This window comes from Flavobacterium sp. (assembly GCF_044377315.1).
GTDB lineage: Bacteria > Bacteroidota > Bacteroidia > Flavobacteriales > Flavobacteriaceae > Flavobacterium.
Map to the genome: position 1 here is coordinate 1 of NZ_JBILJG010000012.1, position 55,889 is coordinate 55,889.

General features: G+C 34.3%; 64 protein-coding genes and 2 pseudogenes (1 of these 66 running past the window's edge). 16 read left to right on the top strand and 50 right to left on the bottom strand.

What is annotated here, in order from left to right; all coding sequences use genetic code 11:
• From ACIQ66_RS05255 to rpsL, 25 genes are all read right to left on the bottom strand, one after another.
• A partial coding sequence (locus tag ACIQ66_RS05255) for a preprotein translocase subunit SecY (RefSeq protein WP_396211756.1) occupies positions 1–723 on the bottom strand: 723 nt, incomplete at its 3' end.
• A 13-nt stretch (positions 724–736) separates the two neighbouring features.
• Positions 737–1,189, bottom strand: a complete 453-nt coding sequence (gene rplO / locus ACIQ66_RS05260) for a 50S ribosomal protein L15 (RefSeq protein WP_396211757.1) — start codon at positions 1,187–1,189, stop codon at positions 737–739.
• 11 nt (positions 1,190–1,200) lie between these two features.
• The gene (gene rpmD, locus ACIQ66_RS05265) at positions 1,201–1,383 is read right to left on the bottom strand and encodes a 50S ribosomal protein L30 (RefSeq protein ID WP_229323194.1); all 183 of its coding nucleotides are present in this window, start codon (positions 1,381–1,383) and stop codon (positions 1,201–1,203) included.
• A 12-nt stretch (positions 1,384–1,395) separates the two neighbouring features.
• A complete protein-coding gene (rpsE, locus tag ACIQ66_RS05270; protein WP_298177567.1) occupies positions 1,396–1,920 on the bottom strand; it encodes a 30S ribosomal protein S5 in 525 nt (174 codons plus the stop codon).
• A 4-nt stretch (positions 1,921–1,924) separates the two neighbouring features.
• Positions 1,925–2,275: a 50S ribosomal protein L18 gene (gene rplR, locus ACIQ66_RS05275; protein WP_396211758.1), complete on the bottom strand. Its 351-nt coding sequence runs from the start codon at positions 2,273–2,275 to the stop codon at positions 1,925–1,927.
• 11 nt (positions 2,276–2,286) lie between these two features.
• Positions 2,287–2,829: a 50S ribosomal protein L6 gene (gene rplF / locus ACIQ66_RS05280; RefSeq protein ID WP_298177569.1), complete on the bottom strand. Its 543-nt coding sequence runs from the start codon at positions 2,827–2,829 to the stop codon at positions 2,287–2,289.
• Positions 2,830–2,847: 18 nt separating this feature from the next.
• Complete coding sequence (gene rpsH, locus ACIQ66_RS05285; protein ID WP_396211759.1) at positions 2,848–3,246, bottom strand: 30S ribosomal protein S8; 399 nt, start codon at positions 3,244–3,246, stop codon at positions 2,848–2,850.
• Positions 3,247–3,324: 78 nt separating this feature from the next.
• On the bottom strand, positions 3,325–3,594 hold the full coding sequence (rpsN, locus tag ACIQ66_RS05290) for a 30S ribosomal protein S14 (RefSeq protein ID WP_298177572.1): 270 nt from the start codon (positions 3,592–3,594) through the stop codon (positions 3,325–3,327).
• A gap of 3 nt (positions 3,595–3,597) precedes the next feature.
• Positions 3,598–4,149, bottom strand: a complete 552-nt coding sequence (gene rplE, locus ACIQ66_RS05295) for a 50S ribosomal protein L5 (protein WP_298177573.1) — start codon at positions 4,147–4,149, stop codon at positions 3,598–3,600.
• Between the two features lie 2 nt (positions 4,150–4,151).
• Complete coding sequence (gene rplX, locus ACIQ66_RS05300; protein ID WP_396211760.1) at positions 4,152–4,466, bottom strand: 50S ribosomal protein L24; 315 nt, start codon at positions 4,464–4,466, stop codon at positions 4,152–4,154.
• An 11-nt stretch (positions 4,467–4,477) separates the two neighbouring features.
• Positions 4,478–4,846 carry a 50S ribosomal protein L14 gene (gene rplN, locus ACIQ66_RS05305; protein WP_007803649.1) on the bottom strand — a complete coding sequence of 123 codons (369 nt, stop codon included), beginning with the start codon at positions 4,844–4,846 and terminating at the stop codon, positions 4,478–4,480.
• A gap of 2 nt (positions 4,847–4,848) precedes the next feature.
• Positions 4,849–5,109, bottom strand: coding sequence for a 30S ribosomal protein S17 (gene rpsQ, locus ACIQ66_RS05310; RefSeq protein WP_298177575.1), 261 nt, complete (start codon positions 5,107–5,109; stop codon positions 4,849–4,851).
• A 17-nt stretch (positions 5,110–5,126) separates the two neighbouring features.
• Positions 5,127–5,318 (bottom strand): 50S ribosomal protein L29, encoded by a 192-nt coding sequence (rpmC, locus tag ACIQ66_RS05315; protein WP_396211761.1) that lies wholly within the window; start codon positions 5,316–5,318, stop codon positions 5,127–5,129.
• Positions 5,319–5,331: 13 nt separating this feature from the next.
• The gene (gene rplP / locus ACIQ66_RS05320; protein WP_077377761.1) at positions 5,332–5,757 is read right to left on the bottom strand and encodes a 50S ribosomal protein L16; all 426 of its coding nucleotides are present in this window, start codon (positions 5,755–5,757) and stop codon (positions 5,332–5,334) included.
• 19 nt (positions 5,758–5,776) lie between these two features.
• Positions 5,777–6,538, bottom strand: a complete 762-nt coding sequence (gene rpsC, locus ACIQ66_RS05325) for a 30S ribosomal protein S3 (protein ID WP_298177582.1) — start codon at positions 6,536–6,538, stop codon at positions 5,777–5,779.
• A gap of 4 nt (positions 6,539–6,542) precedes the next feature.
• The gene (gene rplV / locus ACIQ66_RS05330; RefSeq protein ID WP_396211762.1) at positions 6,543–6,953 is read right to left on the bottom strand and encodes a 50S ribosomal protein L22; all 411 of its coding nucleotides are present in this window, start codon (positions 6,951–6,953) and stop codon (positions 6,543–6,545) included.
• A gap of 6 nt (positions 6,954–6,959) precedes the next feature.
• Complete coding sequence (gene rpsS / locus ACIQ66_RS05335) at positions 6,960–7,238, bottom strand: 30S ribosomal protein S19 (RefSeq protein ID WP_014085019.1); 279 nt, start codon at positions 7,236–7,238, stop codon at positions 6,960–6,962.
• A gap of 7 nt (positions 7,239–7,245) precedes the next feature.
• Positions 7,246–8,070 (bottom strand): 50S ribosomal protein L2, encoded by an 825-nt coding sequence (rplB, locus tag ACIQ66_RS05340; RefSeq protein ID WP_298177587.1) that lies wholly within the window; start codon positions 8,068–8,070, stop codon positions 7,246–7,248.
• Positions 8,071–8,079: 9 nt separating this feature from the next.
• Positions 8,080–8,370, bottom strand: a complete 291-nt coding sequence (rplW, locus tag ACIQ66_RS05345) for a 50S ribosomal protein L23 (RefSeq protein WP_298177589.1) — start codon at positions 8,368–8,370, stop codon at positions 8,080–8,082.
• A 6-nt stretch (positions 8,371–8,376) separates the two neighbouring features.
• Positions 8,377–9,006, bottom strand: coding sequence for a 50S ribosomal protein L4 (gene rplD / locus ACIQ66_RS05350; protein WP_396211763.1), 630 nt, complete (start codon positions 9,004–9,006; stop codon positions 8,377–8,379).
• Complete coding sequence (rplC, locus tag ACIQ66_RS05355) at positions 9,006–9,623, bottom strand: 50S ribosomal protein L3 (RefSeq protein WP_396211764.1); 618 nt, start codon at positions 9,621–9,623, stop codon at positions 9,006–9,008. Before rplC ends, rplD begins: the two co-directional genes overlap by 1 nt.
• Before the next feature lie 98 nt (positions 9,624–9,721).
• Positions 9,722–10,027: a 30S ribosomal protein S10 gene (gene rpsJ / locus ACIQ66_RS05360; protein WP_011963470.1), complete on the bottom strand. Its 306-nt coding sequence runs from the start codon at positions 10,025–10,027 to the stop codon at positions 9,722–9,724.
• 11 nt (positions 10,028–10,038) lie between these two features.
• Entirely contained in the window at positions 10,039–12,195 is a 2,157-nt protein-coding gene (fusA, locus tag ACIQ66_RS05365; RefSeq protein WP_396211765.1) for an elongation factor G, read from the bottom strand.
• 12 nt (positions 12,196–12,207) lie between these two features.
• Positions 12,208–12,684 carry a 30S ribosomal protein S7 gene (gene rpsG / locus ACIQ66_RS05370; protein WP_298177601.1) on the bottom strand — a complete coding sequence of 159 codons (477 nt, stop codon included), beginning with the start codon at positions 12,682–12,684 and terminating at the stop codon, positions 12,208–12,210.
• 24 nt (positions 12,685–12,708) lie between these two features.
• Positions 12,709–13,092: a 30S ribosomal protein S12 gene (gene rpsL / locus ACIQ66_RS05375; RefSeq protein WP_007136570.1), complete on the bottom strand. Its 384-nt coding sequence runs from the start codon at positions 13,090–13,092 to the stop codon at positions 12,709–12,711.
• A gap of 477 nt (positions 13,093–13,569) precedes the next feature.
• Between rpsL and ACIQ66_RS05380 the strand changes: the two genes are divergently transcribed.
• The 7 genes and pseudogenes from ACIQ66_RS05380 (at position 13,570) to rlmB (ending at position 21,636) form a co-directional block, all read left to right on the top strand.
• Positions 13,570–15,228 (top strand): hypothetical protein, encoded by a 1,659-nt coding sequence (locus tag ACIQ66_RS05380; RefSeq protein WP_396211766.1) that lies wholly within the window; start codon positions 13,570–13,572, stop codon positions 15,226–15,228.
• Between the two features lie 97 nt (positions 15,229–15,325).
• Positions 15,326–18,448, top strand: coding sequence for a SusC/RagA family TonB-linked outer membrane protein (locus tag ACIQ66_RS05385; RefSeq protein WP_396211767.1), 3,123 nt, complete (start codon positions 15,326–15,328; stop codon positions 18,446–18,448).
• Between the two features lie 5 nt (positions 18,449–18,453).
• On the top strand, positions 18,454–20,013 hold the full coding sequence (locus tag ACIQ66_RS05390; protein WP_396211768.1) for a RagB/SusD family nutrient uptake outer membrane protein: 1,560 nt from the start codon (positions 18,454–18,456) through the stop codon (positions 20,011–20,013).
• Between the two features lie 71 nt (positions 20,014–20,084).
• Positions 20,085–20,222 (top strand): annotated as a pseudogene (locus ACIQ66_RS05395) (23S rRNA (guanosine(2251)-2'-O)-methyltransferase RlmB); the annotation flags it as partial.
• Between the two features lie 89 nt (positions 20,223–20,311).
• Positions 20,312–20,542 carry a hypothetical protein gene (locus ACIQ66_RS05400; RefSeq protein ID WP_396211769.1) on the top strand — a complete coding sequence of 77 codons (231 nt, stop codon included), beginning with the start codon at positions 20,312–20,314 and terminating at the stop codon, positions 20,540–20,542.
• The gene (locus ACIQ66_RS05405; protein WP_396211770.1) at positions 20,532–20,855 is read left to right on the top strand and encodes a type II toxin-antitoxin system RelE/ParE family toxin; all 324 of its coding nucleotides are present in this window, start codon (positions 20,532–20,534) and stop codon (positions 20,853–20,855) included. The genes ACIQ66_RS05400 and ACIQ66_RS05405 overlap by 11 nt, the downstream gene beginning before the upstream one ends.
• A gap of 46 nt (positions 20,856–20,901) precedes the next feature.
• Complete coding sequence (gene rlmB, locus ACIQ66_RS05410) at positions 20,902–21,636, top strand: 23S rRNA (guanosine(2251)-2'-O)-methyltransferase RlmB (protein ID WP_396211771.1); 735 nt, start codon at positions 20,902–20,904, stop codon at positions 21,634–21,636.
• Between the two features lie 170 nt (positions 21,637–21,806).
• Here rlmB and ACIQ66_RS05415 read toward each other — a convergent pair whose 3' ends face one another.
• From ACIQ66_RS05415 to ACIQ66_RS05510, 20 genes are all read right to left on the bottom strand, one after another.
• Positions 21,807–22,232 (bottom strand): Uma2 family endonuclease, encoded by a 426-nt coding sequence (locus tag ACIQ66_RS05415; RefSeq protein ID WP_396211772.1) that lies wholly within the window; start codon positions 22,230–22,232, stop codon positions 21,807–21,809.
• Positions 22,233–22,264: 32 nt separating this feature from the next.
• Positions 22,265–23,002 carry a rhomboid family intramembrane serine protease gene (locus ACIQ66_RS05420; protein WP_396211773.1) on the bottom strand — a complete coding sequence of 246 codons (738 nt, stop codon included), beginning with the start codon at positions 23,000–23,002 and terminating at the stop codon, positions 22,265–22,267.
• A 363-nt stretch (positions 23,003–23,365) separates the two neighbouring features.
• Positions 23,366–25,411 carry a thiamine pyrophosphate-dependent enzyme gene (locus ACIQ66_RS05425; protein ID WP_396211774.1) on the bottom strand — a complete coding sequence of 682 codons (2,046 nt, stop codon included), beginning with the start codon at positions 25,409–25,411 and terminating at the stop codon, positions 23,366–23,368.
• Between the two features lie 95 nt (positions 25,412–25,506).
• Positions 25,507–26,574 (bottom strand): branched-chain amino acid aminotransferase, encoded by a 1,068-nt coding sequence (locus ACIQ66_RS05430; RefSeq protein ID WP_396211775.1) that lies wholly within the window; start codon positions 26,572–26,574, stop codon positions 25,507–25,509.
• Between the two features lie 4 nt (positions 26,575–26,578).
• Positions 26,579–27,898, bottom strand: a complete 1,320-nt coding sequence (locus ACIQ66_RS05435) for a dihydrolipoamide acetyltransferase family protein (RefSeq protein ID WP_396211776.1) — start codon at positions 27,896–27,898, stop codon at positions 26,579–26,581.
• Between the two features lie 67 nt (positions 27,899–27,965).
• Positions 27,966–28,562 (bottom strand): transferase hexapeptide repeat family protein, encoded by a 597-nt coding sequence (locus ACIQ66_RS05440; protein ID WP_396211777.1) that lies wholly within the window; start codon positions 28,560–28,562, stop codon positions 27,966–27,968.
• A gap of 80 nt (positions 28,563–28,642) precedes the next feature.
• Positions 28,643–29,395 carry an enoyl-CoA hydratase/isomerase family protein gene (locus ACIQ66_RS05445; protein WP_396211778.1) on the bottom strand — a complete coding sequence of 251 codons (753 nt, stop codon included), beginning with the start codon at positions 29,393–29,395 and terminating at the stop codon, positions 28,643–28,645.
• A gap of 160 nt (positions 29,396–29,555) precedes the next feature.
• Positions 29,556–32,051 carry a phenylacetic acid degradation bifunctional protein PaaZ gene (paaZ, locus tag ACIQ66_RS05450; protein ID WP_396211779.1) on the bottom strand — a complete coding sequence of 832 codons (2,496 nt, stop codon included), beginning with the start codon at positions 32,049–32,051 and terminating at the stop codon, positions 29,556–29,558.
• 84 nt (positions 32,052–32,135) lie between these two features.
• Positions 32,136–33,344: a 3-oxoadipyl-CoA thiolase gene (pcaF, locus tag ACIQ66_RS05455; protein WP_396211780.1), complete on the bottom strand. Its 1,209-nt coding sequence runs from the start codon at positions 33,342–33,344 to the stop codon at positions 32,136–32,138.
• A 284-nt stretch (positions 33,345–33,628) separates the two neighbouring features.
• Positions 33,629–34,054, bottom strand: coding sequence for a PaaI family thioesterase (locus ACIQ66_RS05460; RefSeq protein WP_396211781.1), 426 nt, complete (start codon positions 34,052–34,054; stop codon positions 33,629–33,631).
• Between the two features lies 1 nt (position 34,055).
• Positions 34,056–34,433: a four helix bundle protein gene (locus ACIQ66_RS05465; RefSeq protein ID WP_396211782.1), complete on the bottom strand. Its 378-nt coding sequence runs from the start codon at positions 34,431–34,433 to the stop codon at positions 34,056–34,058.
• Between the two features lie 17 nt (positions 34,434–34,450).
• Positions 34,451–35,662, bottom strand: coding sequence for a 3-hydroxyacyl-CoA dehydrogenase NAD-binding domain-containing protein (locus ACIQ66_RS05470; protein ID WP_396211783.1), 1,212 nt, complete (start codon positions 35,660–35,662; stop codon positions 34,451–34,453).
• Between the two features lie 14 nt (positions 35,663–35,676).
• Positions 35,677–36,033, bottom strand: coding sequence for a four helix bundle protein (locus tag ACIQ66_RS05475; protein ID WP_396211784.1), 357 nt, complete (start codon positions 36,031–36,033; stop codon positions 35,677–35,679).
• A gap of 153 nt (positions 36,034–36,186) precedes the next feature.
• Positions 36,187–36,972, bottom strand: coding sequence for an enoyl-CoA hydratase-related protein (locus ACIQ66_RS05480; RefSeq protein WP_396211785.1), 786 nt, complete (start codon positions 36,970–36,972; stop codon positions 36,187–36,189).
• A 96-nt stretch (positions 36,973–37,068) separates the two neighbouring features.
• A complete protein-coding gene (paaD, locus tag ACIQ66_RS05485; protein ID WP_396211786.1) occupies positions 37,069–37,569 on the bottom strand; it encodes a 1,2-phenylacetyl-CoA epoxidase subunit PaaD in 501 nt (166 codons plus the stop codon).
• A gap of 92 nt (positions 37,570–37,661) precedes the next feature.
• Positions 37,662–38,414, bottom strand: a complete 753-nt coding sequence (paaC, locus tag ACIQ66_RS05490; RefSeq protein WP_396211787.1) for a 1,2-phenylacetyl-CoA epoxidase subunit PaaC — start codon at positions 38,412–38,414, stop codon at positions 37,662–37,664.
• Between the two features lie 91 nt (positions 38,415–38,505).
• Positions 38,506–38,787, bottom strand: coding sequence for a 1,2-phenylacetyl-CoA epoxidase subunit PaaB (gene paaB, locus ACIQ66_RS05495; RefSeq protein WP_298177646.1), 282 nt, complete (start codon positions 38,785–38,787; stop codon positions 38,506–38,508).
• A gap of 84 nt (positions 38,788–38,871) precedes the next feature.
• Entirely contained in the window at positions 38,872–39,828 is a 957-nt protein-coding gene (gene paaA, locus ACIQ66_RS05500; RefSeq protein ID WP_396211788.1) for a 1,2-phenylacetyl-CoA epoxidase subunit PaaA, read from the bottom strand.
• 343 nt (positions 39,829–40,171) lie between these two features.
• Positions 40,172–41,245 (bottom strand): 1,2-phenylacetyl-CoA epoxidase subunit PaaE, encoded by a 1,074-nt coding sequence (gene paaE, locus ACIQ66_RS05505; RefSeq protein ID WP_396211789.1) that lies wholly within the window; start codon positions 41,243–41,245, stop codon positions 40,172–40,174.
• Positions 41,246–41,380: 135 nt separating this feature from the next.
• Positions 41,381–41,950: a TetR/AcrR family transcriptional regulator gene (locus ACIQ66_RS05510; RefSeq protein WP_396211790.1), complete on the bottom strand. Its 570-nt coding sequence runs from the start codon at positions 41,948–41,950 to the stop codon at positions 41,381–41,383.
• A gap of 119 nt (positions 41,951–42,069) precedes the next feature.
• On the opposite strand from ACIQ66_RS05510, the gene ACIQ66_RS05515 reads away from it, so the two are divergent.
• On the top strand, positions 42,070–42,378 hold the full coding sequence (locus tag ACIQ66_RS05515) for a rhodanese-like domain-containing protein (protein WP_396211791.1): 309 nt from the start codon (positions 42,070–42,072) through the stop codon (positions 42,376–42,378).
• A gap of 59 nt (positions 42,379–42,437) precedes the next feature.
• Here the strand turns inward: ACIQ66_RS05515 and ACIQ66_RS05520 are convergent.
• The 3 genes and pseudogenes from ACIQ66_RS05520 to ACIQ66_RS05530 all read right to left on the bottom strand — a co-directional run bounded on the left by ACIQ66_RS05520 (position 42,438) and on the right by ACIQ66_RS05530 (position 45,451).
• Positions 42,438–42,926, bottom strand: a pseudogene (locus tag ACIQ66_RS05520) (DUF4230 domain-containing protein).
• Between the two features lie 179 nt (positions 42,927–43,105).
• Entirely contained in the window at positions 43,106–44,053 is a 948-nt protein-coding gene (locus ACIQ66_RS05525) for a GSCFA domain-containing protein (protein WP_396211792.1), read from the bottom strand.
• Between the two features lie 6 nt (positions 44,054–44,059).
• Positions 44,060–45,451: a peptidoglycan DD-metalloendopeptidase family protein gene (locus tag ACIQ66_RS05530; RefSeq protein ID WP_396211793.1), complete on the bottom strand. Its 1,392-nt coding sequence runs from the start codon at positions 45,449–45,451 to the stop codon at positions 44,060–44,062.
• A 103-nt stretch (positions 45,452–45,554) separates the two neighbouring features.
• On the opposite strand from ACIQ66_RS05530, the gene ACIQ66_RS05535 reads away from it, so the two are divergent.
• Complete coding sequence (locus tag ACIQ66_RS05535) at positions 45,555–47,300, top strand: ABC transporter ATP-binding protein (RefSeq protein WP_396211794.1); 1,746 nt, start codon at positions 45,555–45,557, stop codon at positions 47,298–47,300.
• 8 nt (positions 47,301–47,308) lie between these two features.
• A complete protein-coding gene (locus ACIQ66_RS05540; protein WP_396211795.1) occupies positions 47,309–47,686 on the top strand; it encodes a RidA family protein in 378 nt (125 codons plus the stop codon).
• Between the two features lie 60 nt (positions 47,687–47,746).
• On the opposite strand, the gene alaS is transcribed toward ACIQ66_RS05540, so the two are convergent.
• Complete coding sequence (gene alaS / locus ACIQ66_RS05545; protein ID WP_396211796.1) at positions 47,747–50,383, bottom strand: alanine--tRNA ligase; 2,637 nt, start codon at positions 50,381–50,383, stop codon at positions 47,747–47,749.
• Between the two features lie 272 nt (positions 50,384–50,655).
• On the opposite strand from alaS, the gene ACIQ66_RS05550 reads away from it, so the two are divergent.
• From ACIQ66_RS05550 to ACIQ66_RS05570, 5 genes are all read left to right on the top strand, one after another.
• Entirely contained in the window at positions 50,656–51,633 is a 978-nt protein-coding gene (locus ACIQ66_RS05550) for a M23 family metallopeptidase (protein ID WP_396211797.1), read from the top strand.
• A 33-nt stretch (positions 51,634–51,666) separates the two neighbouring features.
• Positions 51,667–51,999: a MerR family transcriptional regulator gene (locus tag ACIQ66_RS05555; RefSeq protein WP_396211798.1), complete on the top strand. Its 333-nt coding sequence runs from the start codon at positions 51,667–51,669 to the stop codon at positions 51,997–51,999.
• Positions 52,000–52,070: 71 nt separating this feature from the next.
• Entirely contained in the window at positions 52,071–52,673 is a 603-nt protein-coding gene (locus ACIQ66_RS05560) for a LemA family protein (RefSeq protein WP_396211799.1), read from the top strand.
• A complete protein-coding gene (locus ACIQ66_RS05565) occupies positions 52,673–53,110 on the top strand; it encodes a TPM domain-containing protein (protein WP_396211800.1) in 438 nt (145 codons plus the stop codon). Before ACIQ66_RS05560 ends, ACIQ66_RS05565 begins: the two co-directional genes overlap by 1 nt.
• Positions 53,111–53,113: 3 nt before the next feature.
• Positions 53,114–53,929 (top strand): TPM domain-containing protein, encoded by an 816-nt coding sequence (locus tag ACIQ66_RS05570; protein WP_396211801.1) that lies wholly within the window; start codon positions 53,114–53,116, stop codon positions 53,927–53,929.
• Between the two features lie 75 nt (positions 53,930–54,004).
• On the opposite strand, the gene der is transcribed toward ACIQ66_RS05570, so the two are convergent.
• Positions 54,005–55,315 (bottom strand): ribosome biogenesis GTPase Der, encoded by a 1,311-nt coding sequence (der, locus tag ACIQ66_RS05575; RefSeq protein WP_396211802.1) that lies wholly within the window; start codon positions 55,313–55,315, stop codon positions 54,005–54,007.
• A 110-nt stretch (positions 55,316–55,425) separates the two neighbouring features.
• Here der and ACIQ66_RS05580 point away from each other — a divergent pair, with 110 nt between their 5' ends.
• On the top strand, positions 55,426–55,889 hold the 5' portion of the coding sequence (locus tag ACIQ66_RS05580) for a hypothetical protein (RefSeq protein WP_396211803.1). The gene runs 31 nt beyond the window's last position; 464 of the gene's 495 nt are visible here — the first part of the coding sequence; the start codon lies at positions 55,426–55,428; its stop codon lies off the right edge, out of view.

The window sequence follows — 55,889 nt, forward strand, 5'->3', positions numbered from 1 at the left end:
GATTGCCATAACTAATAAGACACAAGCAATAATTACTAACAGCCATCCTATTACTTCAAGAACAAGAATCATTGGACCACCATTATTATTAGTAATTGTTGACGTAAATTCTTGAATAAATGCTTGTGGAAGTCTAGCTAAAATTCCAACCATGATTAATAAAGAGATACCATTTCCAATTCCTTTATCAGTAATTTTTTCTCCTAACCACATTGCGAAAATGGTACCTGTTGTAAGGATCAATACTGATGAAAATAAGAATGAGAAAGAATCAAATCCTAATATAAAAGCGTTACTAGGTAAAGTTCTATAAAGATTGTAGATATAACCAGGACCTTGAACTAAAGTAATTCCGATAGTTAACCAACGTGTTATTTGATTAATTTTCTTTCTACCACTTTCTCCATCTTTTTGTAATTTTTGTAAGTAAGGAATAGCAATTCCCATTAATTGAACTACAATAGATGCAGAAATGTAGGGCATAATTCCTAATGCAAAAACAGAAGCTTTTGAGAAAGAACCACCTGTAAACATATCTAGAATTGAACCAATACCATCCTTGGTTTGACCTGCTAAATTTGATAATTGAGTAGCATCAATACCTGGAAGAGTTACGTGAGCACCGAAACGGTAAACAACCAATAATCCAAGGGTCCAAAGAATTCTATTCTTTAACTCTTCTATCTTCCAAACATTGGCTAATGATTCAAAAAATTTCTTCATGTTACTTGAAAAATTATAATGTTACAGCTTCTCCTCCAGCAGCTTCTATAGCAGCTTTTGCAGTAGCAGTGAATTTATGAGCAGAAATTTTTAATTTCGCTTTTAATTCTCCTCTTCCTAAAATTTTAACCGTTTCATTTTTAGTTGCTAAACGATTAGAGATATAATCTGTCATATCAACAGTATCTTTAATCATTCCGTTATCAACTAATAATTGTAATGTATCAAGGTTTACACCTTCATATTCCTTACGATTAATGTTTGTAAAACCAAACTTAGGCACACGTCTTTGAAGTGGCATTTGTCCACCTTCAAAACCAATCTTTTTAGAATAACCAGAACGAGATTTTGCTCCTTTGTGACCTCTTGCAGAAGTTCCACCTTTTCCAGAACCTTCACCTCTACCTAGTCTTTTATTTTGATTGTGCGTAGAACCTTCAGCAGGTTGTAAGTTACTTAAATTCATAACTATAATTGTTATTTAACTTCCTCTACGGAAACTAAGTGTTTAACTTTATTTATCATTCCAAGGATAGCAGGATTTGAATCATGCTCTACAACTTGTCCCATTTTACGAAGACCTAAAGCTTCCAAACCTCTTTTTTGAGATAAAGGGCAATTGATTTTGCTTCGTACTTGTTTTACTACTAATTTAGCCATAATTTCCTTGAATTAACCTTTAAAAACTTTTTCTAAAGAAACACCTCTTTGTTTTGCAACTGTGTAAGCACTTCTCATTTGTAACAAAGCATCAAAAGTTGCTTTTACAACATTATGAGGATTTGAAGATCCTTGTGATTTTGATAATACATCGTGAATACCAACTGATTCAAGAACTGAACGAACAGCTCCACCAGCAATAACTCCTGTACCATGAGATGCAGGCATTAAGAATACACGTGCTCCACCAAATTTACCTTTTTGTTCGTGAGGAACAGATTGACCACTTAAAGGAATTCTAACTAGATTTTTCTTTGCATCTTCCACCGCTTTAGCGATTGCTTCAGAAACGTCTTTAGATTTTCCTAGACCGTGTCCAACAACTCCATTTTCATCACCTACCACTACAATTGCAGAAAAACCAAATGCTCTACCACCTTTTGTAACTTTAGTAACACGATTTACACTAACTAGACGATCTTTTAATTCAAGACCACTTGGTTTAACTAACTCTACGTTTTTGTATTTATTAGACATACTATTAGAATTTAAGTCCGGCAGCTCTTGCGCCTTCTGCTAATGATTTAATACGACCGTGGTATAAATATCCACCTCTATCAAAGGTAACATTTTCTATACCGGCTTTCACCGCTTTTTCTGCAACAAGTTTTCCAACTGCAGTTGCAACTTCAACGTTTTTACCTTTACCTACTTCTTTTTCTCTTGAAGATGCAGCTAATAAAGTTACTCCATTCACATCATCAATTAGTTGTGCGTAGATTTCTTTATTACTTCTGAATACAGAAAGTCTTGGTTTAGTAGCAGTACCACTTACAATCTTTCTAATTCTGAATTTAATTCTCTGTCTTCTTTCAGATTTTGTTAATGACATAATCTTATTTTTTAAGCTGATTTACCTGCTTTTCTTCTTAATACTTCACCTACGAATTTAACACCTTTTCCTTTGTAAGGTTCTGGTTTGCGGAAACCTCTGATTTTCGCAGCAACTTGACCAACTAATTGTTTGTCAAAAGATGTTAATTTTACGATTGGGTTCTTTCCTTTTTCTGAAATAGTTTCCACTTTTACTTCTGGAGCAACCTCCAAAACTATATTGTGAGAATATCCTAAAGCTAAATCCAATTTTTGACCTTGGTTTGAAGCTCTATAACCTACTCCAACTAATTCTAATTCTTTAGTAAAACCTTCTGACACACCAATAAACATATTATTGATTAAAGATCTGTACAAACCATGTTTAGCTCTTTGATCTTTGCTATCAGATGATCTTTCAACAAGAACTTGACCATCTTCAACTTTTACAGTTACATCAGAGTAATTCTGTGTAAGTTGACCTAATTTTCCTTTTACTGTAATTACAGCATCACTAACTTCTATAGTTACTCCTGCTGGAATTGCAACTGGATTTTTTCCTATTCTTGACATCTTAACTAGTCTTATTAATTAGTATACGTAACAAATAACTTCACCACCAACATTTAACTGTTTGGCTTGTTTTCCAGTCATCAAACCTTTTGATGTAGAAACAATAGCAATTCCTAATCCATTAAGGATTCTAGGAATGGAAGAAGCACCTGCGTACTTACGTAAACCTGGTTTACTAATTCTTTGGATATCCTTTATTACTGACTCTTTAGTATCTTTATCATACTTCAAAGCAATTTTGATTGAACCCTGAACAGCGTTGTCTTCAAATTTGTAACTCAAGATATAACCTTGATCGAATAAAATTTTGGTGATTTCTTTTTTAAGATTAGAAGCTGGGATTTCAACTACTTTATGATTAGCAGCGACAGCATTTCTGATTCTTGTTAAAAAATCGGCAATTGGATCTGTATACATATGTATCAATTTGCGATTATGGTTTTCGATAAATACTCATTTACCGAACCTTTAATCAATTAAAACTCTAAAATTATTTTACCAGCTAGCTTTTTTAACCCCTGGAATCAATCCATTATTGGCCATTTCACGGAATGTTACACGAGAAATACCGAATTGACGCATATACCCTCTTGGTCTTCCTGTTAGTTTGCAACGATTGTGCATACGAATAGGAGAAGCATTTTTCGGTAATTTTTGCAAACCTACGAAATCTCCAGCCTCTTTCAAAGCTTTTCTTTTCTCAGCATATCTAGCTACCGTTTTTTCTCTCTTAACCTCACGGGCTTTCATTGATTCTTTAGCCATATCTTAATTCTTTTTAAAAGGTAAACCTAATTCAGCTAATAACGATTTTGCTTCCTTGTCTGTTTTAGCAGTAGTAACAAAAGTTATATCCATTCCTGAAATTTTATTTACTTTATCAATATCAATTTCTGGAAAAATAATTTGTTCTAAAACTCCAAGATTGTAGTTTCCTCTTCCGTCGAAACCAGTAGCTTTTATACCACTAAAATCTCTAACACGTGGTAAAGCCGAAGTAATAAGTCTATCTAAAAACTCATACATTCTTTCACCTCTCAAAGTAACTTTTGCACCAATTGGCATTCCTTTTCTCAATTTGAAAGATGCAACATCTTTTTTAGAGATTGTAGAAACTGCTTTTTGACCAGTAATCTTAGTCATTTCTTCAACAGCATAATCAACTAATTTCTTATCTGATACAGCTGCTCCAACACCACGGCTTAAAACGATTTTTTCCAATTTAGGAACTTGCATTACGTTTTTATAACCGAATTCTTCTTTAAGAGCAGAGATTACTCTGTTCTTATATTCTTCTTTAAGTCTAGGTATATAAGCCATCACTATAGTACTTGATTAGATTTTTTTGAAAATCTTACTTTCTTATCTCCTTCTACTTTAATTCCAACTCTAGTAGTTCCTTTTGTTTTAGGATCAATTAGAGAAATATTTGAAATATGTATTGAAGCTTCTTTCTTAACGATTCCACCTTGAGGGCTTTTTGCACTTGGTTTAGTATGTTTTGAAACCATGTTAACACCTTCAACAATCGCTTTGTTCTTTTCACGATCTACTTTTAGAACTTTACCTTCAGAACCTTTATGGTCTCCAGCAATAACTCTTACGATATCTCCTGATTTTATTTTTAACTTTATCATCTTGCAACTAATTAAAGCACTTCTGGTGCTAATGATACAATTTTCATGAATTGTTTTTCACGAAGTTCTCTTGCAACTGGACCAAAAACACGAGTTCCTCTCATTTCACCAGCAGCATTCAACAAAACGCAAGCGTTATCGTCAAATCTGATGTATGAACCATCGGCTCTTCTCACTTCTTTTTTGGTACGTACAACAACTGCAGTTGAAACAGCTCCCTTTTTAACGTTACCGTTAGGAGTTGCATCTTTAATAGACACTACAATTTTATCTCCAACAGAGGCATAACGACGTTTCGTTCCTCCTAAAACACGGATAGTCAAAACTTCTTTTGCTCCTGTGTTATCTGCTACTTTTAATCTTGATTCCTGTTGTACCATAATTACTTAGCTCTTTCAATGATTTCAACTAGTCTCCAACATTTAGATTTAGATAAAGGTCTTGTTTCCATGATCTTTACAGTATCTCCAACGTTACAGTCGTTTGTTTCGTCGTGCGCAACATATTTCTTAGTTTTCAACACGAACTTACCGTATAATGGGTGTTTTACTCTACGTACTTCAGCTACAACAATAGATTTATCCATTTTGTCGCTAGTTACAACACCAATTCTTTCTTTTCTTAAATTTCTTTTTTCTTCCATTTTTCAGCAGAATACAATTATTGTAACTCTCTTTTGCTTAGCTCTGTAGCTAATCTTGCAACTGTCCTCCTAACTCCTCTAATTTGAAGTGGATTGGCAATTGGTGAAATAGCGTGAGCCATTTTTAGGTCGGCATATGTTTTCTTAGTCTGGCTAAGTTTTTCTTGCAACTCCGCTGCAGAAAGATCTTTTATTTCTGATTGTTTCATAATATAATATAGATTATGCTTCGAAATCTCTAGCAATGACGAACTTTGTTTTTACTGGAAGTTTTTGAGCTGCAAGACGTAAAGCCTCTTTTGCAACTGACAATGGAACTCCACCAACTTCAAACATTATTCTTCCTGGTTTAACAACAGCAGCCCAATATTCGACTGCTCCTTTACCTTTACCCATACGTACTTCAAGAGGTTTCTTGGTTATTGGTTTATCTGGGAAAATTTTGATCCATAATTGACCTTCCCTTTTCATGTAACGAGTTGCAGCGATACGTGCAGCTTCGATTTGACGAGAAGTAAGGAACATACCATCTTCATGAACAGATTTAATACCAAACATTCCATTAGAAAGTTCATGCCCTCTTTGAGAGTTTCCTTTCATTTTACCTTTCTGTACCTTACGGTATTTTGTTCTTTTAGGCTGTAACATTTTTCTTTAATTTAAAAATTTACTTTCTTTTACGAGCGTCAGGTTTACCACCTTTGTTAAAAGGCTTTCTATCTCCTCTTGGAGAATCGCCACCTTTACCGCCACCTGTCCCAGATTGTTTTTTATCCATTCCAACAAGCGGAGAAAGATCTCTCTTTCCGTAAACTTCACCTTTCATGATCCATACTTTAATACCCATTCTACCGTAAGTAGTGTGAGCTTCAGCAAGAGCATAATCGATATCAGCTCTGAAAGTTGATAGAGGAATTCTTCCTTCTTTGAAGCCTTCAGAACGTGCCATTTCAGCACCATTCAAACGACCAGAAATTAAAACTTTAATTCCTTCTGCATTCATTCTCATAGATGCAGCGATTGCCATTTTGATTGCTCTTCTGTAAGAGATACGGCTTTCAATTTGACGGCAGATGCTAGTCGCAACTAGATAAGCATCTAACTCAGGTCTTTTGATTTCAAAGATGTTAATTTGAACCTCTTTATCAGTAATTTTCTTAAGTTCTTCTTTTAACTTGTCTACCTCTTGGCCACCTTTTCCGATAATAATACCAGGTCTAGCAGTAGTGATAGTAACGGTTACAAGTTTCAAAGTTCTCTCGATGATTACTTTTGATACACTAGCTTTTGATAAACGAGCATGGATATACTTTCTGATTTTATAATCCTCAGCGATTTTGTCGCCATAATCATTACCACCATACCAGTTAGAGTCCCATCCTCTGATGATACCAAGTCTATTTCCAATTGGATTTGTCTTTTGTCCCATCTTATTATTTGCTTTGTGTGTTATCTAATTGCCCTAATACGATTGTAACGTGATTAGAACGTTTTCTAATTCTGTGTGCTCTTCCTTGTGGGGCTGGACGAAGTCTTTTCAACATCATACCACCATCTACACGGATCTCTTTAATAAATAAAGCTGCTTCTTCCATACTAGCATCTGGGTTTTTTGCTTGCCAGTTGGCAATAACAGATAAAACCAATTTTTCTAGTTTTCTTGAAGCTTCTTTAGAACTAAACCTTAAAATATTAAGTGCTCTTTCAACCTTCTGACCTCTTACCAAGTCCGCTACTAAGCGCATTTTTCTAGGTGAAGTAGGGCAGTTATTCAATTTCGCGAAAGCAATCGACTTATTAGCCTCTTTTCTCGCATCTGCTGTTTCTCTTTTACGAACTCCCATTGCTTCTTATTTTTTACCTTTATTTTTTGCTCCAGCATGACCTCTAAAAGATCTAGTTGGTGAAAACTCTCCTAATTTATGACCTACCATGTTTTCTGTTACGTAAACAGGTACAAACTGACGACCGTTATGAACTGCGATAGTTTGTCCAACAAAATCTGGAGTAATCATTGAAGCTCTAGACCATGTCTTAACAACTCCTTTATTACCTTTCTCAATATTTTCTTGAACTTTTTTATCTAATTTATAGTGTACAAAAGGTCCTTTTTTTAATGAACGTGCCATATCTTACTTATTTCTTTCTACGTTCTATAATATACTTACTACTCGGATTTTTCTTAGAACGGGTTCTGTAACCTTTAGCAGGTATTCCGTTTCTAGAACGTGGATGTCCACCAGAAGAACGACCTTCACCACCACCCATTGGGTGATCGACAGGGTTCATTGCCACAGGTCTAGTTCTTGGTCTTCTACCTAACCATCTAGTTCTACCTGCTTTACCAGATACAATTAATTGATGATCAGAATTAGATACAGCTCCAATTGTTGCAGAACAAGTTAACAAGATTAATCTAGTTTCGCCTGACGGCATTTTAATTGTTGCATATTTACCATCTCTTGCCATTAATTGAGCAAATGTACCAGCAGAACGAGCAATAACGGCTCCTTGACCTGGACGTAACTCAATACAAGAAATTACTGTTCCTAATGGAATTTTACTTAGTGGCAATGAATTACCAATTTCAGGTTGCGCATCTGCACCAGAAACTAATTTCTGACCAACTTGCATACCATTTTGAGCAATTACATATGTTTTTTCACCATCAGCATAAGCTAATAAAGCGATAAAAGCTGTACGATTTGGATCGTATTCAATTGATTTCACAGTAGCTGGAATTCCATCTTTTGCTTTTTTGAAATCAATTACACGATATCTTTGCTTGTGACCACCGCCTGTATAACGCATGGTCATTTTTCCTTGACTATTTCTACCTCCAGAGTTTTTTATCGGCGCTAACAAAGAGCGTTCCGGCTTATCAGTTGTAATAGCGTCAAAACTATTCACAACTCTAAATCGCTGACCCGGGGTAATAGGTTTTAATTTTCTTACTGACATCTTTTTATATTAGATATTGTTGTAAAAATCTATTGTTTCTCCTTCTTGTACTTGTACAATTGCTTTTTTGTAAGCATTTGACTTTCCACTGATTAGACCACTTTTAGTGTATTTTGTTGTTCTATCTGGTCTTACATTCATGGTATTAACACTAAGAATAGTTACTCCGTAAGCAGCTTCAACAGCTTTCTTAATTTGCACTTTATTAGCTTTTTTGTTAACCACAAATCCAAAGCGATTCAAAACTTCACTTTCTTTGGTTACTTTTTCAGTTACTATAGGTTTAATTATGATACTCATATCCTATTATTTGCTTAAATTTTCTTCAATTCCTTCTAAAGAACCTTCCAATAACACTAAATTATTAGCGTTTAAAATAGCGTAAGTACTTAATTCTAAATTAGTTACTACACTAGATGCCTTTAAATTGCGTGAGGACAAATATACATTTTTATTTGAATCACCCAACACGAATAAAGATTTTTTATTTTCCAACCCTAAAGCTTTTAAAACTGAGATGAAATTTTTAGTGTTTGGCGTTTCAAAATTGAAATCTTCAACTACTATTAAATTTGAATCTTTTGCTTTTAAAGATAGCGCTGATCTTCTTGCTAAACGTTTTAAGTTTTTATTCAATTTGAATGAATAACTTCTTGGTCTAGGTCCAAAAACAGTACCTCCCCCTTTGAATAATGGGTTTTTAGCACTACCCGCACGAGCAGTTCCAGTTCCTTTTTGCTTTTTAATCTTACGAGTACTTCCAGCAACTTCAGCTCTTTCTTTAGCTTTGTGAGTACCTTGTCTTTGATTTGCTAAATATTGTTTAACATCAAGATATACTGCGTGATTATTTGGCTCTATACCGAATACTGAATCAGAAAGTTGAACTTTTCTTCCAGTATCTTTTCCGTTTTTATCTAAAACTTTTACTTCCATTACTTCTGAATGATTACATAAGAGTTGTTACACCCAGGAATACATCCTTTAATAACAAGTAAGTTCTTTTCAGAAACTACTTTTAAAACTCTAAGATTTTGTACTTTTACATTATCTCCTCCCATTCTTCCAGCCATACGCATTCCTTTGAATACTCTAGATGGATAAGAAGAAGCTCCAACAGATCCTGGCGCTCTTAAACGGTTATGTTGTCCATGTGTAGCTTGTCCAACACCACCAAAACCGTGACGTTTTACAACACCTTGAAAACCTTTACCTTTAGATACACCTTGTACATCTACAAATTCTCCTTCTTCAAAAATAGAAACATTGATAACATCTCCTAATTTTTGTTCCGTTTCAAAACCTTGAAATTCAACGACTTTTTTCTTAGCAACAGTTCCAGCTTTTTTAAAGTGACCTACAGCCGCTTTAGTGGAGTGTTTCTCGTTTTTGTCATCGAAACCAAGTTGCAACGCTTCATACCCGTCGACCTCATTGGTTCTGACTTGGGTAACAACGCATGGTCCAGCTTCAATAACGGTACAAGGAATGTTCTTCCCATTTTCGTCAAAGATACTAGTCATGCCAATTTTTCTTCCGATTAACCCAGACATAAATATTAATTATTAATTATTAAAAAATAGTGATTAGAAATTAGTAAACAGTGATTAGCCGAAACCAATCACTATTTATAGATTCCAATTACTGAAAATTATACTTTGATTTCAACTTCAACACCACTTGGTAACTCTAATTTCATTAGAGCATCAATGGTTTTAGAAGAAGATGAGTAAATGTCAATTAATCTTTTGTATGACATTACTTCGAATTGTTCTCTCGCTTTTTTGTTAACGTGAGGAGAACGTAGCACAGTAAAAAGTTTTTTATGAGTTGGCAACGGAATTGGACCTGTTACTACTGCACCTGTGCTTTTTACAGTTTTTACAATCTTTTCTGCTGATTTATCAACCAACATGTGATCATAAGATTTTAATTTTATTCTGATTTTTTGACTCATTTTCTTAAAAATTAAGCGTTACCTTTTGCTTTTTTGATTACCTCTTCAGAGATATTAGAAGGAGTTTCTGCATAGTGAGAAAATTCCATAGTTGAAGTTGCTCTACCAGAAGACAATGTTCTCAATGTTGTAACATATCCAAACATTTCTGACAAAGGCACATCAGCCTTAATGGTTTTTGCTCCAGCTCTATCACCCATGTCATTAACTTGACCTCTACGACGGTTAATATCACCAACGATATCCCCCATGTTTTCTTCAGGTGTAATAACTTCCATTTTCATTATAGGCTCTAAAACGATTGCACCAGCAGCTTTTGCTACTTCTTTATACCCCATTCTTGCAGCAAGTTCAAAAGAAAGTGCATCAGAATCCACAGGGTGAAAAGATCCATCTGTTAAAGTTACTTTCAAACTATCAACTTGGTAACCTGCTAAAGGTCCTGTTTTCATAGCTTCACGGAAACCTTTTTCTACAGAAGGGATATACTCTTTAGGCACGTTACCACCTTTTACAGCATTAACAAATTGTAACCCAACAGGCACTTTACCGTCAACTTCATCAGCTGGCCCTAGTGTAAATACGATATCACCGAATTTACCACGACCTCCAGATTGTTTTTTGTATGTTTCTCTGTGTGTTGCAGTTCTTGTGAAAGCTTCTTTGTATTCAACTTGAGGCTCACCTTGGTTTACTTCAACTTTGAATTCACGCTTCATTCTATCAACAAGAATATCTAAGTGTAACTCACCCATTCCTGAAATAATAGTTTGACCTGAAGCTTCATCAGTTCTAACTGTAAATGTTGGATCTTCTTCAGCTAATTTAGCTAAAGCCATACCCATTTTATCAACGTCAGCTTTAGTTTTAGGCTCAATTGCGATACCAATTACTGGCGCTGGGAATTTCATAGATTCAAGGATAATTGGGTGTTTTTCATCACACAATGTATCTCCTGTTTTAATATCTTTAAAACCAACTGCTGCTCCAATATCTCCAGCTTCGATATATTCGATTGGATTTTGTTTGTTAGCGTGCATTTGGTAGATACGAGAAATTCTTTCTTTACTTCCAGAACGAGTATTTAACACATAAGAACCTGCATCTAAACGACCTGAATAAGCACGGAAGAAAGCTAAACGACCTACGAATGGATCAGTAGCAATTTTAAATGCTAAAGCAGCGAATGGCTCTTTAACATCTGGCTTACGTAATATTTTAGTTTGATCTTCTTCTAAAAGTTCAGCATCATCAGGATGAATACCTTCGATACCATCTTTATCCATTGGAGATGGCAAGTATTTACATACAGCATCTAACATGAATTGAACCCCTTTATTTTTGAAAGAAGAACCAGCAATCATTGGAATAATAGCCATGTCCATAACAGCTGCTCTCAATGCAATATTGATTTCTTCTTCTGTGATTGATGCAGGATCTTCCATATACTTATCTAGTAAGTTCTCGTCATAATCTGCAACAGCTTCAATAAGTATGTCTCTGTATTCTTTAACTTCTTCTAACATATCTGCAGGAATATCAACAACTTCATAAGTTGCACCCATTCCAGCATCATCCCAAACAATAGCTTGATTTTTTACTAAATCAACTACACCTTTGAAATCATTTTCTTCACCGATTGGCAAAGTGATTGCAACTGCGTTTGATTTTAGCATATCTCTTACTTGTTGACAAACCATTAAAAAGTTTGAACCTTGTCTATCCATTTTGTTAACAAAACCGATACGTGGCACACGGTATTGATCAGCAAGTCTCCAGTTAGTTTCTGACTGAGGCTCAACACCATCAACAGCACTAAATAAGAAAACCAAACCATCAAGTACACGTAACGAACGATTTACCTCTACGGTAAAGTCAACGTGTCCTGGAGTATCGATAATATTAAAGTGATAAGGCAACGTTTCAGGCAATAATTTACCTTGATTAGTTGGGAAATTCCATTCACAAGTTGTAGCAGCAGACGTAATTGTAATACCTCTTTCTTGCTCTTGTGCCATCCAGTCCATTGTTGCAGCACCATCGTGTACTTCACCAATTTTGTGTGATTTTCCAGTATAGAATAATATACGCTCAGTTGTTGTTGTTTTACCAGCATCAATGTGAGCAGCAATTCCGATATTTCTTGTATATTTAAGTTCTCTAGCCATTTCTTATCCTAATTAAAATCTAAAATGTGAGAATGCTTTGTTTGCTTCAGCCATTTTGTGAGTATCCATTCTCTTTTTAACAGCAGCACCTTCTTCTTTAGCAGCAGCTAAAATTTCAGAAGCTAGTTTTTGAGCCATAGATTTCTCATTTCTTCTACGAGCATAAAGAAGCATCCACTTCATTGCCATAGAAATTTTTCTGTCTGGTCTGATTTGCATCGGGATTTGGAATGTAGCTCCACCTACTCTACGGCTACGTACTTCTACGTGAGGCATAACGTTAGTTAAAGCATCTTTCCAAACTTCTAAAGATGATTTTTCGTCATTTTGCTTTTTAGCTTCTACGATATCCATTGCATCATAAAATACTTTGAAAGCTGTTGATTTTTTACCATCCCACATCAAGTTGTTCACGAAACGTGTAACTAACTGATCGTTAAATTTAGGATCTGGTAAAAGAGGTCTTTTTTTGGCCTGTCTTTTTCTCATGTCTTTTTCTTAAAAGTTTTTAAATTACTTTTTTGCTTCTTTAGGGCGTTTAGCACCATACTTAGATCTTCTTTGTGTTCTTCCTGCTACACCTGATGTATCAAGCGCACCACGCACAATGTGATATCTAACTCCTGGTAAATCTTTTACCCTTCCGCCTCTCACTAATACTATCGAGTGCTCTTGTAGATTGTGTCCTTCACCTGGGATGTAAGCGTTTACTTCGTTACCATTAGTCAAACGTACACGCGCAACTTTACGCATTGCAGAGTTTGGTTTTTTTGGTGTTGTAGTGTAAACACGAGTACAAACCCCTCTTCTTTGAGGACAAGAATCTAAAGCAACCGATTTACTCTTCTTAGTGATTTGAGTTCTTCCTGTTCTTACTAATTGTTGAATAGTTGGCATAATTAAATACTAAAAATTACTTGTTTATAAAATTCCCGCTTTTTACGGGGTTGCAAATGTAGTAATTATTTTTAATAAAAAAAATGTTAATTGATTAATTTTTTCACGAACTAAATATTTGTTTTTTAACGGAATAAATAATAGCCATTCACAACTTTTTGTTTTAACATTCACTTACTAGACAATGGCTATTTCAATACGATTTATAAACAAATAAAAAAACACAAGAAAAATGTGATTTTTACGTTATTTTTACAACCAATTCAAAACCTAACTAGCCCTGATTACTTCACAAAGTATTTATTTTAGTGGGGTTCAGTGAATGCTTAGCATTTGTAACGGAAATCCTTTTCTTTTTTTCTTTAAAAAAGAAAAGACCTGCCTGCCGGCAGGCAGGTTGCAACGAATAGCAGGAAATACATAACTTAAAAAATCCCGAGCCACTCGCTCCTAACTTTAAAAATAGTGAAACACTTTTTGTATTTATTTTTGTTAATTAACCTAAATTGTTTTGGGCAAAATTTTCATTTAAAAATAGCTAGCGATAACCAAAGCGAGACAAAAATTATCGACTCAATTGGCTACAAAAAGAAACTTAAGGAAGAAAAATTTATCTTAAATGAGCTTGAAAACCTAACAAAAGAATTACAACAAATTGGTTTTATTGAAAATAAAATTAGTAGTCAAAGTAAACTAAATGATTCGATATATGTTGTGAAATACGACTTTGGAAAAAAAGTTGACTTCATACATATATATATAGGTAAAAATAATTCGTTAAGAAAACTCATTTTTGAAAAAGAAAAAGATACCTTACTAATTCCTTTTACTAAAACAGAACTTTTTTTGAAAGAATCAATTTCAAAACTTGAAGAAAAAGGATATTCGCTTGCTAAATTACAGTTGATTAATTTTAGAAAAAGTGGTTCTAGTCTTACTTGTGATTTAGAAATAAAAACAGACCAGATTAGAAAACTTGATGAAATTGTGATTAAAGGATTTGAAAAGTTTCCGATTGGTTTTAAAAAAAATATCGAACGAAACTTTAAAAAGAAAGCTTTCAACCAAGAGAGCGTAAAAAAGATAAATAGCGATTTTGACAAAATTAGATTTGTTAAACAATTGAAGTATCCAGAAATATTGTTTACAATAGACTCAACCAAAGTTTTTGTTTATTTAGATAAAAGCAACCCAAATACTTTTGATGGTTTTATTGGATTTGGCAACAATGAGAAAAATAAAATTAATTTTAACGGTTACCTTGACTTAAATTTGGTGAACTTATTAAAATCAGGTGAAACTTTCATGCTGAATTGGAAAAGTGATGGAAATGACCAAAAGACATTTAATGTTTCACTAGAACTTCCCTATGTTTTTAAAAGTCCATTAGGAATAAAGGGGCAATTAAACATCTTTAAACAAGACAGCACCTTTCAAAACACCAAAACTGCCGTTGACCTTGGTTATTATTTTTCAACTAATTCAAAACTGTTTATAGGCTATCAATCTTCAGATTCAAATGATATTCAGAATTCAAATTCGAGTTTGTTGAATGATTTTAACAATTCATTTTTCACAACTAATTATGATTTCTCAAAAACAACCCCAAGAGATAATTACGACTCGTTTCTATTTCCTGAAAAAACTAAAATTTGGGTAAAAACTGGATATGGAAACAGAGAAACCCTTAACAACTCAGAAAATCAATTTTTTGTGGAGATAAATTTGAAGAACAATTTTTATTTAAACGAACGAAACAGCATTAACATAAAAAGTCAAAATTTCTTTTTGCAAAGTGATAATTATATAATCAACGAACTTTATCGTTTTGGCGGCATAAATTCGATTAGAGGATTTAATGAAAATAGTCTTCAAGGTAGTTTTTTTAGTTCAATTTTAACAGAATACAGGTACACTATTAGCCAAAGTCTTTACACACATTCTGTAATTGATTACGGTTATTACCAAGACAAAACATCAAAAGTTAATGGAAATCTTTACGGATTAGGTTTAGGAATAGGATTATTGACCAAAAACGGATTATTCAATCTGTTGTACGCTAATGGTAGCTCTGAAAGCCAAACCATAAAGCTAACAAATTCAGTAATTCACATAAGTCTAAAAGCGAATTTTTAAAGAAATTGTGTTAAATATTAAATTTAAGTTAACAAAAGTTTGGAATGTTAACGAATAATTAAGACTTTTGAGGCAAACTAATTCAAAATAATAGACTATGAAACTAAAGTTTAATGGATTCTTAGCAATGTTTTTATTGCTAATGTCGCAACTAACGTATGCGCAAGACAAATCGGTTAGCGGAACAGTAACAGACCAGAGTGGTTTGCCGTTGCCAGGAGTTAATGTCCTTGTAAAAGGAACTCAAAACGGTACTCAAACCGATTTTGATGGTAAATTTAAAGTAGCTGATACTCAAGGAAAAACCTTAGTATTCAGTTTTACTGGTATGAAAACAATGGAAGTATCAGCTTCTAATGGCATGAAGGTCAAGATGGCTGATGATTCAGCAATACTTGATGAAGTTGTAGTAGTTGGTTATGGAGTTCAAAAAAGAAACGAAGTGACCAGTTCAATAACAAGAATTAAAGGTGATGACATGAAGGGGTTGGTTACTCCAAGTTTTGAAAGCCAATTAGCAGGTAGAGCTTCTGGAGTTCAAGTAACTTCGCCTACAGGAATTATTGGACAAGCACCAAGAATAAGAATAAGAGGTGTAGGATCTATAACCTCTGGAACTGAACCTTTGTATGTTGTTGATGGTATGCCTATATATTCTGGAGATTCTGGTTCTTATACTTTTGCAAATAGTTTAGGTGACATTAACCCTAATGACATTGAATCTTTTGACATCCTAAAAGATGGAGCTGCAACAGCAATCTATGGTTCAAGAGGTGCTAATGGTGTAGTTTTAATTACAACAAAAAAAGGTAAGAAAGGTGATGCCAAAATTTCATACAGCAGCACAGTAGGTTTTAATAAAGCAATCGAGACATTTGATTTATTGAACACGGAGCAATTCTTAACGATAGCAAATGAAAAAAGAACAAACGCAGGTCAGCCTGCATGGGCGGTTGGAAATCAATACGATACCGACTGGCAAGCTGCAGTTCTTAACAATAGGGCTTTACAATTAGAACATTCGTTATCACTTAGTGGAGCAAATGACAAGACAAATTATTACATGTCTATTGGTTACAACACTCAAGAAGGTGTAGCAAAAAGCAATAGCATGGATCGATACACTTTTAAGACAAATCTAGAACATAAAGTAAATAGCTGGTTCTCTTTAGGAGGTAATGTTGGTTTGACAAAAACTGATTATTCTGGTTTAAACGTGGGAAGAGGTTCAATTTCAGGAAACATTTTTAGCGCTATTAGACAGTTACCTAATACTCCTATCTACGATGCTTCTAACCCAACAGGCTACAATATAAATTTAGCTAATGGAAATGTTGGACAAGGAACTAACTTACAAGGAGTAGGCGCTAACTTATCTAATATTGTTTATGTGCTTGATAAAAATAAATTTGAATCGCAAAACACAAGAATACTATTAAATACCTTTTTGTCTGCAGATTTAGCAAAAGGTTTAAACTACAGACTTCAAGCATCTGTTGATAAACAAGATTTATTAGGCTACTTGTACTGGAATCCAACTCATGGAGATGGAAGAAGGGATAATATTAATGATAGTGGTAGAATTCAAAATGACAATACATCAAATCTTAGATGGAATATTCAAAATATCTTAACTTATAACAAAACGTTATTTGAAAATCACAATTTTGCTACAACATTCGTTGCGGAATATCAAAAAGAAAGAAATCAATTTTATGAAGCGGCCGGAACTGGTTTAGCAAATGAATTTTATGATAATGGTATTGTTACTGGCGCTTATGGGGTACAAACTGTAGCTGGAGGTATAACAGAAGAAGGTTTATCTTCATATTTAGGAAGATTAAGCTATAATTATAAACAAAAGTACTTCTTACAGGGTTCTTTGAGAAGAGATGGATTATCAAAATTTAGTCCCGACACTAGATGGGAATATTTTACTGGATATTCTGCAGGATGGGATGTTGCAAAAGAATCCTTTATGTCTTCATTGTCTGATAAAATTTCAAGTTTTAAATTAAGAGCTTCTTATTCTGAAGTAGGAAACACAGGAGTTCCAGGTTCTTATCCTTATCGTGGACTAACTTCTGCCTCTCAATATGGAGCTGCAAATGGTATAGGATATACACAATTTGGTAATGATCAGTTAAGATGGGAAACAAGTAGAAAAACTGATTTTGGTATAGATTTTTCTATCTTAAGAAATAGAATAAAATTTACTTTTGATTATTTTAAAAATGATCAAGACGGACTTGTATTGAGAGTTCCAGTTGGAGCATCACTTGGTCTTCCTGGAATAGCTGGAGGTACAACAATAAAAAATGTTGGAGCGATAGAAAACAAAGGTCAAGAATTTGGAATTGATGCAAGTATTATTGATACAGAAGATTTCAAATGGTCGGTAAATGCAAATTTAACGCTACAAAAAAGTTTAGTTACATCATTACCATCTAATAACGCTGATATATTACCAAGTCCATCAACAACTGATATAAATGTTAATCCAAACATTATTATACGACATAATGAATCTCCTAATTCTTTATATGGTTTTGAATATTGGGGTGTTAACAGTGCAAATGGAAATCCAGTATACGTAAAAGCAGACGGTTCTTTAGTACAAGGTAATATTGCCACCCAAACTTACGTAACATTTGACCCAAATAATCCAACAAATGTTTCTACAGCTTCAAACTTGACTGCGGCTGATAGAAAAGTGCTTGGTAATACTTTACCAACTTATTTCGGAGGATTTAGTTCAAATCTATCTTACAAAAATTTTGACTTTGGTTTTTTAGTTAGATTTAGTGGTGGTAATAAAATATTCAATGCTACAAGAAGAGAAATGTTAAATCAAGATTTAAATAACAATAGTACAGAAATAATTGGAAGATGGCAAAGTCCATCAGAACCAGGTGATGGTGTTACACCAAGACTATGGGCTGGAAGAGGAAATTTTATCAACCAAACAAGCGCTACCTCTAGATTTGTTGAAAATGGCGATTTTATTAGTTTAGACAATGTTTCTTTCGGCTATAGTTGCCCAAAAAGTTTGACAGAAAGAATTAAAGTAGATAGAATTCGTTTCTATGTTCAATTACAAAACATGTTCATTATTACTGACTACAAAGGTTTAAATCCAGAAATGGAAACATTTGGTGTTGATTTAAATGGTTCTCCTAGAGCAAAATCAATGTCGGTAGGTATTAACGTAAACTTATAATAATTATGAAAAAGTATATAAAATTAGCTTCAGTTGCTATATTTTCATTACTGGTTTCTTCATGTTCAGAAGAAAAAGTATTGAATCTTTCACCAATAAATAACATTTCTAATGAAGATGCATATTCTTCTCCATCTTTAATTGCTCTATCTGTAAATGGAATGTATAATGCCGCTCAACTTGGCCAGTTTAACACAACATCTTCAAATGGTGGTAGAGGTTATGTATGGGGAGCAGCATTTGTTCAGCAAGGAGACAACAGAGGTGAAGATGTAGTAAATCTTCAAGCTTTTTACCAAATAACATATCAGTCAACTTATGACCCTAACTCAGCCAATAATGTTTATTACTGGATTGATGGTTATAAACTAATTAACAGATGTAATCTAGTTATAGAGGGTGTTTCAAAAGCTGTTGCCAATAATATTATTTCCTCAGCTGTAGGAAATGATTATATTGGACAAGCAAAATTCTTAAGGGCTATTACACATTTTGAATTACTTGCCTATTTTGCTCAACCTTATAATTTTACTGCTACTGCTTCTCATCCTGGTATCGTATATAGAGAAGTTGGCATAGATACTCAAGGAGAAATTGATTCTGAAATCCTTAAGGGAAGAAACACTGTTGCAGATTGCTATTCAAAAGTAATCGCTGATTTAAACGATGCTGAAAATTTAATTACGCAAACAGCTGATAAAAGTTTGGCTACAAAAAATGCTGCTATTGCATTTAAAACTAGAGTTTATTTACACCAAAGAAAATGGGATGATGTAATTACAGAGGGTGCTAAAACTTTAGCTGTAAATTTATTAACAGCAACTCCAAATGGTCCTTTTGTAACTAGTGCTAATCTAACTAATTCTGAGTCTGTTTTTTCAATAAGACATGCCCCTGGAACAGGTCAAAACCCGGGTGTAAATGCTGCACTTGCTTCACAATACAAAACGAGAAGATTAGTTTGTATTAGCCCAATCATATGGAACGACCCAAGTTGGTTAGCAGATGATAAAAGAAGAGAAGAAGGTGTTATGGTTGAAACTGTATCAGGTGTCAAATACACAAACAAATACAAAGATGGTGGAACCTATACAGATGCTGCACCAGTTATACGCTATGCTGAAGTTGTATTGAATATGGCAGAAGCACAAGCAAGAAAATCTTCTCCAGATTTAACAGCAGCAATTTCATTATTAAATAGTGTAAGAAACAGATCGTTAGCATCTCCATCAACACAAGCATACACTGCTGCAACATTAGTGACTCAAGCAGATGTTGTTAATGCAATTCTTAAAGAAAGAAGAATTGAGTTTTTAATGGAAGGTAGAAGATGGTCAGACATTCATCGTTTACTGTATGATGACATTGCAGCCACTAATGGAATTCCTGCAAAAGTAGGAAATGGTACAAATACAGCTGCGCTTTATAGTACAACGACTCCATATTCAGGTCCTTATGGAGAGGCTGCTATTCCTAAAACAAACTTTAGAATTTTATGGCCAATTCCACTTCAGGAAATAAATACAAATCCAACATTAGCCAGTCAACAAAATCCAGGTTGGTAATTTAAAAACTAGTTTAAATATCAAAACCATCTCGCTCAAAACGAGATGGTTTTATTTTATATCTTTGCGCCATGGAAAAAGAAAATCAAATAGTTGTTATTATAGCGATTATTGAAGCAATTCAGTCAGGTGCAACTGTGGATAAAGTATATATTCAAAAAGAAGCTTCAGGCGAATTGATGAAAGATTTGATGAAAGTCATGAAGCGAATATATTAAAAGTTACTATTATAAAAACTAGTTGATTAATTTGAATAAATTAAAATATTATATACTTTTGGAATATTAATAAATTAAATATGGAAACATTACTTTTAAATAGCAATTCAAAGAAAGATATTAATCTATTACTTGATATTGCAAATAAATTAGGGATTGACCTAAAAATAGTACCTAAAGAAGAAGAAAAAATAATAACGAAAGAAAAATTATTTTATAAAAAAATTGAAAATGCTATCAAAGAATCAAAGGAAATTGCATCTGGAAAAAAGATAGGAAAAAAATTAAGTGATACATTAAATGAAATTTGAATTTGTTGAAACATCAATATTTGAAAAAGAACTAAAACGACTTTCAAAGAAACATAAATCAATCAAAGAAGACATTCGCAATTTAATGAATACTATTGAGGAAAATCCAGATATCGGTGTAGATTTAGGAAATGGCTTCAAGAAAATAAGAATGAGTATCACATCCAAAGGTAAAGGAAAAAGTGGAGGAGCAAGAGTTGTTACTCAAAATATTATTATTAACAAGGAAGAACATAAAATAATCATGGTCATTCTCTGGGATAAGAGTGAAGTAGAAAACGTTGACATCAAAATATTAAAAGATTTAATCTAGTAAACCACCAGCCTAAAACTGGTGGTTTTTTTTATATCTTTGCGCCATGGAAAAAGAAAATCAAATATTTGGTATTAGAGCGATTATTGAAGCAATTCAGTCAGGTGCAACTGTGGATAAAGTATATATTCAAAAAGAAGCTTCGGGCGAATTGATGAAAGATTTGATGAAAGTCATGAAACGAAATGACATCAACTTTTCCTATGTTCCTGTAGAAAAACTAAATCGCCTTACTCCTAATAACCACCAAGGTGCAGTGGCAACCGTATCTCCTATTGGTTTCTTCGACTTAGAAACTTTAATTGATGATACACTAACGGCTAATAAAGTTCCTTTATTCTTAATCTTAGATCAAATTTCAGATGCAAGAAACTTTGGAGCCATTATCAGAACGGCTGAATGCACAGGTGTAAATGGAATTATTGTCCAAAAGTCGGGCTCTGCTCCTGTTAATGGTGATACCGTTAAGACTTCTGCAGGTGCGGTTTTCAATGTGCCTATTTGCAAAGTTGAGCATATTAAAGATGCCATTTACTTATTGCAAGCAAGCGGAATCAAAACTGTTGCCGCAACCGAAAAAACAGACCATACCATTTATGATGTTGCTTTAAATTCGCCTGTTGCCATCATTATGGGAAGCGAAGACAGAGGCGTTAACCCATCAGTGCTAAAAATAGTCGATGAGAAAGCCAAACTTCCTATGTTTGGAACAATCGGTTCGTTAAATGTTTCTGTGGCTTGTGGAGCGTTTTTATATGAAGCAGTAAGACAAAGAAGTTAAACTTTAAAAATAGATTTAACAGAAAATTTTAAATTAGGAAACGTAGGACTTTCTAATTTACTATTCTCAACAAGTGGCTTCAAACCAATAAACTTGTCGTCTTTTAAAACATAAATCAAAATTGTTTTTTCAGATTGGTTGACAATCCAATATTCTTTAACACCGCTTTCTTAGTACAAATCAAATTTGATAGTCATTTCACGATTAGAATTTCCCGGTGAAAGAATTTCTATAATCAAGTCTGGCGTACCTATGCAACCTTTTTCGTCTATTTTTTCAACATCACAAATCACACACAAATCAGGTTGAACAACTGATAAAATCTTTTTATCAATTGTACTTTGTTTAAAATTGATTAATCTTACATCAAAAGGGGCAACATACATTTGACAAGTTGTTTTCCTAAAAACTTTGCTTAACTGATATGTTAATTCGCCAGAAATACGCTGATGAGAGGAACTTGGAGCAGGACTCATTTTAAAAACTTTACCTTTAATAAGCTCTACTCTGTCTTTAAAATTCCATAGCAAATAATCAGCATAAGTATAACTTGCCTTTAAATCGAGTTGCTTGATATTTGAGATAATAGTGCTCATTGAAAAAATAATTAAACAAAAATACAAATATATCAATTTGATTTTTTAAAATTATAAGTAATATTTTCATTAGTAGTAAAATAATCCTCAATTTCCTCTTCAATTGGTTTATTTACAAAATTTCCGTTTTCGTCAAATCGCTCCAAAAACTTATCGCCTTCTGGGTTATAATCTGGTTTTTCCCATTCATATTGCGTGGCTTTTTTATAGTCGGGAGTTTTGAAACGTACAGCAAAAACAAATCCTGTGAGGAGTCCAGCCAAATGACCTTCCCAAGAAATTGAGTTTTCTATATCTGGAAAAATGTACCAAAACATACCACCGTAAACCGAAATAATCGTTAGCGACAAAGCCACCAATCGGTAATATTGACTCATCAAACCTTTAAAGAAAATAAAGCTAAAAATCACATAAATCAATCCGCTTGCACCAATGTGATACGATTCACGGCCAATCAACCAAGTGATAATTCCCGAAAGTAGCACTCCGTAAAACAGCACTTTCAACGAAACTTCTCTGTAAAAATAGATTAAAGCTGCAGTAAAAATAAATAGCGAAATAGTATTATTCGCCAAATGGTTCAAGTTACCATGCAAAAACGGACTACAAACCACGCCAATCAAACCCGAAAAAGTTCTCGGAAAAATACCCAATTGCGCCAAATGCAAATTAAAAGAATCATCGATATAAAAAACCGACCACATCAGGAAAATCAACAGTGTTGGAACAATCCAAACAGAAGGCGAATATTTAAAATAGTTGTCGTGCATTTCTAAAGCTAGTCAAAAATACAGCCAAAAATAAAAAACTGCTATTTTGTCATAACTAGAAACGAATGGCTTGGGTATTTTAGCAATCCTTATTCCTGCTACTGGAACTCGCTTTATCTCGTTTTGAGAAAACGAGACAAGAGCTCAAACAATTCCAGTATCAGGGTTAGTTAGGTTTTGTATTGAAAAGAGGCAGAATTTCAAAAAAAGCACTCTTGCAACCAACTGCCCTAGCCCTGATTGCAGTGGAAATCCTTTTATTTTTTTCATTAAAAAATAAAAGATTGCAACGGAAAGCAGGAAATAGCTCCTTAAAAAAGTCATCAGTTAGCAGTTACTGAAAACTGAGACTGAGACTGCAAACTAATAATTCAAAAGTTCTTCCATTTTCAAACGCACTTTATCCACATTTGGAATCATGGTAAACTCCAACGTACTATTTAGTGGAATCGCAGGCATATTTTCCGAACCAATTACCATTACTGGCGCATCAAGATATTTAAAACATTTTTCTTGAATTAATCCAGCCAAACTTCTTGCGAAAGAATTGTTTGTTGGTTCTTCGGTTACAACAAGGCATTTTTTGGCTTTTTTAACCGATTTAAAGATAGTTTCTTCATCAAGTGGAAAAAGAGTTCGTAAATCGATAATTTCTACTTGATTTTTCATCGTTGCTGATGCGTTCAAAGCCCAATGAACGCCCATTCCGTAAGTGATAACGGTTATGGTTTCGTCGGTTTCTTGTTCCCAAATTTCTTGAACGATATTGGCTTTTCCGAAAGGCAAAATGTAATCTTCGCTAGGTTCGTTGACTCTGGCGGCATCCGTTCCTTTTACTTTACTCCAATATAAACCTTTATGCTCCAAAATCACAACCGGATTTGGGTCGTAATAAGCAGATTTCAGCAAACCTTTTAAGTCGGCACCATTGCTTGGATACGCGATTTTTATTCCGCGAATATTTGTTAAAACACTTTCTACAGAAGACGAATGATAAGGTCCACCACTTCCGTAAGCACCAATTGGCACACGAAGAATCATGCTCACTGGCCACTTTCCGTTGGATAAATAACACGAGCGACTGACTTCGGTAAACAACTGGTTCAATCCTGGCCAAATGTAATCGGCAAACTGCACCTCAACAATTGGTTTCAAACCAACAGCCGACATTCCAACCGTAGAACCAACGATGAAAGCTTCTTGAATTGGCGTATTGAATACACGTTCGTCACCGAATTTTTGTGCTAAAGTAGCGGCTTCTCTAAAAACTCCACCCAATCTTCCGCCAACGTCTTGTCCATACAGCAAACATTCTTGGTGCTTTCTCATTAATTCTTCAACTGCAAAAAGCGCACAATCAACCATCACAACTTTATCTTCACGCTCTGGATTTCGTTCACCAACTTCCTCCATAATTGGAGTTGGAGCAAAATCGTGTGTAAATAAATCTTCTGGTGTTGGATCTTCAGCTAGTTGTGCTTTATCAAAATCAGCTTGGACTTTGGCAACAGCCGTATTTTCTATAGTTTGAATTTCTTCATTAGTAAATCCAGCTTCCAACAATTGTTTTATCAAAACCGGAAAAGGATCACGCGATTGCGCTTCTTCCAAATCGTCACGATACCATTCCATTCGAACACCAGAAGTATGATGATTCAACAACGGAACTTTAGCATGAACTAAAAACGGACGACGTTCTTCACGAATCGTTTTTACCACTTTTTGTAACGCTAAATAACTTTCAGTAAAATTAGCTCCGTCAATCGAAATCGCTTCAATTCCGTGAAATCCTTTAGCGTATTCAAACGCGTTTTGAGCACGAGTTTCAGCAGCATTTGCCGAAATATCCCAACCGTTATCTTGTACCAAATATAAAATTGGAAGTTGTTTCAACGCTGCCATTTGCAATGCTTCGGCGATTTCTCCTTCGGTTACGGATGCGTCTCCAAGTGAACAAACAACTAATGGTTTCTCTTGATTAGCATCTTGAATTCCTATATTTTCTTTATACCAAAATCCCATAGCTGCACCAGTTGCCGGAATCGCTTGCATTCCTGTTGCTGATGATTGATGTGGAATTTTAGGTTTATCAGCATCTTTCAAACTTGGATGACAATAATAAGTTCGTCCGCCCGAAAATGGATCGTCTTTTTTTGCCATCAACTGCAACATCAAATCATAAGGTTGCATCCCGATTCCTAGCATCATTGCATCATCACGATAATACGGAAACGCATAATCTTGTGGCAACAATTGCATCGCCATCGCAATTTGAATCGCTTCGTGACCTCGGGAAGTTGCGTGCACGTATTTGGAAACTATTTTGAAATTATCTTCATACAAGGTTGCCATAGCTTTGGCAGTTGCCATTGTTGAAAATGCTTTTTCTAGTGTATTTTTATCTAACATTTATTTTAAAATTTAACCACAAAGAAAGCGAGAAGCTCACTATTTATGTAACTTTGTGTTCATTGTGCCTTCTTAGTGTCTTAGTGGTTTAGAATTTATTTCGCTTCTACAATCCAACCAAATTCATCTTTGATATCTTGCACTTTAATAGCATTTAAAGTGTCATTTACCATTACCGAAACTGGGTTCTCTGCTGGAAATTTAATCGATAAATCGTTGTTTCCAATTTCTTCTACCATTGCGATTCCAACTGCTGTTCCTGTTCCGAATGCTTCTTCTAAAGTTCCGTTTTTAGATGCTTCGATGATTTCTGAAATGGTTATTGGTCTTTCTGTTACTTCAAACCCTTTACTTCTTAATAAATCGATAACGCTCATTCTGGTAATTCCAGACAAAATAGAACCGGTTAAACTTGGCGTAATGAATTTTCCATCAATTTTGAAGAAAATATTCATCGTTCCTACTTCTTGAATGTATTCAAAATCTTGAGCATCCAACCACAACACTTGGTCAAAACCTTTAGCTTTTGCATATTCTGTTGGACGAATTGCTGCTGCGTAATTTCCGGCTGCTTTGGCTTCTCCAGTTCCACCATTTACGGCACGAACGTATTTTTTCTCTGCGAATAATTTGATTTTTTTACTAAAAAATGGTCCTGCTGGCGATGCCATTACGATGAATTTGAAACTTGTAGCTGCACGCATTCCGATAAAAGCTTCATCGGCATACATAAACGGACGCAAATACAAAGCACTTCCTGTTGATTGTGGAATCCAATTTTTTTCTAAAGCGGTGAATTGTTTCAAGGCTTCCACAAATAAATCTTCTGGAAAGGAAGGCATTCCCATTCGGTCAGCACTAAAATTCATTCGTTTTGCGTTTTCATCAGGACGAAATAATAATGGTGTTCCATCTTTTCCTAAAGTTGCTTTCATTCCTTCAAAAATAGCTTGTCCATAATGTAAAGCCATTGCTGCAGGATGTGTTGGAATCAAAGCCAATGGTTCAATTCTTGGATTGCTCCATTCTCCATTTTCATAATCACATATAAACATATGATCAGTGAAATTGGTTCCCATCGTGATGTTTTCAAGATTTACTTCTGAAACTCTTGATTGTGAAACTTTAGTTATTTTTATTGCTTGTGTCATTACTGTTTCCATAATGTTATATTGTTGTGTTTGCGTCAAATTGTTCTAAATAATCGCCTACTTTTCGTAAGAATGAACCTCCTAAAAATCCATCAACTACACGATGGTCGAAGGATAAAGAAAGATACATCATACTTCGGATGGCGATTTCGTCACCTTTTTCAGTTGTGATAACTTCGGGCCGTTTTTTTATTATTCCTAATGCTAAAATGGCTACTTCGGGTTGATTGATAATTGGTGTTCCCATCAAACTTCCAAAAGTTCCTACGTTGGAAATAGTGAATGTACTTCCTTGAATTTGTTCGGGTTTTAATTTGTTATTTCGTGAAGCTTCCGCCAAATTATTTACATCTTTTGCTAAAGCGACTAAATCTTTTTCATTGGCATTTTTCACTACTGGAACAATTAAATTCCCTGATGGTAATGCGGTTGCCATTCCGATATTGATGTCGTTGTGAACGATAATATTTTTCTCGTCCACAGAAACATTAATCATTGGAAAATCAGCTACAGCTTTTGCTACAGCTTGAACAAAAACTGGTGTAAACGTTAATTTCTCGTTGTGTTTTTGTTGAAATTTGTCTTTGTTTTCGTTTCTCCAATTCACTAAATTTGTAACATCTACTTCAATATAAGAAGTTACGTGAGGTGAAGTTTGCTTAGAATACACCATGTGATCGGCAATCATCTTGCGCATTCTGTCCATTTCTACAATTCGGTCTTTTCCTTCTACGAAATTGATTTTTGGTTTTGGAAAGGCTGTAGGTTGTGGGTTGTAGGTTGTAGGTTGTGGAATACTTTTTAAAGGATATTTACGGTTCTTCAAATAGTTAAAAACATCGCTTTTTTGTAATCTTCCTTCGGTTCCTGAACCTGGAATAGTTTGTAATTCTTCTATGGAAAGGTTTTCTTTTTGAGCAATTGAAATTATTAATGGGCTTATAAAGGTTGTAGGCTGTAGGTTATAGGTAGTGGGTTGATTTTGGGTTGTGGGTTGTGGGTTGTAGGTTGTAAGTTGTGTGTTAATCTTTGTAGATTTTTCTACTACCTCATTTCCGCTACCTACTACCTCAATCCTACTACCTAATACCTCTTTACCTACCACCTCAATTAGTGCCAAAACAGTTCCAACCTCAACAACGTCATCTTTTTGAAAACGAATTTCAGTAATGACACCCGAAACAGGCGAAGGAACATCACTATCGACTTTATCGGTAGCGACTTCTAAAATAGTTTCTTCGGCTTCTACAAAATCACCCACGTTTTTAACCCAACTGATTATTGTTGCTTCGGAAATACTTTCACCCATTTTGGGCATTTTGAATTCTGTTATCATATTTTAGTCTTCAGTCGCAGTCGCAGTCGCAGTTTCAATAGTATCTGAAAACTGAGACTGAGACTGTCTACTTATTTTTAAATTCTTCTAATGTTTTATAAAACGCTTCTTGTGTTGGTCGATTGGCAGGAATTTCTCGCAATGGTTCAACTGCTTTTAAGGTTTCGTAACATTCTTTTGGCAATTGCTGATACAAAGCGGTTCCTTTAGTTTTCCAATCAATCATTTCATCAGAAACATCTTTTATTATTGTGGATGGATTTCCTACTACCATTTTTCGGTTTGGGATTTGCATTCCGGCTTTGATAAAACTTAATGCACCAATAATACATTCATCGCCAACATTTACGTCATCCATAATTACGGAGTTCATTCCGACAAGGCAATTAGCTCCGATGTTAGCTCCGTGAATAATCGCTCCGTGACCGATGTGTGCTCCGGCTTTCAATACCATTGATTTTCCTGGAAACATATGAATCGTACAATTTTCTTGTACGTTACAACCATCTTCAATAATGATTTCGCCCCAATCGCCACGAATCGCTGCGCCTGGACCAACGTAAACGTTTTTTCCAATAATCACATTACCCGTAACCGATGCTTGCGGATGGATGAAACTACTTTCGTGTATTACTGGGATGAACCCTTTGAATTCGTATACCATTTTTTTTAGGTTGTAGGTTGTAGGTTGTAGGTTGTAGGATAAGGAATAAACCTAATACCCAATACCTAAAACCTACCACCTTATTTAAACTTCTTCAATGTTTCTTTTGTAAAATCAGATAAAACTAATCTTCCGCTTATTGCAGCTCTTTCGGCTAATAAATTATCCCAATCTTCGGTGCCTCGCCAAAATACTTTTTTCATTTCGAGCATGGCTTCCGGATTGTAGGTGCATAAATGTTCGGCGAATTTTTGAACAGCTTCGTCCATTTCTTCTATGTTTTCAAATATTTGAGCGAACAAACCTTTTTCTTTTGCCCAATTGGCTTCATAAAATGTGTTGGCGTCGATTGCAATTTGAGACATTGCTGAAACTCCCATTTTTCTTTCGATAGCTGGTGATACAACGAAAGGTCCGATTCCGACATTTAATTCTGATAATTTAATGGCTGCAAATTTAGTTGCCATACAATAATCGGTTGACGCTGCTATTCCAACTCCACCACCAACGGTTTTTCCTTGAATGCGTCCTATTATGAATTTTGGACATTTTCGCATTGCGTTAATTACGTTGGCAAATCCTGAGAAAAATACTTTTCCGGTTGCTGCATCGTTGATGGAAATTAGTTCTTGAAAACTTGCTCCAGCACAAAAAGTTCGTTCGCCACCACTTTTTAGGATGATTACTTTTACTTCTGAATTATTTCCAACTTCTGTTATTGTGTTGGCTAATTGTGCTAATATATCGCTAGGCAATGAGTTTTGTTCTGGATGAAAAAACTCGATGGTGGCGATGTTGTTTACTATATTTTGTTTTACGTATGCTTCTGTCATAATTATTTTTTTGGACGCGGATGACACAGATTAAACTGATTTACGCTGATTTTCTTTTTTATTCTATATTCCTAGCCCTGATAGTAGCGGCATCCTTTTTCTTTTTTCTTTAAAAAGGAAAAGATATAGCGGATAGCAGGATTAGCTTCTAATCATTATTCTATAAAATATTAAATTGTTCAAAGTGATGGTTCAAATGCTTTCTTTCTAACAGATAAGAGGCGTATTTATTCATTTCTCCGAAGACCATATTCTTTAAAATCGCTTCTGGATTTTCTTTGAAAAATGTTTTATAATTTTCTCTGGCTTCGAAAAATTTGGCTTTGGCAGTTTCAAAATCAGGATGAATTAAATCTTCTAATTCATCTTTTTTCATCGTTGGAAACTTGGTTCCCATTGGAAATTTGTCATAATTATATAACGAATTATGGACTTTATCCAAAATCTTTTCGGGCGTTACGATTTCGAAATCCTGAATTTCTCCTGACATGATTCGGTAGCCTTGTTCCAAATGTTCTAACAAATGCTGTGGCGTTAAAATTCCCCAACTTGGTTTTGAATTTTCGGTAAGTTTATTCAAACATTCGGTTATTTTTTCATCCGTCATTTCAACGAAAACTTCTTGTTTTTTCTGAACCATTGTTAGAATTGTTGCTACTGCTACCAATTCGTTTTCGGTATCAAAAACTTCTACAAACCATTTTACAATTCCGCTTGGATGTTCTGCTGACGCGACATCTCTATCTACTTTTTGCTTGCAGGTTAAACGCACATAAACCGTGTCGTTGTGGTAAATTGGGCGCAAGAAACGGCATTCTTCTAATCCGTAATTGGCTGCTACCGGACCTTTATTTGGGTAAACAAACAATCCTGCCGCGGCGGCCAAAATGAAATAACCGTGAGCCGTTCTTTTCTTAAATATACTTCCGTCAAGCGAAGTAATATCGGTGTGTGCGTAAAAATGATCCCAAGTGATATTGGCAAAATTGATAATGTCGGTATCTGTAACCGTTCTGTTGTGCGTTCGCAATGACATTCCAGGTTGGATGTCTTCCCAATGGTATTGAAATGGATGTTGTGTAATTTCTTTATAAGCCGAATTCGCTTGATAAATTCCGGTGATTTCAGTTAAAGTTGTTGGCGAACCTTGAATGGCACAACGTTGCATATAATGTTTAATTCCTCGAACGCCACCCATTTCTTCGCCGCCACCAGCGCGACCTGGACCACCGTGAACCAACAATGGCAATGGCGAACCGTGACCTGTACTTTGTTTGGCATTTTCACGATTTAGAACCAAAATTCTACCGTGGTGTGAAGCTGCATTTACTACATATTCTTTGGCTATTTCATCAGAATTTGTAACAATTGATGAAACTAACGAACCTTTACCCATTTGAGCTAATTCGATAGCTTCATCCAAATTTTCATATGGCATTATGGTTGAAACTGGTCCAAATGCTTCGGTTTCGTGAACGGCTAAATTGGTAAACGGATTGTCTTCACGAAGTAAAATCGGACTCACGAAAGCACCTTTTTCGTCTGCTCCGATTATGTTGGTTTTTTCTAAATCGCCATAAACTATTTTGGCAGATTTTGATAATTCTTGAACTCTTCCTTTTAGAACATCAACTTGGTCTTTGCTTACCAATGCGCCCATTCGGACTTCTTTCAATCTTGGGTCACCGATTGCAACTTTATCTAAAGAATTTGAAAGAGCAGCTTGAACGTCATCCATTAATTTTTCTGGGACAATCATACGGCGAATTGCTGTACATTTTTGTCCGGCTTTTACGGTAATTTCGCTTCGAGCTTGGTTTATGAATAAATCAAATTCAGGCGTTCCTGGAACTGCGTCTTCTCCTAAAATTGATGCGTTCAAACTATCGGCTTCCATTGTAAACGGAACTGATTCTTGTAGTATTCTTGGATGTGATTTCAGTAATCTTCCTGTGGCTGCCGAACCTGTAAAGGTGATTACGTCTTGGCTTTCTACAGTATCAAAAATGTTTCTAGCTGTTCCTGAAATTAATTGTAATGCGCCTTCAGGTAATATATTAGATGCTATAATTTCACGAACAACTGCTTCTGTTAAATAGGCTGTTACTGGTGCTGGTAAAACTACAGCTGGCATTCCTGCCATCCAATTGCAGGCACATTTTTCTAACATTCCCCAAATTGGGAAGTTAAAAGCGTTGATGTGAATGGCAACTCCTTTTTTTGGAACCAAAATATGATGCGCCATAAATCGACCACCTTTTGACAAATCGATTGGATCGCCTTCTACGTGATACGATTGATTTGGGAATAATTTTCTTAAAGACGCATTAGCATAAAGATTTCCGAAACCACCTTCGATATCAATCCATGAATCGACGCGAGTGGCACCTGTTTTATAACTAATTTCGTAAAATGCTTCTTTGCGTTTGGTTAAATACATCGCCAAACTTTTAAGCATATTACCGCGTTCTTGGAAGGTCATTTTGCGTAATTTTTCACCGCCTTTTGTTCTTCCATAATGTAAAATGGCTGGAATGTCTAATCCTTCAACAGAAGTTTCTGCTATGAATTCTCCGGTTATTGCATCAAAAGATGGTTTTCCTTCTCCTGTAGCAGAAGTCCATTTTCCTTGTACGTAATGTTGTGTTTTGTTCATATTACCAATATGTCGCTCCTACGGAGCTTTTATATTAAAATAAAAATCTTTTTTTTCATTTTTTTCATTGGCTAAAGCCAATGGCTATTGAACTACGCGTTCGATAATTGCTGCGTATCCTTGACCAACACCGATGCACATTGTTATTAATGCATATCTTTTTCCTTTTAGTTGTAATTCTAAAGCTGCTGAATAAGCGATTCTTGCTCCCGTTACTCCTAGTGGATGACCGATTGCAATTGCTCCTCCGTTTGGATTTATTCTTGGATCGTTGTCTTTTAATCCGAGCTCACGAATACACGCTATACTTTGGGCTGCGAAGGCTTCGTTTAGTTCTATAATATCTATTTGATCTAGTGTTAAACCTGCTTTTTCTAATGCTTTTTTGGTGGCTTCTACTGGGCCAATTCCCATTATTCTTGGCTCTACTCCTACTACCGATGAACTTACTATTCGAGCCAATGGTTTTAGGTTGTATTTTTTAACAGCTTCTTCTGATGCAATTATTGTTGCACAAGCTCCGTCATTTAATCCTGAAGCGTTTCCGGCAGTTACGCTTCCGTCTTTTTTGAAAGCTGGTCGTAATTTAGATAAACCTTCCATTGACGTATTTGATTTTATAAATTCGTCTTTTGAAAACTGAATTGCATCGCCTTTTCGTTGTGGGATTTCAACCGTTACAATTTCTTTCGCTAATCTTCCTGAAGCTTGTGCTGCTGTTGCTTTTTGTTGGCTATTTAAAGCAAACGCATCTTGATCTTCACGAGTGATGTAGTATTTTTCTACTAAATTTTCGGCTGTTTCACCCATTGCATCAGTACCGTACATTTCGTGTAGTTTTGGATTTATGAAACGCCATCCGAAGCTGGTGTCATACATTTTAGAATCGGTTCCGTAAGCTGATGATGGTTTGGAAACTACTAATGGTCCGCGTGTCATATTTTCTATTCCGCCTGCTATAAAGATGTGTCCGTCACCTGCTTTTATGGCACGATTGGCATGAATTATTGCTGATAATCCTGAACTGCACAAACGGTTTACGGTTTCGCCTGGAACAGAATATGGTAAACCTGCTAACAATAATGACATTCTAGCCACATTACGATTGTCTTCTCCAGCTTGATTTGCGCAACCTATGATTACATCGTCGTAAGCTTCTTTTGGAATGTTTGGATTATTTTCTACTACGGCTTTAATGACCAATGCTCCTAAATCATCTGGACGAACCGATGCTAGTGTTCCTTGGTAACTTCCGATTGGAGTTCTTACTCCGTCTATGATGTATGCTTCCATTTTAGGTTTTAGGTTGTGGGTTCTAGGTTGTAGGTTGCTCAACTTTGAACTTATATTTGTTTTTTATTTTATTATCTATTCAATACATTTCCTTTTTAGCCCTGATTGGAGAGGAAAGCTCCCGATTTTTTCGGGACTTGGAACGGAAAGCAGGAATTGCCATTATTGAAAATGCCCGAGCCATTCGCTCATAATGATTTATTTGATTGTTGATTAACGATTTTTGATTGCAGAGCTTTATGAAACTTCAAAAATCAAAAATCTATATTCTTCAATCGTTAATCTTATTCTTCCCAATCTTTTTGTGTGCGATAGACAACGCCTTTGAAAAGCGCTACTAATTCATCACCTCGTTTTACTTCTATTATATTGAATCCTAACTTGTTATTTACTTTTTCTATTACTGATTCGGCTATTAAATAATCTCCTTCGTTTACGGCTTCGATGTGATTTATTGAGGTTTCGATGGAAACGGAAAATTTACCGTGTGTGTTGGCTGCGAATCCGAAAGCGGTGTCGGCCAACGAATAGGTGATTCCGCCGTGGGCTTTGAACATACTGTTGAGCATTTCTTTGCGAACCGTCATAGCGACTTTACAACGACCGATTTCGCATTCGAGAATTTCGATGCCTAGCCATTGGCTATAAGCATCTTGACTTAACATTTTATGAGGTATTAGGTGGTTGGGGATAGGTTTTAGGTCTGACATACTAACTATTTATTCGTTTACCGATTATACTTCTTAAACTGCTAATCATTTTTGTGATTTCTGATAGAACTTGTCTATTTAATTCGTTTGTTTCTTCAGAAATATAATTTCTTAGATAGGCCTTTGAACTACATGAAACACATTCGTGAGCACTATGCCAAGCGTTTCCAAGATAATTATAGAACTGTTTATCTGTTCCTCCTGAACCTTCTGCAATATTTAAAGCTATAGAATCACTTGCTCTTTTAAATTGTGAAGTTAATTCATATCTTTCTTCTTTTGGAAAACTTTTTGCTTGAATATTAATCAATTCACCAAATTGCATTGCTTTTTGGTAAACTAACAAATCTTCAAATATAAAATGAAATTTTGATTCCATAATTTATCTTTTTCTACCTATACACCTACTACCTCAAAAAACCTATCACCTTTATTAGCCATTCTTCTTAATATTGGACTACATCTGTATCTGTCTTCGTGGTATTCGTTGTAGAGTTCGTCTAGTTTATCTACGCACCAATTGATTCCTAGTTCGTCTGCCCATGCTAGTAATCCTTTTGGATAATTTACTCCTTTGGTCATAGCGTTGTCAATATCTTTGGCTGATGCTATATTTAAAAATAATGTGTCTGCTGCTTCGTTGATAAGCATTACAATTACTCTTTCGAAAATGGTTTTTGCTAAAACAGAATCTTCTTTTGGAGCAGGTAAATCTTGATTGTAATTGTAAAATCCTCGACCTGATTTTCTTCCTAGAAATCCGGCTTCCAATAGTCGTTTTTGTGTGAATGATGGTTTGAATTTTGGGTCGAAATAGAATGCTGTAAATACGGTTTCTGTTACGATATAATTTACATCATGACCTATCATATCCATTAATTCGAATGGCCCCATTCTGAATCCGCCGATGGTTTTTAAAGCCCAATCGATTGTTGCAAAATCGGCAACACCTTCATCGTAAATTCGTAAACTTTCGCTGTAAAAAGGTCTTGCAACACGGTTTACTATAAATCCTGGTGTGTCTTTTGCAACGGCAACTACTTTTTTCCAATCGGAGATAATTTGTACTGATTTTTGAAGCACTTCTTCGCTGGTTTGAACCGCTGGAATTACCTCAACCAATTGCATTAATGGTGCTGGATTAAAAAAGTGAATTCCAATGACGCGTTCTGGTTTTTGGCAAGAAGCAGCAATGGAAGCTATTGATAAAGAAGACGTATTGGATGCTAAAATGGTTTCGGGCGAGACGCAATTTTCTAATTCTGAAAATAATTTTCGCTTGATTTCCATATTCTCAATTATGGCTTCGATGACTAAATCGGAATGCGATAATTCACCTAATGTGTGTGCGTAGGAAATATTATTTTCGATTCGGGATTTTTCGTGCTCGTCTATTTTTGCTTTTTCGACTAATTTCGATAGCGTATTTTCGAGATTGGATTTGCTTTTGGCAAGCGCATCGAGATTGGTGTCGTAAATTTTCACTTCACAACCTGCTGTTGCGGCTACCTGTGCGATGCCACTTCCCATTGTTCCTGAACCTATTATTGCAATATTAATTAACGATTGCTGATTAACGATTGCTGATTTTTGATTTTTTTCGTCCATTTTAAAATACACATCTATTTTTTTGAAGAAGCCGTTTTTACACTTGAAACAAAAATTGAAATTAGCTCATCATTTTCTTTTAACAATTTATTTAATGAATCAATATCAGTGACTAATTCAGCTCCTTTTTGGATTTTCATATTGATAAAACTTTCTCTCAATTCTTTTAAACAAATTTTCATTTTATGAAGAAAATCATTTGTTGATTCTCCACTTCTAGCTTCTCCATAATTTAAAGCAGAGGAAGTTGCAGAACGAATTAATTGTTTTGCTAAATGTTCAGAAGCAAAAGATTTATCAATTTTCTTACACATTATAATTACATCAACTGCAAACTGAATTAATCTATCTTCTAAATTTATTGGTTTCATAATGATTTATTTGAATGTTGATTAACGATTGCTGATTTTTGAACTTTATTATCTTTAAAATCAAAAATCGTTACTTATGCTCATAGTTAAATATTTTCTAATTTTTTTATTGTTCTTTTCTAAAATCAACAATCAAAATTCTTTAATCGTTAATCAATTCCCTTTGAATTCGGGTTTTCTTTTTTCTACGAAAGCGGTTACTCCTTCTTTGTAATCGTTGGATGAACTTGCTTCGATTTGTAAATCTGATTCTAGAGCTAGTTGTTGTTCTAGATTATTTGTCATGGATTGATTTAATAATCTTTTGGTTAAACCGATTGCTTTAGTTGGCATTTGAGCTAAAGTGGTTGCTAAAGTCATTACTTCTTCATCGAATAATCCGGTAGGGAAAATTTTATAAATCATTCCCATATTTAAAGCTTCTACTGCTGAAACTTTATCGCCTAACATCATTAAAGCAGTTGCTTTTTGGAAACCAATTAATCTTGGTAAGAAAAATGTTCCTGCACTGTCTGGAATTAATCCGATTTTACTGAAGGCTTGAATGAACGATGCATTTTCAGAAGCTACAACTATATCGCAAGCTAAAGCGATGTTTGCTCCAGCTCCAGCTGCAACACCATTTACAGCACCAATAATTGGTTTTTCGATGTTTCTGATTTTTTGGATGATTGGATTGTAATGTTCTTCCAATATTTTTCTGAAACCTGGATTTAATTCTGGGTCGGTTACTTCTTTTAGGTCTTGTCCGGCGCAAAATGCTTTTCCGTTTCCGGTAATTACTATTGCACGTACATATGTATCGTTTTCACAATTGTCTAAAGTTTCTTGTAACAGAAACGCCATTTCACGATTGAAACTATTGAAAACTTCGGGTCTGTTGAGTGAAATCCACGCGACATTGTTTTCAATTTTTAGTTCTATTGAATTATTGCTCATACCTTATTTATTGAAGATTGAAGAATAACGATTTTTGATTTTAGAACTTTTAAACTTCATAAATCAAAAATAAACATTCAGCAATCGTTAATCCTATTATTTTAAACATTTAAAGTAGTCGAATGGCTCTAAACAATCTTCGCATTGGAAAAATGCTTTGCATGCTGTGGAACCAAATTGACTTACCAATTTTGTGTTGAATGAACCGCATTGCGGACATTTAACAACTTTTTTATTTCCAAGAAGTGCTTCCTTATCAGCTGATTCTGATAATGGTGAAGCAATTCCGTATTTTTCTAATGCTGCTCTGCCTTTTGGAGTAATCCAATCGGTTGTCCATGCTGGCGATAGGATTAGTTCTATTTTGGCTTCGTAGCCTTTTTGTTTGAATGCTAATTTTATGTCATCTCCAATTACATCCATTGCTGGGCAACCGCTGTAGGTTGGTGTGATTTGAACTTCTACAATTTCATCTTTTATTTTGGCAGAACGCACTACTCCCATTTCCATTATTGATAATACTGGAATTTCTGGATCGGAAACTGTTTCGAGAATTTCGAATAGTTTTTGGTCGATATGTCCTATTGTTTCTGTCATAAAGATTTGTTTGATTGAAGATTAACGATTGCTGATTTTTGAAGTGAAAAAATTCAGAAATCAAAATTCAGAAATCGACAATCGTTAATCGTTTACCAATTCATATTTGGATAAGCTAATTGCATATATTGCATTTGTGCTAAAAGATATCCCATATGTTCGCTGTGAATCCCTTTTTTTCCTCCTTTTTGGAAGTATTCTATTATTGGAATTTGCAATGTTGCTTCTTCTAAAATTTCGTTTATTTTTTTAAAATAATTTGCTTTTAATAGTGTTACATCTACTCCAATTCCTTCTGTAACCATTGCTTTATCGGCATCAGTTTGATGGAAAAGTTCGTCTGTAAAAATCCATAAATCGTTGATAGCGGTTTGGATTTTGTTATGACTTTCTTCGGTTCCGTCTCCTAATCTTCTAATCCAATCGGAAGAAAATCTTGTGTGATACGAAACTTCTTTAATGCTTTTTTTGGCAATAGCAGATAATGTTTCGTCTTTGCTGTTTTGCAATTCTTCTAATAACAATAAATGATAAACATCGAACAGAAACTGTCTAGCAATGGAATTGGCAAAATCTTGATTGGGCTGTTCGACCAACAAAACGTTTTTATATTCTCTTTCTTTTCTTAGGAAAGCGATTGTATCTTCTGTGGCATCGCCTCCGATTAATTTAGCTGCATATTGGTAATAGCTTCGAACTTGACCGAATAAATCTAGTGAAATATTGGTCATTGCGATATCGGTTTCTAGACTTGGACCGTGACCGCAAAGCTCACCGAGACGTTGTCCTAGAATTAGAGAATTATCTGCAATTCCGTATATGTATTGAATTAAATTGTTTTTCATTTTGAAAAGGTTGTAGGTTGTAGGTTGTAGGTTGTAGGTTGTAGGACATTCATTTTTTCCTAATACCAAAAACCTAATACCTATGACCTAATTACATGTGTTTTAATTCGTCTGGCAATTCGTAAAAAGTTGGATGACGGTAAGCTTTATCCTTTGCTGGATCGAAAAGTTCGGCGCTGTCGTCTGGATTTGATGCTGTGATTTGTGCTGATGGAACAACCCAAATACTTACACCTTCCATTCGTCGTGTGTAAACATCGCGTGCGTTTTCTAATGCCATTGTTGCATCGCTTGCGTGTAAACTTCCGCAATGGCGGTGTTCTAATCCGTTTTTACTTCTTATAAATACTTCCCAAAGTGGCCAGTTTTTCATAGTGTTAAGGTTATAGGTTGTAGGTTATAGGTTGTAGGTTGTAGGAACCTTCTAAGACCTACTACCCAATACCTAACACCTAATTTATATTGCTTGTTTTACTTCTTTGTTTGCTTGTTTTTCGGCGTATGCCATTGCAGCGTCACGAACCCATTTTCCTTTTTCCCAAGCGTTAACTCTTGCTGAGATACGTTCTTTGTTACATGGTCCGTGGCCTTTTACTACTTGCCAAAATTCGTCCCAATTCATTTCGCCAAAATCATAAGATTGTTTTTCTTCGTTCCATTTTAAATCTGGATCAGGAATGGTTAGACCAATCATTTTAGCTTGAGGAACCGTTTGATCTACAAATTGTTGACGCAAATCGTCGTTGCTTTTACGTTTCAGTTTCCATTTCATTGATTGCTCGGTGTGAACCGATTCGGCATCTAATGGTCCTAACATCATCAATGATGGCCACCACCATCGGTTTAAGGCATCTTGCGCCATTTCTTTTTGCTCTAGAGTTCCTTCTGCTAAGGTCATCATAATTTGAAAACCTTGACGTTGGTGAAAACTTTCTTCTTTGCAAACACGAACCATTGCTCTAGCGTATGGTCCAAAAGAAGTTGAACATAAAGGCACTTGATTGATAATAGCTGCACCATCAACTAGCCAACCAATGGCGCCCATATCGGCCCAAGTTAGTGTTGGATAATTGAAAATACTCGAGTATTTTGCTTTTCCTGAATGCAATTGTTCGTATAATTCTTCGCGTGATACGCCTAAAGTTTCACAAGCAGAATATAGGTATAAACCGTGTCCGGCTTCGTCTTGAATTTTGGCCAAAAGTGCAACTTTACGTTTTAACGATGGTGCACGAGTAATCCAATTTCCTTCTGGTAGCATTCCTACGATTTCGGAATGTGCGTGTTGGGAAATTTGACGAATGTGTGTTTGACGGTATTTTTCGGGCATCCAATCTTTGGGCTCGATTTTTTCGTCTCTTGCAATTCGTGCATCGAAGATTTCTTCTAAATTTTTTACTTCTTTTTCTGACATACTTTTTTGAATTAGTGTTCAGCCTGCCTGCGGTAGGCAGGTGTTCAGTCGCCGTAATATTTTACTTTGCAGTAACTTTGAACGATTATTGTTTTATTTTTTTGCCACGGATTTAACGGATTATACAGATTTAAACTGATTATTATTTTACCGCAAATTCGCAAATTATATTTTTTTCTTTCGAACTATTAAGGTTCATTAAGATAGTGTTGTTTTATATTTCTAAATTTTATTCAATTCGTTTGCTTTCTAGCCCTGATTGGAGGGAAAAGCCTCGCTTCTTTAGCGAGATTTGGAAGGAAAGCAGGAAAATGGATTTCAAAAATGCCTAAACCATTCGCTCCTAAACGCCAAAATCGACTACTACTTTGTCGGTTGTTGGGACAGCTTGACAGCTCAAAACCAATCCTTTTGCGACTTCGTGTGCATCGAGTGCGTAATTGACTTTCATTTCGACTTCGCCTTCTAAAACTTTGCATTTGCACGTGCTGCATACGCCGCCTTTGCAGGCAAATGGTAAATCGGCTCCGGCTGCTAATGCACCATCGAGAATGTTATCGTAGGCTTCGTCCATCACGAAATGGAATTCTTTTCCGCCGTCGATGATGGTGATGTCGGTTCCGTTTACTTTATTTTCTACAATTCTTTGAATACGTTTTTTGTCTTCTTCGGAAATTCCGGAAGTGAACAACTCGTAATGTATTTTATCGCTATCTAATCCGGCAGCGGTTAATTCGTCGCGTAATAAGAAAATCATCTCTTCTGGCCCGCAGATGAAACAATCGTCGGTTGCTGGAATATCGATTATTTTTTCGATTAAAACCTGAATTTTTTCTTTGGTAAATCTTCCGTTGAATAATTCGGATGCTCGATGTTCTTTAGTTAGGAAATGAAAAATTTCGAAACGATTGAAATACAAGTTTTTAAGTTGTTCAATTTCTTCCTTAAAGATAATGGATTTTACGGAACGATTTAAATAAAATAATTTAAAAGTGCTGTTTGTCTCAGATTTTAAATGTGTTTTTATGATTGACAGAATTGGCGTGATACCGCTTCCAGCTGCGAATGCTATGTAATTTTTGGCTTTTTGGGTATCGATTTCTACATTAAATTTTCCGCTTGGTGGCATTATTTCTAGGATATCACCACTTTTTAGCGTTTCGTTTACGAAGGTTGAGAACAATCCGCCATTGATTTTTTTAACGGCTACTTTCCATTTATCTTCGATTGGAGAGGAACATAATGAATAGGAACGACGGACATCTTCACCGTCAATTGTAGCTTTTAGCGTGAGATGTTGTCCTGGTTTGTATTGAAATTCTTGCTTTAATTCTTGCGGGATTTCAAAAGAAAGTACGGAACAATCTTTGGTTTCCTTGTAAATATCGGCAATTTTTATGCTATGAAATTTTGACATAACCACTGAATAATTTTTAACTAACACTTGTTAGTTTGTTATGCAAATTTAGTGAAAATTTTAATATGTTACGAAAACGTTGTAATATTTTAAAGATTAAAGGATTTTGAGATTGATTGAAGGATTGAAAGATTTTTAAACAATTCCGTTTAGTAAGACCTGAATCATATTTGCCTTTAACACTTCTGGCTTGATTGTTTTTTTCTTACCATACCAAAGGTAGAGTGTTCGCAATGTTGACAGTGTTGAGAAAATTATGACTTCGATGTTTAGGTTTTTTATTTCTCCGTTGGCTATTCCGGTTTTGATTATTTGTCGGAAACTCTCTTCATAGTCGTTTCGCATTTTGATGAAATAAATTAAATCATCATCGGTTAAGTGCATCCAATCGTTGTTTAGACAAGCTAGTGCATCTGAATTTCTTAATGTAATATCGATGTGAAGTTGGATAACTCGTTCGATTTTTTGGATGGTTATGACATTAGATGCAAGGATTTCTTCTATTACGGAAGTAAATTCTTCGGCAATTTCGATGATGATTAAAACTAGAATTTCTTGTTTGGACTTGATATGATTGTAAAGACTTGCGGCTTTGATATCCATAGCCTGAGCGATGTCACGCATAGTTACAGCACTATATCCTTTTTCTTTGAAAAGTTTTGCGGATACATTTACAATTTCGGTTTTTCTATCAGTAATCTTCATACGATTTCAAATATAAAGATTTTTTTGACTTGGGTAACTTTTGTTACAACTTTATAGTATGTATACCATTAATTTTGCTGTGAAAATCTGAAATAGAAAACAAATTAAAAATATAAAATATGGGATTATTAAGTATGTTGGGTTTAGGCGGAAAATCGGAAAGTGTTAAAGACTATATAGATAAAGGCGCTGTTATTATTGATGTAAGAACAGTTGGCGAGTTTAGAGAAGGTCATATTAAGAACTCAAAAAACATTCCTTTAGATACCATTTTTTCGAAAGTTAATGAAATTAAAAGGTTAGAAAAACCTGTTATCGTTTGTTGTAGAAGCGGAATGAGAAGTGCGCAAGCAAACTCAATTTTAAAAAGCAACGGAATTGACTGTATGAATGGTGGAGGATGGCAAAGCTTGGAAAATAAATTATAGTTTATTGATTAAATAGTTATTGGTTTTTGTAAAAGTGACCTTGAAATTCATCGTCGCTTTTACCCTTTTATTTTAGATTGAAACTTTTGATTATTATTAACCACCTCACCATCATATTTTAAAGTCCAACCCATAGAACTTGTTAGAATTAAAATCTTAGATAATTCGCTAATTAATCTATTTTTAGCATTTAATTTTAAAGTAGATTTAGCTATTTTCTTTTTTAAATTCTCTCTAGCCAATTTATTGATTTTATTATAATCATCACCTGTAAATTCATTGAAAGTTGAAGATTCAGTATTATAATATATAATATCAGAACTAATTTTTATTTCTTCTTAAGGAATGTTTGTGATGGTTACTGTTTTATTTATTGCATCAATATCATATTTTACTTTGCTTAAATCAAAACCTACAGTTACATCAGCATTGATAACGACTAAAGCTTTTTTATCAAAACTCAAACCTGGAATATAAGTTTCTTTTCTGTCTTTATAAGTTAGAACTTCGGCAAAATGGCCTTCAGTTACAACTAGTTTTTTCAACATTTTTAATTTGTTGTTGTATTAAATTAGTATCATATTCTATCGAAGACGTTTCGCTTTTGGTAGTAAAAAATTTATATCCAAAAAACAAAACTAATCCTATTAGAATTAAAACTGCCCATTTTCGAAATTCTGATAAGGCTACAAAAAAGCCCACTTTAGGAGGGGTTTGTTGCGACATTTTAAAATTGTATTTGCGGATATTTTGAGACTAAAGTAGTGATTTTTTGATTTAAATTTTTCAAAAACTTTTGATGGTTTTCTGAATTTGGATTAAATGGTTTATGATGCAATGCTTTTTGAATATCACAAACTTGTTGCATGGTGACAAATTCTTTTTCATCAACATAATTTTCAAAGAATTTTATCCAAATATAGTCGATTGCTGTTTGGTTTGGATGCAACATATCTTCGGCATAAAATCTATAATCTCGAAGTTCGTCCATTACAATTTCGTAGGAAGGAAAATAGATTGCAGATTGCAGATTGCAGATTGCAGATTGTAAAGCGGTAATCAAATGCGCTTTGCTTCTTTGGTTTTCAACAAATCCATCTTTGATATGTCGCACAGGTGAAATGGTAAAAATAAAATTACAATTTGGATTGATTGATTGAATTAAATTGATGTTGTTTTTAATTGAATTTTCAATAATTTCTACAGCCAATATTTCTTTATCAAACTGATTTTGTGGCACTTTATGACAATTGGCTACAATTGCACCTGATATTTTATGTCTATATACCCAAGAAGTTCCAAACGTTAAGATTAAATGTGTTGCCTCTTGAAATTGACTTCTAAAACTATGTAAAACCTTATTCAAATTGGCAAGTAATAATTCTGATGAACTAGCGCTCAAATCGGAATGAACTTCAAAACAATGCCATCTTTCATTATGAAAAAAAATGTCGTTTTCGACAAACTCAATTTTGTTTATAGCACGATGAATCAATTTTTCAATAGAAACAGGATTAAAAATTATCCCAAAAGGATTTACACAATTTTGAAACTTAAAATAATCAAATTTTTCACCCATATTTTCAGCAAAACAGGAACCAAAAGAAATAATTTTAGAATTATAATCAATTGAATTTTGGTGTTTGAAAATTGGAATTTTAGTGGTGAAGTTCATTTTTTTTTATTTCTTTATAAACTTTTTGCTATAAATACCATTTTCACTTTCAAATTTAATAATATAAACTCCACTACTAATGTTTGAAACATCAATTTTTTTAAAATTAGATTTTTCAGACATGAGTTTTTTTCCTGAAATATCATGAATTGAAATTTCTTTCAATAGTATTTGGCTTTCATTTTCAATGTTAATAATACCATCGGAAGGATTTGGATAGAAATCAAAATTATTTTTTTCAAAATTATCCGTTGCCAATGTCCCATAATTAAAGAGGTGTTCAACTGTATTTCCAAGATAAGTAAATCTCAATTTCCATTGTCCAGATTGGTTAAAAAATGAACTGTTATATGTCCAATACCAATAAGATGAATAATAAAATGTTGTAAAATTATAATTAAAACTGTCAGCTATGGTATTGTTTGGTCGTATTATTTGAATAGTTCCCAATGTATTTGGCAACTGATCAGCTAAATAAACAGAGATAACAACTGGAGATCCAGTAGTAAAATTGTCACTTAAATAAGTATTCTCAACTTGCGGACAGCTGTTGAAACTAATAACTTGACTATGAGTCAAAACTGCATTTATTTTTGGCTCTTGATATGGTTTTTGATTTAACCACCAAGAATCGGTACTCGAAGTCCAATTATTACAATTTCCTAGATACGTATCAATCAATTGGTTAGCAGAGTTATAAACCTCGAAATGCAAATGAGGACCAGTTGAATTTCCTGAACTTCCAACAACACCAAGAAATTCTCCAGCTTCAACAATATCTCCAATACCTTTAGATGTTAAGGAGTTACTTTTCATGTGCCCATACCATGCCACACTTCCATCACTATGTTGTACATAAATTGCATTCCATTGATTATTGTTAAAACCACAACTCATATCAAAATTCCCATCTGTTTTATTAATAATTATTCCCGGAGCCGCCGCAATTACCCATGCTTGGTTATTTTGAAATTGATACCAGCTAAAAGGCCAAGTATAAATATCTATTCCTTTATGATTATAGCCTGCTGAAGTGTCATATGTTCGACCACCACAATTCCAATCTTGCAATTGGTTTGGATAATTAGGATTATGATCAACATGATTACTAATGCTCCATACATTATTATATGGCGCTGTGGGATTTTTAGTTACAGGCCAAATAAAAAGTGGATGGTCTAAAGGTTGTTTTGCATTTCTTAAAAAAACATTATTTTTCAGTTTTTCTCTATTTGCAGTAATTTCTTTAAAGACAACTTCTCTTTGTTTATCAGAAATACAGTCATCTATTGCTTGAGGAACTTTATACTCTCCACCACCATGATCAATAACTCCTTTTTGGGCAAAACCTGAAGAAATTATAAAAATTAGTAGTAAACAAATTTGATTTTTTTTCATCTTATCAAAGTTTAATTTTAACAAATATAATATTTTATCCAAAAAAAGCATAATGTTAACGGTAACTAATATTTGTTATTTTTGCCAATCAATAAAATCAAACATGAAACTATTATATAAATACATAATAAAACATAAATTACTTTTGTTTTTTGCGCTACTTATGGCGACAATCAACATCTGTTTTAGTTTATCGGATTCAATAATCACTGGTAAATTGATGCAAGATTGCGGTGTTGGAATTGCAAAATACAAAGGCAACGAAATAGGTTTTATCAAGTCTGTTGCTTTTTGGTTGGGACTTTCGCTTGGAGCTGCCATGATTTCGAGAATTACTAAAAATTTTCAGGATTATTTTACCAATATTGTCATTCAACGAACAGGTGCTCAAATGTATACTGACGGAATAAAAAAATCACTTGATTTACCATTCGAAGAATTCGAAGACCAACGAAGTGGTGAAACTTTGAGCAAATTAACCAAAGTGCGTTCTGATTCTGAAAAGTTAATTACACTTTCAATTTCGTTGATTTTTCAAACCGTGATTAGTTTTATTTTTGTGATTGTTTACGTTTCTCGAATAGATTATAGAATTTCATTAATTTTTCTAGTTACCGCTCCAATTATTGCTTTGATTAGTTCGTATTTGGGTAAAAAAATAAAAGTTGTTTCTCGAAAAATTGTTAATCAAACCAATTCCTTGGCAGGTTCAACTACCGAAAGTTTACGAAATATTGAATTGGTCAAAAGTTTAGGGTTAACCTATCAAGAAGAAAAACGTTTGAACTTAAATACGTTTAAAATTCTACAACTCGAATTGCAAAAGATTCGTTTTATCAGAAGTTTGAGTTTTATTCAAGGTACAACTGTTCATTTTCTTAGAACTTGCGTAGTTTTTACGCTGTATTATTTCCTTTTTGGAGGCAAAATAATTGTTGGCGATTTGTTAACTATGGTGTTCTTTACATTCTTCATTTTTGGTCCTTTACAAGAATTAGGCAACTTTATTATTGCTGTGAACGAAACGAAAGTTTCAATGGAAAATTTCAAGAATTTGTTGAATGCTCCAAAAGAATTTCGTCCTAAAAATCCAGAGCATGTTGGTGCCATTCATTCGTTATTGTTTTCTAATGTAAGTTTTCAACATAAATCTGCAAATTATAAAGCTGTCGATAACATCAATTTCGAAATTAAACAAGGTGAAACTGTAGCTTTTGTTGGACCATCTGGTGCTGGCAAAACGACTTTAGTAAAATTGCTAGTTGGATTGTATCCAACAGAAGAAGGAAAAGTTCTTTATAATGGCATTGATTCTACAAAAATTGATTTATTAGAATTGAGAAAACAATTAGGATTTGTAACTCAGGATGCACAATTATTTTCGGGAACCATTAGAGAAAATTTACTGTTCGTGAAACCATCAGCAACCGATAAAGAACTTAACGAAGTATTAAAAAAAGCAAGTTGTGAAAATTTACTAAAACGTGCCGAAGACGGATTAAACTCAACCATCGGCGAAGGCGGAATGAAAATTTCAGGAGGCGAAAAACAACGATTATCGATTGCAAGAGCTATTTTGCGAAATCCAAATTTATTGATATTTGACGAAGCAACCTCAGCTTTAGATTCGATTACCGAAGAAGAAATCAACGCCACAATTCGTACTATTTCTGATTCCAATAGAATCACAGTTCTAATTGCACATAGACTTTCAACTATTATGCATGCTGATAAAATATTCGTGCTTGAACAAGGAAAAATAGTTGAGCAAGGAAAACACAACGATTTATTGCAAGAAAAAGGCTTGTATTATGCAATGTGGAGACAACAGATTGGGGAACGAAAATAAATTTAAAGATGTTTAAAAAAGAATATTTACATCCAAACGAAGGATTTTCGCAAGTTGTAATTGTCGAAACTGAAACGACTAAAACATTGCATATTTCTGGACAAATAAGAGAAGGAAACGATTTAGAATCACAAACAATTGCGACGTTTAAAAATTTAGAACGACTATTAAAAGAATGCGATGCAAGTTTTCAAAATGTTGTAAAAATGAATACTTATATCGTTAATTTTAATCCAGAAACTGATTTACCGATTTTCAGAAAAATTCGTAAAGTTTTTTTAGGAAACAACAATTATCCAGCCAGTACTTTAGTTGGCGTTACTGTTTTAGGAAACAGAAATTGGCTTATTGAAATTGATGCTGTGGCAATTATTGAAAAAAAATAATATTGAAAAAGCCTTTCACTCAAAAAGAATGAAAGGCTTTTTAATTTAGGTAAGTCAAAACTATTTTACAAAATCAACAACTTTCTCCAAAGCATCTTTAATTCCGTTTACATTTTTTCCTTTCCCAGATGCAAAGAACGCTTGCCCGCCTCCGTTTCCATCGATGTATTTACCTAATTCTCTGATTATATTTCCTGCATTTAATCCTTTTTCAGCAACCAACTCTTTTGAAATATAACAATGAATATTAGGAGAATCATCTTCAACTGAAGCTAAAAATACAAACGAATTTGGTTTAGAAGTTCCAATGGCTTGCGCTAAATCTTTAGTCGAATTCATAGACAAATCTACTTGTTTTGCTAAAAAGTTAATACCATTTATTTCTTGAAAATCTGAAAGCAAATTATCTTTTAATCTATCCACTTTTTCTTTCAATAGTTGCTCAATTTGTTTTTTCAGCTTTGCATAATCATCTTGTAAACTTGCTACCGATTTCAAAACATCTTGAGGATTTTTCAATGTTTCTTTAATTTCTGCCAAAGTGCTTTCTTGATTTTTGTATAAATCTTTCACAGCATCACCAGTAATGGCTTCAATACGACGAATTCCGGCAGCAACAGCACCTTCAGAAATGATTTTGAAATGCCAAATATCAGCCGTATTTTTTACGTGAATTCCACCGCAAAGCTCTTTGCTTTCACCAAATTCAATCATTCGAACATTATCACCATATTTTTCACCAAATAAAGCCATTGCTCCTTTATCTAAAGCCTCTTTAATTGGAATATTTCTATATTCTTGCAATTGCAATTGTGCTTCTATTTGAGCATTTACACTTTCTTCAACCTGACGTAGTTCTTGGTCAGAAACTTTAGAAAAATGAGAAAAGTCAAAACGTAAGTAATTTGGATTTACCAACGAACCTTTTTGCTCTACATGTGTTCCTAAAATATTTCTCAAAGCCAAATGCATCAAGTGCGTAGCTGAGTGATTTTTGGAAGTCGAAGTTCTTAAATCAGTATTTACTTTTGCCACAAATCCAGCTTCAAGATTTTCTGGAAGTTGTTTTGCAAAATGCAATATTAAGTTGTTCTCTTTCTTAGTATCGATAATTTCAATCGTTTCGTTAGCTGAAATTAATGTTCCTTTATCACCAACTTGTCCTCCACCTTCTGGATAAAATGGTGTGTTATCTAATACAATTTGATATATAATTCCATCTTTTTTAGAATCTACTTTACGAATTCTGGTGATTCTTACATCATTTTCAGTTTGGTCATAACCCACAAATGTTTCTACATTTCCTGGAATTAAAACTGACCAATCTTCAGTTGAAACTTCTGAAGCAACACGTGAACGCGCTTTTTGTTTTTGTAATTCAGCTTCAAAATCTGCTTCGTTATACGTATATCCTTTTTCTTTTAAAATTAAAGCCGTCAAATCTTTTGGAAATCCGAATGTATCGTACAATTCAAAAACTTTTGCACCTGAAACTTCATTTCCTGATGTTTCAGCAACCACTTTATCCAATAATTGTAAACCTTGATCTAATGTTCTTAAAAACGAAGCTTCTTCTTCACGAATTACGTTGGTAACCAATTGTTGTTGCGATTTGATTTCTGGGAAAAACTCGCCCATTTGATTTGCTAAAACTTCTACCAATTTATTGATAAAAGGTTCTTTAGTATTTAAAAATGTAAATCCGTAACGTATTGCACGACGTAAAATTCTACGAATTACATAACCTGCACCAGTATTCGAAGGCAATTGTCCATCTGCTATAGCAAAAGCGACGGCACGAACGTGATCAACTATTACACGAATTGCGATATTAGTTTTATTTTGTTCTTCTGAAACGTTTTTAACTTCATTTGAAGTGTATTTTAAACCTGTAATTTGTTCAATTTTTTCGATTAGAGGCGTAAAAACATCAGTGTCATAATTGGAAGTCACATTTTGCATAGCCATACACAAACGTTCAAATCCCATTCCGGTATCTACGTGTTGCGCAGGCAATTTTTCAAGTGAACCATCAGCTTTACGGTTAAATTCCATGAAAACATTGTTCCAAATTTCAACAACTTGCGGATGATCAGCATTTACTAAATCTCTTCCTGAAACAGCATTTCTTTCGGCATCCGTTCTCAAATCGATATGAATTTCTGAACATGGACCACACGGACCTTGATCGCCCATTTCCCAGAAGTTATCTTTTTTATTTCCTAAAATAATTCGGTCTTCTGTAACATATTGTTTCCAAATATCCCAAGCTTCTTGGTCAAACGGAACATTTTCTGCTGGATTTCCTTCAAAAACAGAAACATACAAACGGTCTTTGTCTAACTTTAAAACTTCTGTAAGAAATTCCCAAGCCCAAGCTAAGGCATCTTTCTTGAAATAATCGCCAAAAGACCAATTTCCAAGCATTTCAAACATCGTGTGATGATAGGTATCAAAACCTACATCTTCTAAATCGTTGTGCTTTCCTGAAACACGAAGACACTTTTGCGTATCGGCTATTCGCTTACTTTTTGGAGTACCATTTCCTAAAAAATATTCTTTGAATTGTGCCATTCCTGAGTTATTAAACATCAAGGTTGGGTCATCTTTAAGCACAATTGGCGCCGATGAAACAATTAAATGTCCTTTTGATTCAAAGAAATTGAGGTATGCTTTACGAATGTCTTGTGATTTCATTATTTATTTTTGAATAGCAATTATTAATCTGTCTTTATTGTATGAGTAAAAAATAATGTGAAATTATCCAATCGAACATAAATTCAGAAATTTGGATTACTTGATATTGAATATACAGTTTTCAAATTTTACAGTATTTTGCAAACTTGACGCACAAAATTGCCAAAAGTTTTGCAATAAAAATAGGAAAACATGAAACATTTATTAAATTTGTTCGTATAACTATAGCTTACATCATTTTTTGAGCCACAAAAATAGTATATTTATAAGAAATGGCGAAGGTAAAATATTATTACGACCCTGAAAAACTAGCGTACAAGAAAATAAAAGTCAAAAAAAGAACCAAATTTGGCTATGCAATGATTTTTTTATTGGCTTCAGCACTGTTTGGCGTGTTGAGTTTTTTGGTTTTAATGAATACTTCGTTTTTTGAAACTCCAAAAGATAAAATTCAAGCAAGAGAAATTGAAAATTATAAAATTAGATACGCATTATTGAATAAAAAAATAGATCAGCTTGATGAAGTTTTAGAAAACATTGAAGATCGAGACAATAATTTATATAGAATTTACTTTAACACTTCGCCAATAGATGTTGACAAAAGAAAAGCTGGATTTAGAGATAAAAATAGGTACAAAGAATTAGAAGGTTACAACAATTCCGATTTAGTAATTTCGACTTCAAAGCGCGTAGATGTTTTGACAAAAGAGTTAGCAATTCAATCGAAATCGTTAGACGAAATATTGAAATTAGCTAAAGCAAAAGACAAATTATTGTCAGCTATTCCTGCCATTCAGCCAGTTAAAAATGAAGATTTGAAACACATCGCGTCAGGTTTTGGATATAGAAGTGATCCTTTTACTAAAGCAAGAAAAATGCACAAAGGAATGGACTTTACAGCTAGAAAAGGCACTCCTATTTATGCCACTGGCGATGGATTAGTTTTAAAAGCGGACAACTCACTTTCGGGATATGGAAATCATATCGAAATTAGGCACGGTTTTGGCTATTTGACTTTATACGCCCATTTGAGCAAATATAAAGTTCGTTTAGGCCAACGTGTAAAAAGAGGAGACGTGATAGGATATGTTGGAAGCACTGGAAGAAGTCAGGCACCACACTTACATTATGAAGTGCATAAAGATGGAAAAGTAGTAAATCCGATTAATTTTTACTACGGAACAATTTCGGCAGCAGAATATGTTGCAATTTCAAAAATTGCTAATCAAGAAAACCAATCCTACGATTAACGTATGTTGATTTAAGATATTAAACAAAACTAAATGCAGATAGAACTTTCAAAAAGTAAATTATATTATAGCATAGGCGAAATAGCCACAGCTTTTGACGTGAACGCCTCGCTTATTCGCTTTTGGGACAAAGAATTTGATATTCTTAAACCAAAAAAGAATGCGAAAGGCAATCGTATGTTTACGCAAGAAGATGTAAAAAATTTGCAATTAATTTATCATTTGGTAAAAGAACGAGGCTTTACACTAGAAGGCGCTAAAACACACTTGAAAGAAGGTCAGAAAAAAACATTAGACAAGTACGAAATCATAAGCAAACTCGAAAGAATTAAAGCAGAGTTGAATAGTATTAAAAACGAGCTTTGAGTTGGATGATGAATTTTTTAGAAAATAAATAAACTTTAAAACAATAAAATAAACTTTAAAAATTAGAAATTATGAGAAAATTTTTGCCTTGGATAATTGTAGCAGTAGTAGTCTTAATAGGCTTCTCTTGGTTTAAAGGAATTAATAATACGGCAGTTACATTGAATCAAAATATTGAAGAAGCTTGGGGTAATGTTGAAACTTCTTACCAAAGACGAAATGATTTAATTGTTAATTTAGTAAAAACCGTTCAAGGTGCTGCTGAATATGAAAAGGGAACATTAGAAGCGGTCATACAAGCAAGGGCAAATGCAACTAAAACTGTTATTGACCCTACTAATGTTACACCTGAGCAATTAGAAAAATTTAGTCAAAATCAAAGTACGCTTTCAAGATTATTAGTTACAGTCGAAAATTATCCTAGTTTGCAAGCTAACCAAGGCTTTTTAAATCTTCAAGCCGAACTTACTAGTACAGAAAACCAAATACTTACAGCAAGAACTCGTTTTAACGAAGCAGTAAAACCATACAATACTCATATTAAAACATTTCCAAACATTTTATTCGCAGGGTTTTTCGGATTTAAAGAAAAACCTTATTTCAAGGCTGAAGCTGGAGCAGAAAAAGCACCAGAGGTAGAATTTAACTTTGACAAAAAAGAAGTAACTAAATAATGTCAAAAGTAGAAGTTTTTTTAACCAATACCGAAGAGAAAGAAGTAGTTGAAGCTATTCGTTTGGCTGAAAAAAATACTTCTGGCGAAATACGTGTACATATAGAAAAAGAAACTGCTATCGCTCCGTTAGAAAGAGCGATGGCTGTTTTTCATGAGCTCAAAATGATGGAAACCAAAGACCGAAATGGTGTTATTATTTATGTAGCTGTAAAAAGCAGACAATTTGCTATTTACGGTGATAAAGGCATAAATGATGTTGTAGAATCCGATTTTTGGGATTGCACCAAAGACATTATGAAAAGTCATTTTGCAAAAGGCGAAAACAAACTAGCATTAGTCAACGGAATTCATAGAGCTGGCGAAAAACTAAAAGCTTTTTTCCCTTTTGAAGATGATGACACCGATGAACTTTCTAATGAAATATCAAAAGGATAAAAGATGAAAAAATCAATTAAAAAAATCCTAAATTCCAACTGTATATTTCGATTTACATTCTTGTTTATTCTTTTTGCTAGCAATTTAGCTTTTTCTCAATTCAAAATTCCTGAAAAACCTAGTTTTCAAACATCTGTTTATGATTATGCCAAACTTTTAAGCGAAACTGAAAAATCGCAATTAGAGGAAAAATTAATCAAATATTCTGATTCAACTACAACGCAAATTGTTGTTGTAACAGTTCCTACAATTAAAGGTGAAGATATTGGAATTTTAGCTCCAAAATGGGGACACGAATGGGGAATTGGTCAAGCCAAAGAAGACAATGGTGTTTTCATTTTACTTGCAGCTAAAGAACGAAAAATATGGATTGCTCCAGGATATGGTGTAGAAGACCGATTGATTGCCTCAATAAACGCAGATATAATTAGAAATAAAATTATCCCTGAATTTAAAGCTGGAAGTTACTATAATGGTTTAGACAAAGGTGCCGATGCAATTTTTCAAGTATTAACTGGTAAATATAAAGGTACAAGAATTGAAGAAAACGGTGAAGGAAGCGTTTTACCTATTTTTATTTTTATTATTGTTTTGGTTATTTTGATGATTATCATTTCTAAAAGCAAAGGTGGAAATTCAGGAAATAGTGGGGGTGGAAACGGACTAAGTTTATTAGATGTCATAATACTTAGCAACATAGGAAGAAGCAGCGGCGGAAGTTTTGGCGGTGGCTTTGGAGGTTCTTCTGGCGGCGGTGGATTCGGTGGTGGATTTGGTGGCGGTGGATTTTCAGGTGGTGGAGCTGGTGGTGATTGGTAGAATTAGATTTATCTTATTCAGTATTCCGCTTATTATAAAAAAAACGCCTTTCAACCGAAAGGCGTTCTTATTTAACTATTTTTCTCTTATGTAAATATCAATCGGCACACCAGATAAATCCCAATTTTCTCTGATTTTATTTTCTAAGAAACGCTTATAAGGTTCTTTTACGTATTGAGGCAAATTGGCAAAAAACACAAACTGTGGTGTTGCTGTTGGCAATTGCATACAATATTTAATTTTCACGTATTTTCCTTTGGTTGCTGGCGGTGGATAACCTTCAATTACTTTCAACATATAATCGTTGAATTTAGAAGTTGGAATTCTTTGTTTTCTGTTTTCAAAAACTTCTACTGTTGCTTCTAGTGCTTTTAGTAAACGTTGTTTGGTTAATGCTGAAACAAAAAGAATTGGCACATCGGTAAAAGGCATTAATTGCTCTTTGATTTTGTTTTCGTAATCTCGGGTTGACATGGTGTCTTTTTCAACCAAATCCCATTTGTTTACCAAAATCACGATTCCTTTACGATTTTTTTCAGCTAACCAAAAGATACTTTGGTCTTGCCCTTCAAATCCGCGAGTGGCATCGATTACTAATATACAAATGTCGGCATGCTCAATAGCTCTTACCGAACGCATTACCGAATAAAATTCTAAATCTTCTTTTACTTTAGCTTTTCGACGAATTCCGGCAGTATCAACTAAGTTGAATTCGAAACCGAAACGGTCGAACTTGGTATCAATGGCATCACGGGTTGTTCCTGCGATATCAGTTACCATGAAACGTTCTTTGCCAATAAGTGCGTTGATAAAACTAGACTTCCCTGCATTAGGACGACCTACAACGGCAAAACGAGGCAATTCGACTTCTTCTTGTATTGGTTCTGGTTTTTCTGGAAAAGCGTTTACTATGGCATCTAACAAGTCTCCTGTTCCGCTACCTGAAATACTTGCGAAAGTATAATATTCGCCTAAACCTAAGTTGTAGAATTCCATTGCGTCTTTTTCGCGCATGGCATTATCTACTTTGTTTACCGCTAGAATTACAGGTTTGGTTACTTTACGAAGTAATCTTGCCACAGTATCATCCATTGGCGTGATACCTTCTTCTACATCTACTACAAAAATAATTACATCGGCTTCATCGATGGCTAGTTCAACTTGTTTACGAATTTCTCCTTCAAAAACATCGTCTGAACCGCGCACATATCCACCCGTATCTATAACAGAAAATTCTTTTCCGTTCCAATCACTTTTTCCATAATTACGATCTCTTGTTACTCCCGAAACCGCATCTACAATAGCATCTCTTCGCTTTATCATTCTGTTAAAAAGAGTTGACTTTCCAACATTCGGTCTTCCTACTATGGCTACAATGTTATTCATAATGATTTTAAATATTTTGCAAAGGTACTACTAATTTTATTTTTTTGTACCTTAGTAGTAGTGTAATACACAAAAAAATACTGTCAGAAGAATTAAAATAATTACAAACTATGGAATTAGATACTAATGTAGTGCTTCGCCCACGTTTTCACAAAGATGTTGATTTGACTATTTTTGACATTATTGAAAGAGCCAAAAAACTTAAAGAAGAAGTAAAAGAAGATTATCGTATAAAAGTATCCGATCATCATATTTTCTTATTTATTCTTTTGGCAAAAAGGCGTTATTATTCTCCACATTTACACATTGAACTTTCTGAAAATGAAGATAAAACTACTCATGTAAAATGCTTATTTGGACCTGATCAAACTATATGGACTTTCTTTATGTTTCTGCATTTTTTTGTAGCTGGTGTATTTTTAGTTTTTGGAATGTTTGCTATTTCCGATTGGATACTTAAAGCTCCAGTAACAAAAGATTTGATTGTAATGAGCTTGATGGTTGCTGTTTGGTTTTTGCTTTACTTTATTGCCAAACAAATACGTTATAATGGCCGACATCAGGTTGTTGAGTT

What these genes read in the sequence shown, in the direction of transcription:
- rplO (WP_396211757.1), bottom strand. Translation starts at nt 1,189, where the DNA reads ATGAATTTAAGTAACTTACAACCTGCTGAAGGTTCTACGCACAATCAA.
- rpmD (WP_229323194.1), bottom strand. Translation starts at nt 1,383, where the DNA reads ATGGCTAAATTAGTAGTAAAACAAGTACGAAGCAAAATCAATTGCCCT.
- rpsE (WP_298177567.1), bottom strand. Translation starts at nt 1,920, where the DNA reads ATGTCTAATAAATACAAAAACGTAGAGTTAGTTAAACCAAGTGGTCTT.
- rplR (WP_396211758.1), bottom strand. Translation starts at nt 2,275, where the DNA reads ATGTCATTAACAAAATCTGAAAGAAGACAGAGAATTAAATTCAGAATT.
- rplF (WP_298177569.1), bottom strand. Translation starts at nt 2,829, where the DNA reads ATGTCAAGAATAGGAAAAAATCCAGTTGCAATTCCAGCAGGAGTAACT.
- rpsH (WP_396211759.1), bottom strand. Translation starts at nt 3,246, where the DNA reads ATGTATACAGATCCAATTGCCGATTTTTTAACAAGAATCAGAAATGCT.
- rpsN (WP_298177572.1), bottom strand. Translation starts at nt 3,594, where the DNA reads ATGGCTAAAGAATCAATGAAAGCCCGTGAGGTTAAGAGAGAAAAAACG.
- rplE (WP_298177573.1), bottom strand. Translation starts at nt 4,149, where the DNA reads ATGGCTTATATACCTAGACTTAAAGAAGAATATAAGAACAGAGTAATC.
- rplX (WP_396211760.1), bottom strand. Translation starts at nt 4,466, where the DNA reads ATGATAAAGTTAAAAATAAAATCAGGAGATATCGTAAGAGTTATTGCT.
- rplN (WP_007803649.1), bottom strand. Translation starts at nt 4,846, where the DNA reads ATGGTACAACAGGAATCAAGATTAAAAGTAGCAGATAACACAGGAGCA.
- rpsQ (WP_298177575.1), bottom strand. Translation starts at nt 5,109, where the DNA reads ATGGAAGAAAAAAGAAATTTAAGAAAAGAAAGAATTGGTGTTGTAACT.
- rpmC (WP_396211761.1), bottom strand. Translation starts at nt 5,318, where the DNA reads ATGAAACAATCAGAAATAAAAGATCTTTCTGCAGCGGAGTTGCAAGAA.
- rplP (WP_077377761.1), bottom strand. Translation starts at nt 5,757, where the DNA reads ATGTTACAGCCTAAAAGAACAAAATACCGTAAGGTACAGAAAGGTAAA.
- rpsC (WP_298177582.1), bottom strand. Translation starts at nt 6,538, where the DNA reads ATGGGACAAAAGACAAATCCAATTGGAAATAGACTTGGTATCATCAGA.
- rplV (WP_396211762.1), bottom strand. Translation starts at nt 6,953, where the DNA reads ATGGGAGTTCGTAAAAGAGAAACAGCAGATGCGAGAAAAGAGGCTAAT.
- rpsS (WP_014085019.1), bottom strand. Translation starts at nt 7,238, where the DNA reads ATGGCACGTTCATTAAAAAAAGGACCTTTTGTACACTATAAATTAGAT.
- rplB (WP_298177587.1), bottom strand. Translation starts at nt 8,070, where the DNA reads ATGTCAGTAAGAAAATTAAAACCTATTACCCCGGGTCAGCGATTTAGA.
- rplW (WP_298177589.1), bottom strand. Translation starts at nt 8,370, where the DNA reads ATGAGTATCATAATTAAACCTATAGTAACTGAAAAAGTAACCAAAGAA.
- rplD (WP_396211763.1), bottom strand. Translation starts at nt 9,006, where the DNA reads ATGGAAGTAAAAGTTTTAGATAAAAACGGAAAAGATACTGGAAGAAAA.
- rplC (WP_396211764.1), bottom strand. Translation starts at nt 9,623, where the DNA reads ATGTCTGGGTTAATCGGAAGAAAAATTGGCATGACTAGTATCTTTGAC.
- rpsJ (WP_011963470.1), bottom strand. Translation starts at nt 10,027, where the DNA reads ATGAGTCAAAAAATCAGAATAAAATTAAAATCTTATGATCACATGTTG.
- fusA (WP_396211765.1), bottom strand. Translation starts at nt 12,195, where the DNA reads ATGGCTAGAGAACTTAAATATACAAGAAATATCGGAATTGCTGCTCAC.
- rpsG (WP_298177601.1), bottom strand. Translation starts at nt 12,684, where the DNA reads ATGAGAAAAAGACAGGCCAAAAAAAGACCTCTTTTACCAGATCCTAAA.
- rpsL (WP_007136570.1), bottom strand. Translation starts at nt 13,092, where the DNA reads ATGCCAACTATTCAACAATTAGTAAGAACAGGAAGAACTCAAATCACT.
- ACIQ66_RS05385 (WP_396211767.1), top strand. Translation starts at nt 15,326, where the DNA reads ATGAAACTAAAGTTTAATGGATTCTTAGCAATGTTTTTATTGCTAATG.
- ACIQ66_RS05390 (WP_396211768.1), top strand. Translation starts at nt 18,454, where the DNA reads ATGAAAAAGTATATAAAATTAGCTTCAGTTGCTATATTTTCATTACTG.
- ACIQ66_RS05400 (WP_396211769.1), top strand. Translation starts at nt 20,312, where the DNA reads ATGGAAACATTACTTTTAAATAGCAATTCAAAGAAAGATATTAATCTA.
- ACIQ66_RS05405 (WP_396211770.1), top strand. Translation starts at nt 20,532, where the DNA reads ATGAAATTTGAATTTGTTGAAACATCAATATTTGAAAAAGAACTAAAA.
- rlmB (WP_396211771.1), top strand. Translation starts at nt 20,902, where the DNA reads ATGGAAAAAGAAAATCAAATATTTGGTATTAGAGCGATTATTGAAGCA.
- ACIQ66_RS05415 (WP_396211772.1), bottom strand. Translation starts at nt 22,232, where the DNA reads ATGAGCACTATTATCTCAAATATCAAGCAACTCGATTTAAAGGCAAGT.
- ACIQ66_RS05420 (WP_396211773.1), bottom strand. Translation starts at nt 23,002, where the DNA reads ATGCACGACAACTATTTTAAATATTCGCCTTCTGTTTGGATTGTTCCA.
- ACIQ66_RS05425 (WP_396211774.1), bottom strand. Translation starts at nt 25,411, where the DNA reads ATGTTAGATAAAAATACACTAGAAAAAGCATTTTCAACAATGGCAACT.
- ACIQ66_RS05430 (WP_396211775.1), bottom strand. Translation starts at nt 26,574, where the DNA reads ATGGAAACAGTAATGACACAAGCAATAAAAATAACTAAAGTTTCACAA.
- ACIQ66_RS05435 (WP_396211776.1), bottom strand. Translation starts at nt 27,898, where the DNA reads ATGATAACAGAATTCAAAATGCCCAAAATGGGTGAAAGTATTTCCGAA.
- ACIQ66_RS05440 (WP_396211777.1), bottom strand. Translation starts at nt 28,562, where the DNA reads ATGGTATACGAATTCAAAGGGTTCATCCCAGTAATACACGAAAGTAGT.
- ACIQ66_RS05445 (WP_396211778.1), bottom strand. Translation starts at nt 29,395, where the DNA reads ATGACAGAAGCATACGTAAAACAAAATATAGTAAACAACATCGCCACC.
- paaZ (WP_396211779.1), bottom strand. Translation starts at nt 32,051, where the DNA reads ATGAACAAAACACAACATTACGTACAAGGAAAATGGACTTCTGCTACA.
- pcaF (WP_396211780.1), bottom strand. Translation starts at nt 33,344, where the DNA reads ATGGAAGCATACATCATAGACGGAGTAAGAACTCCAATCGGAAGTTAC.
- ACIQ66_RS05460 (WP_396211781.1), bottom strand. Translation starts at nt 34,054, where the DNA reads ATGTCAGACCTAAAACCTATCCCCAACCACCTAATACCTCATAAAATG.
- ACIQ66_RS05465 (WP_396211782.1), bottom strand. Translation starts at nt 34,433, where the DNA reads ATGGAATCAAAATTTCATTTTATATTTGAAGATTTGTTAGTTTACCAA.
- ACIQ66_RS05470 (WP_396211783.1), bottom strand. Translation starts at nt 35,662, where the DNA reads ATGGACGAAAAAAATCAAAAATCAGCAATCGTTAATCAGCAATCGTTA.
- ACIQ66_RS05475 (WP_396211784.1), bottom strand. Translation starts at nt 36,033, where the DNA reads ATGAAACCAATAAATTTAGAAGATAGATTAATTCAGTTTGCAGTTGAT.
- ACIQ66_RS05480 (WP_396211785.1), bottom strand. Translation starts at nt 36,972, where the DNA reads ATGAGCAATAATTCAATAGAACTAAAAATTGAAAACAATGTCGCGTGG.
- paaD (WP_396211786.1), bottom strand. Translation starts at nt 37,569, where the DNA reads ATGACAGAAACAATAGGACATATCGACCAAAAACTATTCGAAATTCTC.
- paaC (WP_396211787.1), bottom strand. Translation starts at nt 38,414, where the DNA reads ATGAAAAACAATTTAATTCAATACATATACGGAATTGCAGATAATTCT.
- paaB (WP_298177646.1), bottom strand. Translation starts at nt 38,787, where the DNA reads ATGAAAAACTGGCCACTTTGGGAAGTATTTATAAGAAGTAAAAACGGA.
- paaA (WP_396211788.1), bottom strand. Translation starts at nt 39,828, where the DNA reads ATGTCAGAAAAAGAAGTAAAAAATTTAGAAGAAATCTTCGATGCACGA.
- paaE (WP_396211789.1), bottom strand. Translation starts at nt 41,245, where the DNA reads ATGTCAAAATTTCATAGCATAAAAATTGCCGATATTTACAAGGAAACC.
- ACIQ66_RS05510 (WP_396211790.1), bottom strand. Translation starts at nt 41,950, where the DNA reads ATGAAGATTACTGATAGAAAAACCGAAATTGTAAATGTATCCGCAAAA.
- ACIQ66_RS05515 (WP_396211791.1), top strand. Translation starts at nt 42,070, where the DNA reads ATGGGATTATTAAGTATGTTGGGTTTAGGCGGAAAATCGGAAAGTGTT.
- ACIQ66_RS05525 (WP_396211792.1), bottom strand. Translation starts at nt 44,053, where the DNA reads ATGAACTTCACCACTAAAATTCCAATTTTCAAACACCAAAATTCAATT.
- ACIQ66_RS05530 (WP_396211793.1), bottom strand. Translation starts at nt 45,451, where the DNA reads ATGAAAAAAAATCAAATTTGTTTACTACTAATTTTTATAATTTCTTCA.
- ACIQ66_RS05535 (WP_396211794.1), top strand. Translation starts at nt 45,555, where the DNA reads ATGAAACTATTATATAAATACATAATAAAACATAAATTACTTTTGTTT.
- ACIQ66_RS05540 (WP_396211795.1), top strand. Translation starts at nt 47,309, where the DNA reads ATGTTTAAAAAAGAATATTTACATCCAAACGAAGGATTTTCGCAAGTT.
- alaS (WP_396211796.1), bottom strand. Translation starts at nt 50,383, where the DNA reads ATGAAATCACAAGACATTCGTAAAGCATACCTCAATTTCTTTGAATCA.
- ACIQ66_RS05550 (WP_396211797.1), top strand. Translation starts at nt 50,656, where the DNA reads ATGGCGAAGGTAAAATATTATTACGACCCTGAAAAACTAGCGTACAAG.
- ACIQ66_RS05555 (WP_396211798.1), top strand. Translation starts at nt 51,667, where the DNA reads ATGCAGATAGAACTTTCAAAAAGTAAATTATATTATAGCATAGGCGAA.
- ACIQ66_RS05560 (WP_396211799.1), top strand. Translation starts at nt 52,071, where the DNA reads ATGAGAAAATTTTTGCCTTGGATAATTGTAGCAGTAGTAGTCTTAATA.
- ACIQ66_RS05565 (WP_396211800.1), top strand. Translation starts at nt 52,673, where the DNA reads ATGTCAAAAGTAGAAGTTTTTTTAACCAATACCGAAGAGAAAGAAGTA.
- ACIQ66_RS05570 (WP_396211801.1), top strand. Translation starts at nt 53,114, where the DNA reads ATGAAAAAATCAATTAAAAAAATCCTAAATTCCAACTGTATATTTCGA.
- der (WP_396211802.1), bottom strand. Translation starts at nt 55,315, where the DNA reads ATGAATAACATTGTAGCCATAGTAGGAAGACCGAATGTTGGAAAGTCA.